Here is a 57671-nt window from a genome sequence, read left to right as displayed (position 1 = left end):
TATTTGTTTGATATTCAAATATCTTATGTCCTAATGGCCAGCCATGTATAAAAAGTACTGTTTTTTTAGCACTCGGATTTAAATCATAAACTGCTATATTTATATCATTTACATATACATAATACATATCAATAGCAACTCCCTTCAAGAAAATGTATGATAGTCATTTTATATATATGAATAAAATGATGAATAAATAAACTTTCGAGTTTATCTGCAATACTTTTCTATTGCTTTTTTAAACAAACCTACATGGACCTTTTCATCTAAAATTATTCTATTTAATATAGCTTTTATATAAGGGTCTTCAATAATACTTATATCCTTGTAATAATTCTCAATAGCCACATACTCTAAATGTAAATCCGATTTTAATCTACTACAAATAGAATCTCCATAAAATACAAAACCACCATTCCAATATGCACCACAAGAACTTGTCGAACCTCTATATATAGGATTTCCACCCAATAATCTTATAGTCTTTGCTAATATCTCCATATGTAACATTTCTGTTATAGATATATTTATCCACATTTCACTCAGTTCTCTATAATTTTCATCTAAATCAAAGTCATGGTATAAGTACTGGGTTACACTTGTAAATTCACTCGCTACACCAGAATAATCATCCATTAATAGCTCTGCATAATACTTATTCGCCCCTAAAACTTTTATTTCTGGATACGGCTCATCACTTGAGTAGCCCTTTCTCTTGTGCATATCGTAATGTGCATCACTCATAATACATCCTCCTTTAAAATTAGCATATGATATTAATTGTATTCATCAAAGCTTTGACATATAACTTTATTAGGATAGTTAGGGTTTAATAAATAACTTAAATTAATAAAAAATCCATGCTAATAAAAATTAACATGGATTTATATTTACCTTTATATTTGTGCAATTATTTTCTGTATCTATTCATCTTTTCCTGCTACTGATAACTCTTTAATAACAACTGAAGGTGAACCTATACTACTCATTGGAAATTCTAAATCGTCTCCTATAACTTCAATATCTTTTAATAAAGCAAAGTAATTACCTGCCACAGTAATTTGCTCTACTGGAAATACTTTTTTACCATCTTTAATATAAAAGCCTTTAGCTGCTAAAGAAAAGTCTCCTGTTACTGAATTTGCCCCTGAATGAAGACCTGCAAAACTAGTAACCATCAATCCTTCACCTATATCTTTCATAATTTCATCTAGAGATTTATATCCTTTCTCTATATAAAAATTAGTTGGATATATGCTTATAGGTGATGAATATGAAGATTTTATTCCATTTCCTGTGGTCTTTATATTTGCATTATTAGCTGTCTTTAAGTTATGAAGTAAAGTTATAAGCTTTCCATTTGAAACAACTTCTTTTTTAAATGTAGCTACTCCCTCATCATCAAAAGGAGTAGATGCCATGCCATTTTCTAAAAGTGGGTCATCAACTATTGTAACTATAGGAGATGCTATCATATCTCCTTCTCTATCTTTCAACAAAGATAATCCTTTTTGAGCTGAATCTGCATTAAATATTCCAGAAAATGTACTAAGTAAAGATACCATAGCTTCATTAAACAATATAGTTTTATATTTACCTGATGGAATACTCTTACCATCTACTTTAGATAAAGCATTATCAACACCAAGTTTTGCTATCTCACAAGGCTTTATTTCTTCAATAGAATTTGCTATATTATATCCCACTCCATCATACTTTTGTCCATTGTCTTCTATGATAGGAACTACAAACCCTATAAGCATATTAGTTTTATTACTTAAATCGAGACCTTTAGTATTATATATACCATTACTTGATACAGAATAAGATATAGTGCATCTAGATAAATTTACTACCTTATCTGAATAAGCTTTAGTCTCTCTTTCCATTTCTAGAGCTAAATCAATCAACTTATCTGCTTCTAAATTTTCTAGCTCTTTAGAATAAGTATTTACATCATTATAGTGCTTATCACCTTCATATATAAATTGTACATCTTCATTTTCAATGGTATTTACTCCGTCTTTTACATTTTTTATCAACATATCAACAGCTTTATCATCTAAAATTTCTGTATAAGAATAACCTACCTTTCCATTTACCTTACCTCTAAAAGATAAACCAAAAGACTTATCAAGATTGTATTTTTCAACTTCTCCTTCATATATATTTATACTTAAATTTTCTCCTATATAATAATATACTTCACACTCTTCAAAGCCTTCACTTAGAGCCTTTTTAAATAATATATCCTTAAAACTTTTAAGTTCCACAATTATCCCTCCTATCTTCCACCTACAGTAATTTCTTTTACCCTTATCATAGGTTGACCTACATTAGTTGGTATACTTCCTGACGATGAACCACACATCCCCTGAGCTTGTTTTAAGTTATCACCAACCATATCTATATTCATAAGTACATCGCTGCCTTTTCCAATTAAACTAGCACCTCTAACTGGCTCTTGTATTTCTCCATTTTTTATCAAGTAACCTTCTGAAACTGCAAAATTAAACTCTCCTGTTACAGGATTTACAGACCCACCACCCATTTTTTTAGCATAAAGTCCATCTGGCATTGACTTTATAATGTCTTCCGGTTTATCTTCTCCAACAGCAATATAAGTATTAGTCATTCTCGAAGTAGGAGCAAATTTATAACTCTGTCTACGAGAACTTCCTGTAGGATTCATTCCCATTCGTCTACCATTAAGTTTATCTATCATATAAGACTTCAAAATCCCATTTTCAATCAGTATATTTTTTTGAGCTGGATTTCCCTCATCATCTATATTCATAGAGCCCCAGTAATTTGGTATTGTACCATCATCTATAGCTGTAATCTTTGTAGATGCAATTTGCTGGCCTAATTTATCTGCAAATACGGAGTTTCCCTTTGCAACTGATGTAGCTTCTAAAGAATGTCCACAAGCTTCATGAAATATTACTCCACCAAAGCCATTATCTATTGCTACCATCATATTACCTGCTGGACAATTTTTAGCATGCAACATAGTATGTGCTACTCTAGCTGATTCTTTTGCATAGTATTCTGGGTCTATATCTTCAAATATTTCAAATCCTTTACAACCTCCAGGTCCTTCAAATCCAGTTTGATTTTCATTACCTTTAGATGCAATTGAACTTATTCCCAGTCTGGTTCTTATTCTTCTATCTTCAACATATATACCTTCAGTGTTTGCAATTAATATTTTTTGGTCTTTATCTGAATAGCTAACACTTACTTGAGATATATCACTACTAAATTCTTTTGCACTCTTATATGCAACCTTCATAACATTTACTTTATCTCTATTACCTATTGAATTTGGATAAATTTTTATATTATGTATGTTATTTATTTTAATACTGTCATTTAATATTACACTTTTTCCATCTTCCAATTTACCTAATGCAACAGCAGCTTTATACGCTACATCCAACAAACTATTTAATGAATTGTCACTTGTATAAGCATATATACTCTTTAACCCTTTAAATATTCTTATTCCTATACCATAGGTTCTTCCACCTATTGCATTTTCTACCTTATTATCTATTAAGCCAATAGAATTATTTATAGTGTCTTCTTCAAAAATCTCAGCAAAATCTCCTCCAGTAACTAGACACTTTTCTAATACCTTTGAAGCAATATCTTTTGAAAGCATAAATTTACCTCCTATTTTAAATTTTTATTTAACTTTTATTCAATCTTTTTTACTTGTTAATCATCATTATATACCAAATTGCTTATGAATATATTATACATATGTTTTACACTAAAATGTTATCACATTTTTATTTATACATACCCATTTATATAAGAAATTAAAATGTATAATATTATTTACTATAGAAAATAATACACTCATACATAATAAATTTTAGGAGTGAAATATATGAATCAAGAATATGTAAAAGGTAAACCTATTTTTACCAGTATAAATAAAATTCCAAGACAATTTCCATACCTTACTGAGGATATTGATACAGATGTTATAATCGTTGGAGGCGGCGTAACAGGATGTATTTGTGCATACTATTTAGCTAAAAATAATATAAAATCAGTTATCCTTGAAAAAGGAAGGATTGCGCATGGAAGTACTAGTGTAACCACATCACTTTTACAGTATGAATTGGATGACAATTTGATAGATTTGACAGAAGTAATGACTCTAACTGATGCCTTAAAAGCTTATAATCTTTGTGTATCAGCACTTGAAGAGTTAGATAAATTTATAGAATTGCATGGAAATAAGTGTGATTATGCAAAAAGAGATACTTTACTTTACACTGCCAATAAACTTGAAATAAAAGCTATAAAAGAAGAATATGATTTAAGAAAAGAAAATGGATTTGATGTTGAGTATATTGATGAATCTACAAATCCTTTTGGTTTTGATTTAAAGTCAGGATTGATAGCAAAAAATGGTGGACGAGAACTAGACCCATATAAATATAGTCAGCATCTCATTGATGTAAGTCTAAAAAAAGGTCTTGAAGTATATGAAAATACAGAAGTAAAAAAAATAGACTTTTCAAATGATAAAGTAACAGCTGAAGTGTCTTATGGTTACAAAGTTTATGGCAAAAAACTAATTGTGGCTACAGGATATAATACAAGTTTATTTACAAATAGAAATTTTGCAACTAAATCTAATACCTTTAATATAGCTACAAAACCACTTAAAGATATTGATTCTTGGAAAGACAATATTCTGATTAGAGACAATTGTGACCCATATAATTATCTAAGAACCACTAAAGATAATAGATTGATTATAGGTGGCGAAGATGTAGACTTTAGTGATATAGAAGATGAGGCTTTAGCAAATAAAAAATATGATATTTTAGAACAAAGGCTAAAGGGCATGTTTAAGGATATAAAAGATATACAAATTGAGTACAAGTATTGTGGTTGCTTTGCTTCTACTTTAGATAACTTAGGTTTTATTGGACCTGATAACAAAAACCATAACTTATGGTACTGTTTAGGCTATGGAGCTAATGGAATACTTTTTGCAATATTAGGAGGTATAATGCTTAGTAAGCTATACCTTGGAGAAGAAGATAAAAATATGAGATTATTTAAGGTAAATAGATTTGACAAATAGATGTTATTATATATTAAAAGACTGTACTAAAAAAACTTTAGAATTCTAAAATCTTATTTTTAGGCAGTCTTTTATAATAATTTATTTAAAAATACTTTATTTAGAATTAAATATAAAGTAAAATATTAAAATATCACTGATAAAATTTAGTTATGATAATAATCTTTAAGTTTATTTGATGAAATATGGAGGAATTATTATGAAAGAAATACTTGTTATTGCTCCTACTAAAGGAACCTATGAAAAATCGATTCACATAGTAAAAAAATATAAGTATACAAACATTGATGTTGTATTTGGTAATTTAAAAGAAGGAATACCACTCGCCGAAAAAAGTATTAACCATGGTACTAGAATTATCATAAGTAGAGGTGGAACTTACAATATGTTAAAAGAAACATATAACATACCTATAGTTGAGATTAAAGTAGATGCTTATGATATTATAGAAAGCTATAAGGAAGTTAAAAATTCAAATGAACCATTTGGGATAATTGGATTTAATAATGTTATATATGGCTTTGATATTATAGAAGAAATATTGAATAAGAAAATAACGATGATTGAAATTGAAAAGGAAGAAGAAATTTATGATGCTATAGAAAAATATAGAAAAAAAGGCATCAATACATATATAGGTGATACTACTGTTGCACATATTGTTGAAAGACTTAATTGTAAGGGAATATTAATTGAATCTAGAGAAGAAAACATACTTAGAGCCATTCAACAAGCTGAACAAATACTCGACGCAACTAAAGATGAGCAAAAAAGAAGATTACAGATAGAAGCTATGACAGATTTTGTACATGATGGAATAATAACAGTTGATAAAAATTTTAAAATCACATTATTTAATAAGAGTGCTGAAAAAATATTTGGTATAAAAAAAGAAAATGCACTTTATCATAATGTTATAGATGTTATTCCAAACACAGTTTTACCTCAAGTAGTTGAAACCATGGAACCACAAATTGGTGAAATACAGAATATAGGAAGTACAAAAATCATTACAAATAGAGTTCCAATTATCGTTGATGGTCAAATTCAAGGAGCAGTTTCTACATTTCAAGACAGTAAGGAAATAAGTTCATTTGAGCATACAATAAGAAGAAGTCTATTAAACAAAGGTCTATCTGCTAAATACACATTTGATGATATAATCTATGCAAGTGAAAAAACAAAAGACTGTATAGAAGTTGCAAAAAAATATGCTTGCTATGATACTCCAATGATTATTACAGGGGAATCTGGTGTTGGCAAAGAGTTATTTTGTCAAAGTATTCATAATTATAGCAAACGTAAAAATGCTCCTTTTGTTGCTGTAAACTGTGCTGCAATACCTCCATCTTTAATAGAAAGTGAGTTCTTTGGATATGAGGAGGGCTCATTCACAGGAGCAAGAAAAAAAGGAAAAACAGGTGTATTTGAATTGGCACATGAAGGAACAATCTTTCTCGATGAAATAAGTGAAATTCCAATTGAACTTCAAGGAAGATTATTAAGAGTCTTGCAAGAAAAGCAAGTTATGAGAATTGGTGGTGATAAAGTTATTCCCATAGATGTAAAAATAATTTGTGCTTCAAATAAAGACTTAAAAGATATGATGCGTGATGGTTTATTTAGACGAGACCTTTACTTTAGAATAAATATATTAACATTGTATCTTCCTTCACTCAAGGAGAGAAAAGAAGACATCATAAAATTATCAGAATTTTTCATAAAAAAATATTCAGCTAAATACAATAAGATACCTTTAATTATCACTCCAAATATCAGACAAGCTCTTCTTGAAAAAGAATATGAAGGAAATATAAGAGAATTAGAAGGAATAATCGAGAGAGCTGTTATTATAGAATCATTTGATTCAATTTTATCAGAAAAATACAATAGTGAATATGCAAATACTATAAATGATACAGATAAGGCTGATTTTAAATGTAATAACTTAGACTTAAAAACACTAGAAAAGAAATATATCTATAAAGTCTATAATGAAAATAATAGAAACACTACAAAAACTTGTGAAATACTAAAAATCACTCGCTCCACCCTATGGAGAAAGTTAAAAGAAATTGAAAGTGATGTTTAAAAATAATACATATATAATATATCGAAACGTTTTATGTTTAATTTTAATACATAAAACGTTTCTTTATTTCTATTTAAAATTCTACTACATAATAAATAGATTATTTTTTTTGCTACATTTTTCCATATAATTTTTTTAATCTAAGCAATCTACAGTATTTTATACGAATATTAAAAATACTTATAAAAATAAAAACTATATAACACCTCTATTGGCATAGTAATTGCTTTTAAATACTTATATAAAAATTAAAAGGAGTGATACTAGATGCATATCTTAAAATCGGTGAAAAAGATACCAGGAGGACTTATGGTCTGTCCCCTGCTATTGGGAGCACTATTTAATACAGTATGTCCACAGGCTCTTGAAATTGGAGGATTTACAACTTCCTTATTTAAAACTGGTGCAATGAGTATACTTGCTCTATTTTGTCTATGTAATGGCGCTCAAATCAACATAAGACAAGCAGGCAAACCTTTGACTAAGGGCATAGTACTCACGGCAACAAAATTTGTAATTGGTGCAGTACTAGGTATTATTGTTAGTAAATTCATTGGGCCTAAAGGCATAATTGGTATTACACCTCTTGCTATAGTTGCTACTATGACTAATTCAAATGGAGGTCTATTTGCTGCTCTTGCTGGTGAATATGGAGATTCTACAGATGTTGGTGCTATATCTATCTTATCTCTAAATGATGGTCCATTTTTTACGATGCTTGCCTTTGGAGTAACTGGACTTGCAAATGTGCCTATAGTAGCTTTATTTGCAGCACTCATACCAATATTACTTGGATTTATACTTGGTAATCTCGATGAAGATATACGAGAATTTCTTGCACCTGGTACAACATTGTTAATACCTTTCTTTGCTTTTCCTTTAGGAGCTGCATTAAACTTTAACCAAATTATAACTGCTGGATTCCCTGGAGTTATACTAGGTCTTGCTGTAACTCTAATAACAGGTATGGGTGGATATTTTGTAATGAAACTTATACGTGCAGAACATCCAGCAGTAGGTGCAGCTACTGGTACGACAGCAGGTAATGCGGCTGGTACTCCTGAAGCTTTAGCCGCTATTGACCCTACACTTGCTACAATCGCGGCTGTTTCAACAGTACAAGTTGCTGCAGCTATCATTGTTACAGCAATATGCTGTCCAATGCTCGTCTCCTATTTGGATAAAAGAGAAAAAAGAAAAAAAGCTATTTTTAAAACAAATAAAAACATAGAAGTAAACTAATATTTTTAGGAGGTAAAAATATGAATGCAATTATTCATGCAAATGAAAAAGACAATCTAGTTACATGTGTTAGACCTTTAGTTAAAGGTGAAAAAGTTTCAATTGATGGAAAATCTTATATAGTAAATGATAATATTCCTGTTTTTCATAAAATGGCTACAGAAGATGTGAAAAAGGGTGATGTTGTTTATAAATATGGAGAGATTATAGGAATTGCAACAGTTGACATAAAAACTGGTGACTATGTTCATGTACATAATATTGAAAGTACGCGTGGTCGCGGAGATAAAAAATAGGAGGTAATAAAAATGAAATTAATGGGTTATTTAAGAGAAAATGGACAATATGGTATTCGTAATCATATTTTAGTTATTCCAACATCTGTCTGTTCAAGTGAGACAGCTACAAGAGTTGCAGCACTTGTTCCTGGAGCAATAGCTATCCCACACCAACATGGATGTTGTCAAATTGGCTCTGATATAGAGCTTACAGAAAAAACATTGATAGGATTTGGTAAAAACCCTAATGTAGCTGCTGTTTTAGTAGTTGGACTTGGATGTGATGGTATTCAAGCAAAAGATTTAGCATCTGAAATATCTACAACAGGAAAAAAAGTTGACTATGTTGTTATACAAGAATGTGGTGGAACACTAAAAGCAATAGCTAAAGGTGCTGAAATAGCAAGTCAGATGGCTCGTGAAATATCAAAAGAAGTAAGAGTTGAATTTGATATGAGCGAAATTACATTGGCACTTGAATGTGGTGGTTCTGACCCAACAAGTGGAATTGCATCAAACCCTTCAATAGGAATTGCATCAAATCTTCTTATAGATGAGGGTGGCAGTAGTATATTAAGTGAGACTACAGAAGTAATTGGTGCAGAACATTTATTGGCTACTCGCTTTGAAGATGAAAACATGAAAGAAAAATTTCTTAAATTTGTAAATGATGTAGAAAAAAGAGCAATTACTATGGGAGAAGATTTACGTAGTGGTCAACCTACTCCAGGTAATAAAGCTGGTGGATTATCAACAATTGAAGAAAAATCACTTGGCTGTATGTATAAAGCAGGGAACAAACCATTCAAGGGTGCTCTTGAATATGCTGAGATTTTACCTTCAGATAAAAAAGGTTTATATTTTATGGATACTCCAGGTCAAGATATAGATTCTATCACTGGTATGGTGGCAGGTGGTGCACAGATTGTAATCTTCTCAACTGGTAGAGGTACTCCAACAGGAAGCCCAATTTCGCCAGTTATTAAAATTACTGGAAACAGTGATACATACAATAAAATGATAGATAATATCGATATAAATGCAGGTAGAATTATAACAGAGGGCGCTAAAATTAAAGATATAGGTAAGGAAATATTCGATGAAATAGTGGAAGTATGTAATGGTAAACACACTAAAGCTGAAAGCCTTGGCCATAGAGAATTTGGTATTTACAGAATTGCATCTACTTTCTAGTTTGTAATAAATATAAGGTATTGTTTTATGAATTCAATATTTATACATATACTATAAATTAAAAATCTTTTATAAATGTTTTTTCAACCTCAAAAAGGACTGTATCAAAATAGTTAAAATAATTTTGAAAACAGTTCTTTTTTTATTTATAAAATATTCTAATTCATAACAATATTATTTAATTAAATTCCAGTATAAATTATAAGAATAGCTTCTCTACTTTTTAAAATAATTTACATAAGAATAGACGTAAAGATAAAATTTAGTACCTTCACAGATAGAAATATTTGGTATAATATGTCTGAGAGGAGTCTTCTTTGTAAGCCAATAAAGGATGGAGGATGGAACATAAAAAATGTATACTAAAAGCGTACAAAATAAAAAAATAATAATTACCTTATTACTAACACTCCTTATAATTGTGTCCTTAGTTTGTGTTTCTTTTGTTATGACACTGCGTAAAGTAACTCATCGTGAAACAGAGCGGTATCTTACAGAAATCTCAGAGAGTGTCTCCACTACAATTAATGAAAAATGTAAAAGTATATTTAAAATATTATACTCTATAGGAGATACTTACTTTCAGTTTAGTGATAACAATAAAAATGTCACTGAATATTTATCTAAAAAATCAAAATTACTGAAGTTTGATTGGTTAGGTGTTGCTGATTCTAGTGGGAATTTTATAGGCACTGATGAAAGTACAGGTAATGTTAGAGGGCAGTATTTTTATAGAAAAGCTCTTCAAGGTGAAGAGACAATTACTCCAATCAAATCTCAATCTGGTATATATGGAATTTTATATTCTGTACCACTTTATAAAGATGATAAAATAACTGGAGCTATTACTGCTTGGAATACTCTTGATACTATGAGAACGTTACTAAGCGTGGAGAGTTTTGGTGGTGAAGGATTTTCTCAAATCATTGACAAAAATGGAAATTTCATTGTAAGTTCAGACAACAAAAACGCACCAAAAAATGTTGTGAACTTTTTTGACACAATTAAAAAACATGGAAGCTATACTGGTAAAGATACTCTTAGAGAAATGAAGACAAATTTAAAAGAGAACAAAAAAGGTTCTATGTACTTTACATTGGATGATGGTATTTATAAAGCTATGCACTATGTTCCTCTGGAAGAGGAAAATCTATATCTACTTTCAATTGTTCCAGTAAAGGTAGCAAATGCACAGTTTGATTTACTTCTAAAAAAAGCAGTCTTTATCAACATTTTAATTATTATATTATTTTTATTACTTATCCTATTAATTATATTTATAAATCGCAAAAATAGATAACAACTTATAAAAATCGCCTATGTAGACCCTGTAACTAAAGGCTATAGTAAGGCACGTTTTGATATGGAAGCTAAAGCAATCATAGAATCAACTTCAGCAGGAACCTATTCATTAGTATCTATAAATATTAATAAATTCAAACTTATTAATGATTCTTTTGGTAGTGATGCTGGAGATAAAACATTAAAATATATACATGATGTAATTGCTAATTATTTGGAACGAAAAGAATTACTTTGTAGAGTTTCTAATGACCAGTTTAATATTCTTATTAAAACTATTTCACAAAAAGAAATTCTTAAGTACATAGAAAATATTACAAATGATATTAACAGTTTCAACAAAGATAAAGAATGTAAATATTTTATAGCTCTTTCTATAGGTGTCTATAAAATTGATGACCCAAATATACCACTAGTATCAATTCAAGACCGTGCAAATGTAGCACGAAAAAACATTAAAGGAAATACTGTAACTCATCCACTTTACACATGTGTATTTTATAGTGATTTAGAACGTTTGAGAATGCTTAAAGAAAAAGAAATGGAAAATAGAATGGAAGAAGCATTAGATAATAATGAATTTGTAGTCTATCTCCAACCTAAAGTAAACCTTAAAAACAATAATATTGTAGGTGCAGAAGCATTAGTGCGATGGCAAGACCCAGATAGAGGTCTTATTCCACCAAATGATTTTATTCCTTTTTTTGAAAAAAATGGCTTCATCATCAAACTTGACCATTATGTGTTTGAAAAATCGTGTGCCATGATACGAAAATGGATAGATAATGGGGAAACTCCAATACCTATTTCAGTTAATTTTTCACGTGCTCATTTAAATAATAAAGATTTTTTAGAAAAATACAAAACAATTCGTGATAAATACGATGTCCCTGCTAAACTTTTGGAAATCGAATTAACTGAGACACTCATCTTTGATAACTTACAAATGTTACTCAATGTAATAGACCAAATCCATGAGGAAGGTTTTCAATGTTCACTAGATGATTTTGGAAGTGGATATTCTTCACTTAACATGCTAAAAGAAATAAAAGTTGATACTCTAAAACTTGACCGAGCATTTTTTAGTTCTCCCAACGCAGATAATGTATCTGAAAATTATGTAATAGAATCTGTAGTTGAGCTAGCAAAAAAATTAAATATGAATAGTGTATCAGAGGGTGTTGAAACAATCTTACAGATGGAATATCTAAAGAAAATTAATTGTGATATGATACAAGGATATGTTTTTTCTAAACCTATACCTCAAGAAATATTTGAAAAAATGACTTTTGGAAAAACACTAGATGAAGTCAATACAAACGATGCTGTAAAATAATATCCTGTCTCTATAAAATGATTTTAATCATTTTGAGACAGGACTTTTTATTTTTCAACATTTTATGCTTGATTCATCTTAAATTCTCGTCTTAAGAACAATAATACAATTATCATAGCAATAAAATCTGCAATTGGCTGTGCTAACCAAACTCCATCTAAATTAAATCGAATTGGAAGTACAATAATTAATGGTATAAATAAGATAAACTGTCTCAAAAGAGTCAAAAACATAGAATGTTTAACTTTACTCACACATTGAAAATACACAGGCCCAACAATAGAAATCCCCATTATAGGTAAGGTGATTAAATTTATATTTATACCTCTTACAGCTATTTCCATTAGATTTGAATCTTTATTGAATATGCCAACAAATACTTCAGGGTATACCTGCACTACTAAAAATCCAAAAGATAATATAACTATAGATACTATGATAGACAATATTAAGGTTTTCTTTGCACGTTCAAATTGCTTTGCTCCATAATTATATGATATTATAGTTTGCATACCTTGATTTAGACCAAATACTGGCATCATAAACATCAATAAAATAGATGTAAGAGCTGTCATAGCTCCAATAGCTAAATCTCCACCATAAGCCTTTAGAGAGTTATTAGTAAATACATGAGTTATACTTATAGCTACTTCCATTGCAAATGGTGTCATACCTATTGCAAATATTTTTTTTATTATATTTGTATCTAATTTTAAATTGTATTTTTTTAATTTTAAATTAGATTTTCCTCTTATAAAATAATGTGCTACCCAAGTAAACACCACTACTTGACAGAGTACAGTTGCTATAGCTGCTCCTTTTATACCTAAGTTAAACACAAATATGAATATTGGGTCTAATATCAAATTTAGTATACAACCTACTATCATTGTTCTAGCTGCTAACTTAGGATTTCCCTCTGCTCTAATTGCATTATTTAAAGAAAATGCAATTAGATTAAATGGAGTTCCAACCAATATAACACTCATATAGTCTTTTGCATAAGATATTGAATCTTTGCTTGCTCCCAAAAGAAAAAGTATGTCTTCTAAAAAAACTAATCCTAATACAGTTATAATTATAGAAATAATTATAGATAGTGTAAGGGCATTACCCAATATTTTTTCCGCTTCTTTTTTATTTCTTTCTCCTAGCTTTATAGACAAGCTTGTACTAGCACCTACTGATACTAACATTCCAAAAGCTATTATCAGTGTAAACACTGGCATAGTTACACCAAGTCCTGCAATAGCTATAGACCCAACTCCTTCCATAGAACCAATAAAGGCTCTATCTACTACATTGTAAAGCGATGTTACCATCATAGCTATTATTGCAGGTATGGAGTATCTAAATAATAAAATCCATATTTTTTCATGTCTTAATGCTTCTTGATTTTCCATGTTGTCACCATTTATACCATGTCATAAGTTATACAAATTGGTTTATTTGTCCTTGGGTCTGTAGCTATTTCTGCATCGATATTAAACAACTCCTTCAGATTGTCTTTTGTCATAACATCGTATGCATTACCTTGACAAACTATCTTACCTTTCTTAATACCTATCATGTGGTCAGCAAATCTTGCTGCGTTATTAAGTTCATGTATTACCATGACAATAGTTCTTCCTTGTTTTTTGTTTAATTCCTCTAATAATTTTAGTATTTCTAATTGATGAGCTAAATCTAAATATGTTGTAGGCTCATCTAACAAAAGTATATCAGTCTCTTGTGCCAAAGCCATAGCTATCCATGCTCTTTGTCTTTGTCCGCCTGACAAATCTTCCATATTTCTATCCTTAAATTCTGAAATTCCAGTAACTTCTAAGCTCCAATTTACAATATCTCTGTCTTCTCTACTAGAATTTCCAAATCCACTTTTATGAGGGAATCTTCCATATGAAATTAGCTCTGAAACAGTAAGCCCGCTAGGAGCTTGAGGGCTTTGTGGAAGTACAGCCATACTTTTCGCTATCTCCTTAGATTTTTTCTTATATATATCTTCTCCATTTATATATATACTTCCATTTTTAGGGCTAATAATTCTCCCTATTGTTTTAAGTATTGTAGACTTTCCACAACCATTAGCCCCTATTATAGTAGTTATTTTTCCTTTTGGTATATTTAAATTTAAATCTTTTATAATATCTGTATTTCCATATGATACATTTAGATTTTTAGTATTTATACAATTCATAGTAACACCCTTTCCTAATCATTTGACAACATTAAATAAATAAAGTATGGTACTCCTATTATGGATACAACTATACCTACTGGTATTTCTATAGGAGCAAGAAGATTTCTAGATATAGTATCTGCCACCAAAAGTAATAATGTACCTATCAGTGCTGATACTGGTATTAGTCTTTTATGTCTCGAACCTATTATCTTTCTTCCTATGTGTGGTGCTATTAAACCTAAAAACGAAATACTACCTGCTACTGATGTTGATACACCAGATAAAATTACTGCATATATTATGAACCTTCTTCTTTGCTTCTCCACATCTACACCAAGACTTGTAGACACTTCATCACCTAAGTTCAAGACATCAATATACTTAGCCTTATATATAGTTATTCCCATAAAAATCACTATAAATGGAAGTACAGCTATTACATATTTCCAACTAGTTCCCCAAATGCTACCTGATGTCCATACCATAACTCTATTAAATTCTTGTGTTGTAAATTTCAATTGAAATATCGTCAAAATTGAAGTAAAAGCTATATTTACACCTATACCAATCAGTAGTAACCTTGATGAATTTATTCCACCTTTCCATGCAAGAGAATATATCAAAAATGCTCCAAACAAAGCTCCTACAAGTGCAACAACTGGCATTGTAAATACAGTGAGATTACTCATACCTTCATAAACATTACCATTCATAAGATATATATAAACTACTACAAATAATGCTGCTCCTGAATTTATACCCAAAATTCCAGAGTCAGCCAAATCATTCTTTGTAACTCCTTGAAGTATTACACCTGCTGTTGATAATGCTGAACCAACCAATAAAGCTATTATTATCCTTGGCAATCTCAGTTTAAATATTGCAATTTCATGATTACGTTGACCTTGTCCTATAAAAGTCTTTATGACATCCATTGGTTCTATAGAAAATGAACCTAAATTTAAACTAACTAGAAAAGCAACAAAAATAAGTACCATTAAAATTGAAATAACAAGTAAAGTTTTAGAATTTGTTTTTATAATATTTTTCATAGCACCTATTTATTCCCCTTTCTAACAAGATATATAAATATTGGAACTCCTATAAGAGCTGTTATAGAGCCCACTGGAGTCTCATATGGAGGATTTATCATTCTACTTAATATATCCGTATATACAAGTAGCACAGCTCCTAGAACCAAAGAACTTGGTATTATATACTTATAATCTGAGCCTACTATTCCTTTAGCTATCTGAGGAACTATAAGACCTATAAAAATAATATTACCTGATACTGAAACAGATGCTCCAGTCATTAATATTACTAATACTATACATATAAATCTAACAATGTCAGTTTTTTGCCCTAACCCTATTGCCACTTCTTCTCCAAGACTTAGGATAGTTATTCTTGGGGCCATAATCATAGATAGGATAAATCCAATACCTCCAACTATAAATAATAGTTTTATCCCTTCCCACGTTACGCCTACAAGTCCTCCTGATATCCAAAAACTTAATTGCTGAGATAGATTAAAGTACATAGATATTGCAGAGGCCAAAGAAATTAACAATGTACCAAGAGCTACCCCTGCAAGAGCTAATTTTACATTATTAACTCTTCCTCTTGATTTTGAACTTACAAAATATATAAATAAACCACTTATACTTGCTCCAATAAATGCAAATATCATTACACTAAAGTTCCCATGTATAAGTTTAGGAAATTTTTGTTGAAGTACTAATGATATTGCAATAGCAAATGTAGCTCCCTGTGTAATTCCTATAACAGAAGGTTCAGCTATAGGATTTCTTGTTATTCCTTGCATTATAGCACCTGAAACTGCTAAAAATCCTCCAACAAGTGCTGCTGCTATTGCCCTTGGAAGTCTAACATCCTTCACTATTCTCATATTTATTCCATCTTCCATATTTATTAAACTACTTATAACAGTCGATAGATTCATATCTTTAGCCCCAATAGTTATGGATAATACAATTCCAAATACAAGTGCAACTATACTTATTAATATCAACGAATAAGTCAGATTTTTTTTACTAAGTGTAGTCAATTATCCTACCTCCTTTTCCCTTTTAATTCTAGTGCAGTAATATATTTATTAAGTATTTTATGATTTTAAACTTATTAAAAATAGGTGTGAAAAATGAACATCATTATCTCACACCTAATAAGTTAAGAATTACTTTGTTAATTCATTTTTAACTGATTCTAATAACAACTCTTTTCCAATTGGATTATATGATTGGCTGAAAAATGGAGCTGCATCAAGTATTGTTACGTTTCCATCTTTTACTGCTCTCATTTGAGCCCATATAGCACTATTTTCTAAATCTTTTTTATCTGATTCTGTAGCTATCACAATTATATGGTCTGCATCTATATCTGTAAGACCCTCCATACTTACCATTGGCAATGTTATTCCATCTTGCTTTGGCATATTTTTAGGTCTAGCTAATTTCATATCATCATTAATTAAAGTTCCAATTCCTCCATCACTAAACACCATAAATTGTCCCGAACTTGCTAATACTGGTAAATAAGTTTTTTCTCCATTTTTTTCTACAACTTCTTTACCTAGTTTTGTAGCTTTTTCATCATACTTTTGTAACCAATCCTTAGCTTCGTCTTCTTTATCAAATATTTTTGAAACATCAGTTAACTTACTTCTCCAGTCATTTGCATAATCTTTCATCATGACTACAGGAGCTATTTCTTTTAATTGGTCATAGATTTTTTCTTGTCTTTGACTCATTATTATTAAATCTGGATTTGCTTCTAATATAACTTCCATATCCATAGTATCCATCATAGAGTGACCTACTATCTTTACATCTTTAAGTTCTTCTCTTATGTAACTTGGCAATTTATCAGTTTCATATGAGTCTACATTTGCTGTTGCAATAGGTTTATGACCAGCTATTAACAATTCCTCACTACTTCCTGATATATCAACTATTTTTTTAGGATTTGATGGTATCTTCACCTCTCCCTTAACAGATTGTACAACTCTTGTATCTGATTTTTCTTTATTATCTGTGTTACTATCTGAACATGCTGTAACAAGTACTAACGTAGTTATAATAGATATAAATATTGCTAATGATTTTATTTTTTTCATGATTATTTCTCCTACTTGTTTATTATACTTACATGATATTGATTATCATAAGCACATATTTATTATAGCATTTTTCTAGTTTTAGTCAATATTATTTTGCAAAAGGATAAAAATTCCTAATTAATCTTAATTAAATATACTATAGATAAGGTTTTCTTTCATTGAACAATAAATTTTATATCTGTTCTTTATGTAAATATAATAAATAGAATGACTTTTCAGTTAAACAATGATAAAATGCAAGATACAGAATAGTAATTTAGTAAGGAGGATTTAAAGCGTGGTACATTTAGTATATTGTGATAATGCAGGTAAAAAAGGAGAAAAGGTATTAGATAAAATTTTAGCTGGAACGAAGACAATGGTAATTAGAGGTGCTGCTGGTAGAAAAATACCACATAGCAGAGTATTTCAAGAAGAGTTACTTTATTTTATGGAAAAAGGAACTTCAAGAATTTCTGCAAAAGCTACTGTTAAAAAAGTAGACAACTATATTAAATTAACAGAAGACGAAATTTGTAAAGTTCTAGATGAAAATCAACCAAAACTAAATTTATCTGATAAGCAAAAAGTTCGTTGGCATAAAAAATGCTTATGCTTAGTTGAATTTGAAAATGTTCAAGAAATAACACCTCTTGATTTCGACCATCAAGGAAATATGGATGATTGGCTTATTATTGAAAAAATTGAAGATGTAGTTGTAGGTACTAGTATACCTTACAATTACGAGAAATCTAAATTTTAGAACATTAATAAAAGAATAATAAATTGCTAAGTTATAACTTTTTAACATATTTTAATAAAAAAGAGTGTTTTTAATAATTATAGAAATTATTAAAAACACTCTTTCATAATAGTTAAATTAGACTACTTGCTTTCCAATCTTTCATACAAATCTACAAATTCTTCTGCTAGTTGTTGAAAGTTCATAGATGTCATTAAATGGTCTTGTGCATGAACTAATATAACACTCATTTCAGTTTTATTACCACTAGCTTCATTTTGTATTAACTCTGTTTGGAACTTATGTGCTTTATGAATTGACTCTTTTGACTTTTCAATACACTCTCTAGCTTCATCTATATTTCCGTTCTTTGCTTCTTTTATAGCTTCAAAAGCTAGACCTTTTGCATCGCCTGCAAATCCAATTATTCCAAAAGATATTTCTATCATCTTCTCATCCATCTGTATACCTCCTAAATATCTCTATAGCTTGATATGACTAATCCATTTTCTCTCAAAAACTCTTTGACTTTTTTAGATGTAAGTATTTTATGCTCTTTTGTTCTATCAATTGCATAAGATGTAGAATTTAAAATATAATCATCTAAAAAAGCTGGGTGAGACATAATATCTACTACATCATTTCGTCTATATTTTTTATAAAATACTCTTCACTTACATTTTCCTTATAAAAACTATCAATTAATGGGACTATTTTTGAATACTCCAAATCGTATTCAAACCCTCCTCTTATTGGAAGATTATACTTATTTACAATTTTCTCTATTACTGGTTTTAAATTTACTAAAGTATGAATATGATGATGACTATCTAAATGAGATATGTCTATTCCAAGTTCTTTTACTCTCTCTATTTGAGCACAAAGTTCTTCATAAATCTCATCATAATCCATTTTTTTAATAATTTCGTCTGTAATTCTTCTAATAAAAAAACATTCTTTATCAACAATAGTTTTTAAGTTAGACAATAATGGTCTACCACAACTTAAAGTCATATGAACTCCACAATTTAAATCTCTATTTTCTTTAAGTAGCTTTACTCCATGTTCTACACCAGGCATATTTGCCATCATAGATGTGGACTTAACTATTCCATTATTATGAGCTGATATTATACCATAATTCACAGCTTCGCAATATCCAAAGTCATCTGCATTTATTATAATTTTAGTCATACCATAACCTACTTTCTATAAACTATCTATTAAATCTAGGAAGATAATCTTTATGAGCTTCTAACATTTCATCTAATATAGTTTTTGCCAAATCATCCGATGGAATCAATGGATTTATACAAAGTGCCAATAAAGCAGATTCATAATCTCCATATACAGCTGCTTTGGCTGCTAAAACTTCAAATGACTTAATTTGACTTACTAACCCATGTACAGAATCTGGTAAATAGCCTATACTTAATGGTCTTGGTCCATTTTTTGTTATTACACTACTTACTTCTACCGCCTGCTCATCTTTAAAGTCTCTTATAGCCCCATTATTTAATGTATTAACTACTTGGATGTCTTTTTTATCATTGTAGATAGAACTTATTAGATTACAAGCAGCATCACTATAATAAGCTCCTCCTCTTTTTTCAAGTTGAGGTGGTTTTATATCTAGCTTTTCATCTTTATATAGTTCAAATAATTGTTCTTCTAATTCTTTAACCACTTGACCTCTAGCTTTTCCCTCTTTAAACTCTATTAACTCATCTTCAAGCATTTCTTTAGTTTTATAATAATATCTATGATATGGGCAAGGTATAGCACCTAAAGATTTTATAAAATCAGCATTAAAATCAATTGCCTTTATATTTTGCATACTTATATCTGCTTTAACAAATTTATCTATTGCTTCTTTTGTAACATCTTCTCCGTCTAAAGCTACATTAAGACCATAAACCATATGATTAAGACCTGCAAAATCCATACTTATTCTATCACTTTCTACATTGAATAGTTTAGCTACATCATTTTTTAAATGAATTGGTACATTGCATAGACCTATATATTTTTTAAAGTTAGTGTATTTGAATACAGCTTCTGTTATTATTCCTGTTGGATTTGTAAAGTTCACCATCCATGCATTTGGACATAATTCTTCCACATCTTTTATTATATCAAATATAACTGGTATTGTACGAAGAGCTTTAAACAACCCACCTGCACCATTAGTTTCCTGTCCCATAACTCCATGAGATAAAGGAATAGTTTCATCTTTAATTCTTGCATCTAAAAGACCTACTCTGAGTTGTGTTGTTACAAAATCTGCGTCTTTTAAAGCTTCTCTTCTATCTAAAGTAAGATTTATTTTCATATCTATTCCAGCTTTTTTTACCATTCTTTTAGCTAGATTTCCTACTATCTCTAGTTTTTCTTTTCCATCTTCTATATCTACAAGCCATAACTCCTTTACAGGTAGCTCCTTATATCTATTTATAAAACCTTCTACAAGTTCAGGAGTATAACTTGAACCTCCCCCAATTGTAACTATTTTTAGCCCATTTTTCATCTCATTATACCATCCTTACTTATAATTTAGTATATATTACAGAACTTTATCTATTTATTTCCGAATAAAATTACCTAGTTGTCAATTTTTGTTAATTTTTTAGCTTCCATTTTTTCAGATGCTATAACAAACGGAATATATATTAATATTGACAATATTAAATTAAATAGTGCTAAAGCTCCTCCAGTCCAATCACCTGTAGCCATTGCCCCACCTAATATAGGAGGTGTTACCCAAGGTATTTTAGGTAAAATTACTGGTGCTACTAATCCAAAATCTATTGCTAAATATGATACAGCACTACATACTACTGGTGCAAGTACAAATGGAATCATAAAAATAGGATTTAAAACTATTGGAAGCCCAAATATTAATGGTTCTCCTATGTTAAATATTGCTGGAGGTCCCCCTAACAATATCATCTCTTTACGTCTTCTCCCTGCTATTAATAAAGCTACAATTAATCCTAATACCATTCCTGAACCACCTAAATACACAAATGCATCAAAGAATGAACCTGCAAGTACATGATAGCCTTCAGTTGCACCTGCTTGAGCTAAGGCAGCGTTTTCTCCACCTAATTTCATAAGTATTGTTTCTGTAAAAGGAAGTGCTATATTTGCACCATGAAGACCAACAGTCCAAAGTATATGAATTATAAATGCAATAAGCATTGTAGAACCTAAACTATCAGCTACATTTGATAGTGGTGCTCCTAAGTAAGTATTCAAAATATCTGTTAAGAAATTTCCATCTGAAAGCATTTTTATAAATATTCCTATTACAGTAAATATCATTATAGTCAACATTCCTGGTATTAACTTTGCAAATGATCTTGAAACTGCTGGTGGAACTCCATCTGGCATTTTTATAGTTAATTTCTTTACTTTAGATAATCTTACAAATATCTCAGCAGACAACAACCCTATTAATATAGAAGAAAATAGTGCTGCTGTTCCCAAGTAAGTCTGTTGTATCATTCCCCATCCTTCAACTGCGCTAGTACCACCTTCTGGAACTATCTTACCAATTTGTGGAGCCATTATAAAAAAGATAGATAGTGCTATAAGCCCAGCTTGTAATCCATCACTTTCATAAGACTTTGCTAGGAAATAGGCAACACCTATTACTAAAAATACTGCCATCGTACCTATAGCTCCCCACCAAAGGTCTCCTCCAAACATAGTCCAATTTTCTCCAAATATACTTGCCATCAGATTTTTATATGCTTCTAATGGCAAGTTGTTTATCAATGTTCCCAATGCACCTACCATAGTTATAGGTATCATTGCTATAAAGGCATCTCTTACTGCTACTAAGTGCCTTTGAGCTCCTACCTTTGCAGCTACAGGCACTATATATTTATCCATAAATGACATGAATTTTTCCATTTTACATCCTCCAGTACAACTTTATTTTGAATTATTTAATTCCACTGCTCTATCTAGGACAGCTTTCCCATTACATCTTCCATAATCCATCATATTTATAACTTCTACTGGAATATTATATGGTTTTGCCATTTCAGTTGCTTTTCCTAATACATATCTAACTTGAGGTCCTAAAAGTAAGACATCACAATTTTCTATTTCATTTTTTAAGTTCACTTCTGATATAGCCCATATTTTTGCTTCTATACCGTTTTCCTTCGCGGCATTCTCCATTTTTGTAACCAATAAACTAGTTGACATCCCTGCTGAACAAGCTAACATTATTTTTATCATTTTCTTACCTCCAAATTAGAATTTATTAAGTATCTTTTTAAGTCACAATATCTTTAAACTATACATTTAAAGTGTCCTTATTTATTAATTTTTATTTTAATGTATATATTTTATTTTTAAATGTATATACATTTATTTCTTGATATTATTATATATCAAATGTATATACATTTCAAGAAAACTTTTTCATTTTTTCTTAATTTTTATTCGACAACAGCACTTAAAGTTAAAGTATATCCATGATGATATGTGTGTGAGTATTCAAAAACCTCACTATTTTGTAACTTACAAACTTGATTTATATATAAAAGTGCTTCTGGTTCTTCAATTTCTAAATTAGTCATACATTCCTCATTTGATATTACAGCTTGTACTTCTCTCTCTGACATAGCTATTTTATATCCACATACTTCTTCCACAAAATTATAAAGTGAATTTTCACAATGAATTTTATTTAAATTTGGAAATAACTTAACTGGCATATATGTAATCATATATGAAACCCTCGTTTCATCTGCCAATCTTACTCTTTTTATCTCCCATACATTTTCTCCTAAGCTAATATTCAATTTACTTGATAATTCTTCGTCTGCTTGAACTATTTCAAGAGATACCAATATATTAGATACTTTATAGCCTTTACTTTCCATCTCCTTAGTAAATCCACTTACAGAAGATATATTATCATATATTTTATTTGCGAGTACTATACTTCCTACACCTCTTTGCCTAGTTATATAACCTTCCTTAACTAGATTATTTAATGCTGACCTTACAGTCATTCTAGTCACATTAAATTCTTCACTTAATTGCTTTTCAGATGGGATTAAATCCCCTTCTTTCAAACTATCTGAATTTATTAATTCTCTTACATGATTTTCTATAACTTTATAAATTGGTTCTTTCATTTAATTCACTCCTAATCAATTCGAACTTTTATATGATAAGTTAATTTTATATACAAATAAACAAAATGTCTATACATTTAATATAAATTAAATTTTATTTAGATACCTTATATAATTTCCCAAGTTTAAGCAAATATATAAATAAACTTATCATTAATATTCCCTTTAATATACTTGATATTGTTATACTCCACCAAACACCATTTAATCCTAATATTTCTGGTCTAGATATAAAGTAAGCTAATGGTACTCTTGCACCAGTCAATACAGTAACTATTATAGAAGGTATATATGTTCTACCTAATCCTTTAAAAGCTCCTGTTGTTATTATTTCTAGACACATAAAAAATTGAGAGTATCCTAATATTTTAAGATACATAGCTCCTTTTTCTATTGCTTCACTTTCATCTATAAAAACAGAAAAAATACTTCCACCTGCAAATATCAATACTAAGGTTGTCATTATTCCAAGTATAGAAGATACAATTATAGCTATTTTACATCCTTTATTTATTCTAGAATACTTTTTGGCTCCATAATTTTGTCCAACAAAGCTTCCTAATGCAACAGCTAATCCTTCAGCAGTCATCCATGATATTGCTTCTATTTGTGACCCTACTTTTTGCACTGCAACTGCAACAGGCCCCCATGAAGCCACTATTACACCAAGCAACATTGAAAATATTGTAAACATTCCACTTTGTATAGCTACAGGAAAACCTAACTTATATAACACTTTATAGTATTTAAGTTCTATTTTTCTGAAGATTTTTATCTTAAAATACTCCTCTTTACTCTTAAGTATTATATATAGAAAACATGTAGTAACTACTATTTGTGCAAATACAGTAGCAATAGCAGCTCCTGCAACTCCAAGTTTTGGAGCAGGTCCCCATCCAAAAATTAGAACAGGGTCAAGTATAATATTAGTTATTAGCCCTATTGTATTGATGCAAAAAGGTGTTCTACTATTCCCAAGTCCATTGAAAATTGCAGTAAATACTGGATTGATAAAATAAAATACCATACCTAAAGCTACTATTATTAAATATTGTCTGGACATAGATATAACTTCTAAATCTCCCAATCTGAAAAAACCTATTAGTTGTTTATTGAGTACTATCAAAACCATAGTATATATTATTGCCAACATAAGGTTTACTTCTACTGCTGATTTTATATATGATTTAGTAGTGCTTATATTATTTTCTCCTATACTTTGTGCTACCTTTACTTCACCACCTACTTTTGAAATCATAATAAATGCCATTGCAAGCCATGGAAAAAATCCCGCTGTCCCAACTGCAGCTACTGCTTTACTTCCAGCTTTACCAACCCATATCATGTCTATCATGTTATATCCCATTTGTATAAATGAAGTCCCCATTATTGGGAGTGATAGTTTAAGTAACTTTTCAGTAATACTTCCTTCTGTTAAATCAAGTCTATTTTTCATTTTCCACCTCTTTTATATTATAATTATAAAATTAAAAAGCCCTTTAATTGTACACTTAAATCAACTACTATGTTTATTTAAGTAAATTTACCATCATAAATAAATTTATTATATTTAAACTCAATAAGTTGAAATAAAGTTACTAATTTAAAATGATTTTTAGCTTCTACTTTTCTAATCTACCATATATTATTTCTCTATAACAGTACATTTAACACCTTGAATATCTATATTATTCTTCCCAGTCATTAATACAAATTCTACTCTGTACAATATACCCCATTTACAAGAATTTACTTATAATATAGCATTTTTAGATTATTTAATATATATTACCTGTCTATGTAGTTTCAAATTGTGTTAACTATAATAAAATATGGTAATGTTTATCATTGATTTTCAGCAATAGATATAATTATATCACTATCTCACCACTATGGTTCTTATTTTAATACCATTAAGTAAATATATCAAAATCACCAACAAACTTGTTATATAGGCCAATATATTCCACTATATTTTCCAAAGATTGACAAGTTTTTTTGGGGTTGATATACTAATACTTAAAATATTTTAAATTCGTATGAGGTGAAGCAATGAACATAAATGAATATATCAAAGACTCTGTTTTAGTTTTTGATGGTGCAATGGGTACATACTATTCCAAACTAAAAAATAGTCCTTTCAATTGTGAAATAGCCAATATAAATGATGCATCTACAATATTGTCTATCCACGAGGAATATATAAAAGCTGGATGTATGGCTATTAAGACAAATACTTTTGCAGCAAATGAAACACTTCTAGAGTGTGATTTTAAAACTGTCAAAGATATTATAAAAAGTGGGTATGAAATTGCATTAGAGGCAACAAGAAATACAGATGTATTTATATTTGCTGATATTGGTCCAATACCTGCTCTAAATGATAGAAATTTGTTACCTGACTATAAGAAAATAGTAGACGTATTTTTAGAAATTGGAGCAACTAACTTTCTATTTGAAACATTTAGTAGTGATGAATATTTACCAGAAATCTCAAGTTATATAAAAGAAAAACAACCAAATGCATTTATCTTAACAGAATTTGCAGTTAATCCAGAGGGCTTTACTAGACTTGGAAAAAGTGGAACTAACATCTTTAAATCTATTTCCAAGGACAAAAATATTGATGCATTAGGATTTAATTGTATCTCTGGCCCACACCATTTATTACATTTTATAAAGACACTTGATATTAATGACAATATAGTTTCTATTATGCCTAATGCAGGCTATCCAACTATTATCAATAATCGTACATTTTTTGAAGATAACTCAGACTATTTTTCAGAACAGATGCTAGAAATATTAAATCAAGGGGTTCATATACTAGGTGGATGCTGTGGTACAACACCTGAATTTATCAAAAAAACTGTTGAAATAATAAATTCTTTATACAAAGGCAATGTTGCCATAAAAAATGATATTTCTCCAAAAGAAAAAATTAAATCTGTAGCAAAAAACGAGCTCTTAGAAAAGCTTGATGGAGGTAAAAAAATTATAGCAGTTGAATTAGACCCTCCTATTGATACAGATATTGAATTTTTTATGAATAGTGCTGAAAAACTAAAAAACTACGGAGTTGATGCAATAACAATTGCTGACTGCCCTATAGCAAGAGCAAGAGTTGATAGTAGTTTATTAGCTTGTAAAATAAAGAGAGAGTTAGACATCACTCCTATTCCACATATGACATGTAGAGATAGAAATATTAATGCTACAAAAGCTCTTCTTTTAGGATTAAATATTGAAAACATAAACAACGTGTTAGTAGTAACTGGAGACCCTATACCTTCTGCTGAAAGAGATGAAATAAAGGCCATGTTCAGTTTTAACTCTTCTATACTAGCAAATTACATAAAAACTTTAAATAAAGATACCTTTAATACTCCATTTAATATATTTGGAGCTTTAAATATAAATGCAACAAACTTTGATTCTCAACTTAAGCACGCTAAGATTAAAATAGAAAATGGGGTTACTATGTTTTTAACTCAACCAGTTTTAACAGAGCAAGCTTTATTAAACTTAAAAAAAGCTAAGGAAATACTTCCTGCAAAGATACTAGGTGGAATTATACCTGTAGTAAGTTACAAAAATGCTTGTTTTATGAATAATGAAATTTCAGGAATTACTGTTTCACAAGACATTATAGACATGTACAAAGATGCTTCAAAAGAACAATCTACTAAACTTGCTATCAATATATCAACTCAAATAGCAAAAGAAATTGAACCTTATGTAGATGGTTATTATATTATTACACCATTTAAAAGAATTGACATAGTATGTGATATATTAGCAGGTATTAATAAATAAAATAATTATAATATAAATACTATTAAGATATTATAATGTTTATTTATTAAAGTATAGTGTAATTTTAAAAAGCCTTGTATTTGAATCTTTTAAGCTAAATTATAGATTGTAATTTTTAGATGATTTTGATAATATAGATGTATATTATGGTAATATTTATAGATATACATTAATTATGGGGAGATTTTGTGAAATATTTTTTTACAAAAAATTTGGGATATGGAAATAAATAAAAAATTCAATAGAGTTGATATGCAAGTTTCAATACTTACTGCAATTATTGTAATAATTTCTTCTTCATGTGTTTATTTTTTTAATTATGCACTCACTTATAATGATATGATTTATACTTTAAGTGAGAGGTCAAGACATATATATAAGTATGTAGAAAAAAATCTTGATAAAGATACCTTTATTGAAATTAATTCTGAAAAAGACCACTCAAAAGAGTCTTATAAAAGTGCTAAAGTGCTATTGGAATCTGTAAAAAATACTACTGGAGTTATGTACTTATACACTGCAAAAAAAACAAAAGATGGCTCATTAGTATATGTTGTTGATGGTTTAGATTCATCTAGAAGCGATTTTAGAAATGCTGGTGATTTGATAGAAAAAGAGATTTGGGGTGACCTTAACAAAGCACTAGATAATAATATATTGCTACCTAAAAAAATAAAAAAAACATCTTGGGGACATATATTTATATCGTACTTTCCCATCCATAATGATGTTGGTAAAGTCGTTGGAGTAATGGGAATTGAATTTGAAGCAAAACATCAATACAATACCTTTAGATTTATAAGTATAGTTACTCCTTTTATAGCTTTATTAACCTGTTTAATATCAGCATTAGTAGCAGTAATCCTGTTTAAACGTATATCTAATCCTACATATACTGATTTTGCCAATACTGATTATCTAACAGGATTAAAAAATAGAAACGCTTTTGAAATAGATATGAATAACTTAAACAATTCAAATCTTAAACAACCAATTTCTATAATGTCAATAGATTTAGATGGCCTTAAAAAAATCAATGATAAATTTGGCCATCAAACAGGAGATTTATACATTAAAAATGCAAGTAAAATTATACAAGATGTAATAAATAAAAAACATATAGTTTATCGCGTTGGTGGAGATGAGTATATAATTATTTTAAAAGATTCCTATCATGAAGAAATAGATAGTATTGTCAATAAGATTAATTTAAAAATAATTGAAGAAAACGCTACTAATGAATTAAATTTATCCATGTCTATTGGATATGCAGTTTTCGATGAAAACTTAGACAACTCTTTATTTGATACATACCATCGTGCAGATTCTGAAATGTATTGTAACAAAAGAAAAATTAATAAAAACGATTAATATTTATTTTAAATTTATATAAAAAAGTCTATTCTATAAACAATAAATTATAAGAATAGACTTCTTTAATATGTGTATTTTTATACAATAACTTCTTTAGTTAAAATTTGCTCTTTTTTCCAAACGATTTTTTATAAATTCATGTATTACCTTAACTAGCACATTTGTAATTAATATCAATACAGCTAGTGCTGCTGCTTGTGCTGTACTTCCCTTATCATCTAACTGTACAATTGATATAGCTGCTACCTTTGAACTTGCTGTATATATAAATACTAGTGCTGATATTGTTACCATAGAATTTAAGAAAAAATACATAAAGTTTTCTAAAACTGCTGGCAAACAAAGTGGTATTGTTACATTCTTAAGAATTGATGCACTATTTATTCCCATTGATTTTGCCACCATGTCTAATTCTTTGTCCACTTTCTTAATAGCTGTAGTTGCAGTTATAAAAGCTACTGAGAAAAAATGTACCACATTGCATATAACCATAATAAATAATGTTCCATACAATCCATTAAACAAGTTCTTAATGTATATTGTATCCATTAGATTAAACTCTAATTTATTAAAGAATAGTACATAAGCTATACCTAACACTAACCCTGGTAATGCCATAGGCAATGTACTTAAAAAATACCCAAATGATTTTAAATATGGAGCTTTTTCTGTTTTTTCGTTTAGATATGCAAATAAGAAAACAAAACTTGTCCCAAGAATAGCTGTCAGTAATGACATTTCTATTGAATTTATAAATGGCTTAATTCCATCAATACTACTTTTCATAGAAAAGTGTTCAAGTGTGAGTCTTAAATCATATGGCCAAACAGATATTAGTGAAGATAAGATTACAGTCAACATTACAGCTATTATTCCAAATGCAATAATTCCTACAATGACTCCAAATATACTGTCTCTTAACTTATTAAATTTAACCTTATATGGGATTGATTTTGAATTTATATATGAATTTTGATTTTTTTCGATTTTTTTAGTTACTATAAAAGATATTATTGCAGGTATCAAAAGTAATATTGATACAGTTGCTCCCATAGGCATATTTTGCTGCCCTATAATTTGCTTGTATACATCTATTGATAGTACATTGAAATCTCCTCCAATAACTTTTGGAGCTCCAAAGTCTGTAAAGCACAATGTGAATGATACAAATGCTGAACTTATTAAAGAGTACTTAATGCTAGGTATCGTTATACTTAAAAACTCTCTTATCTTGCTTATTCCCATAGCATTGCTAGCTTCATATAATCTATAATCAGTTGAATTTAGTGATATATAAAGTATCTGAAATGATTGAGGAAATACATATATAATTTGTGCTAATACTATTCCAATTGAACCATATATCGGAATATTTATTCCAAATAAATTAGTCACTACCCCTTGATTTCCAAATAAATATACCAAACCTATAGCATGCATCATTGTAGGGGCAAACATAGGAAACATCGCTATAGATTTAAGAAGTCCTTTAAACTTAATCTTTGTTCTTGTTAGTGCATATGCATACACTAGTGCGAGAGTTAAAGATATTACAGTTGATATAACAGATACAAATATTGTATTTTTCAGAGAATTTAACAGTGCTTCAGAAGCTAAATACTCTTTAAAATTTTGTAATCCAACAAAAACTCCATCTTTATCTAAAAATGCTTGTACAAACAGATAGATTATGGGTGCCAATAAAAATATTACCAAAGACATAACTAATACTGTAAGCATACATTTTTTTATATCTAAATTTATTTTAGATTTAATATCTAAACTTTTAGAACTTATAGCATTATTATTCATATATTTATGCTCCTTTAACTTTTGGATACTTTAAATAGTATTTTTCATCTATACTTACACTTACAAAGTCACCCTCTACTAAATTTAAATTAACCCATTCTTTTATAGAAACATCACTTATTATAAAATTTTCATTTAATTTATCTTTTATTTCCACTCTCAATAGATTCCCTCTAAATTCTATATTAGATATTGTTCCATGACAATTTTCTTTTGTTGACTTTTCTATTTGAACATATTCTGGTCTTACAGTTAATATAGAATCTCCTCTATCAAAACAGTTTGTATCTCCTATAAATTGAGCTGTAAATAGGTTTTGAGGATTTTGATATATTTCTTCTGGAGTCCCTATTTGCATTATGTCACCACCATTTAAGATTGCAATTTTGTCTGCCATAGTTATAGCTTCTTCCTGGTCATGTGTTACCATTATTGTTGTTATATTTAATTCTTTCTGTAGTTTTTTAATATCCATTCTAAGTTTGTGTCTAACTTTTGCATCAAGTGCAGACATTGGCTCATCTAAAAGTAAAAACTTTGGCTCAAGTGCTAATGCTCTTGCTATTGCAATTCTCTGTTGTTGACCTCCTGACAATGCTTTAGGATACTTATGAGCTTCATTACTCAATCCAACTGTTTCAAGCACTTCTCTAACCTTCTTATCTATCTTTTCTTTTGGTACCTTTCTTTCTTTAAGCGGAAAAGCTATATTATTATATGCTGTCATATTTGGAAATAATGCATATGATTGAAATACTATCCCAAAACCTCTCTTTGATGGCTCTAACTCTGTTATATCTTTATCTTGAAGAATTATAGCTCCACTATTTACATCTTCAAGCCCTGCTATTATTCTAAGTAATGTAGTTTTTCCACATCCACTAGGTCCAAGTAAACATAGAAACTCACCTTCTTCAATATCTAAACTAATATTGTTTAACACTCTTTTTTGGTCATAACTCTTGAACACATTATTTATTTTTAAGTAACTCATATCTAATCTCCCCTTATACAATTATATTTGTTTTTTTAATTTTATATTTTAATTTTTCTTATAAATTTCTTTTCTCTATTTCTATTAAAAAATCCATTTAACTTTTACTTACTTTCAGATTTTGAACCATACTTTGATTCCCAAGTTTTTAACACTGCACTTCTATTTTTTGATGCAGAGTTTAAATCAACTTCTTTAATCAGCTGTTCTAATGGACGTTTAGAGTAACCTTTTGGTACAGGATTATCTGTCTTTATAGAAGTCACTGCTACTTCATGTGCATATCTGTCCATAGCTGAATCACTTATTGCCCAATCTAAAAACAATTTTGCTTCTTTTTTTATATTATCTTTCTTAACCAAAGCATTTGCTTCTAAATCCCAACCTGAACCTTCTTTTGGAAATACTACTTCTATAGGTTCTCCACTAGACAATTGCTGTGTAGCTCTATATCCAAGTGTAATGCCTATTGGGTATTCTCCTGAACCAGCTAGTTTTGCAGGTTTCGAACCTGAATGTGTATATGTAGCTATATTCTTATGTAGTTTATCCATGTAATTATAAGCTTCTTTTTCACCCATCATTTGAATAAGTCCTGATACTGTAAGATAACCTGTACCAGATGATGCTGGATTTGGCATTGTTATAAGACCTTTGTACTCTGGTTTTATTAAATCATTATATCCTTTTGGAACATCTAGGCCTAATTTTTCAAGTTCTTTGTAATTAACTACTATTGCTGTCTCTGGTACACTCATACCTACCCATGATACATCTTTTCCAGTATCCTTAAATCTCTTATCTACCTTGTCATAATTTTTAGGCTTATATGCTTCAAGTGCCCCATCTTCTTTTAGTTCTATCATATTCATTGCTGATAATCCCCATATAACATCTGCTTGTGGATTATCCTTTTCTGCTAATAATTTTGAAGCTATTACACCATGAGAATCCATAACTATTTCTACATCAATATTAGGATACTCTTCTCTAAATCCTTCCATATAGTAAGCTATTTGCTCTTCTTCTAATGCTGCATATATTGTAAGTTTATTATTTCCTTTTCCTTGAGTAGTTTGTGGTGTTGTTGATATGCAACTTGTCATAAATGCAATTACTACAATACACAGACAAGTAAATATAAATTCTTTCATATCTTCCCCCTTTTTGTGTTTTTGTCTTTTTTTAATTGTTTTTTATTGTTTTTGCTTATGTTTATATAATACACCTAATTTGTTAATACGAAGTTAAGTGTAAATTAACAGTTCGTTAATTTTTAGAAATTTTTGTTAAATTTATTATTTTTTTACAAAGTTCTAGGCATATAGACCATTATATCTTCATAAAAATTCTTATAAAAAACACCCTTTTACCCATATGAGTATGATTTTATTTGAGCTTTTTTATATACAAGGTAGAATATACATAACTTTTACATCTGGAGTATTGAAATGAATATTGAGAGATTAATAGGTAATTAATTGATACCGCCAATTCCGAATATGTGCTTACTTGCACTAAAAAGCCTAACTCCTATAAACTAGGATGTTAGGCTTATTTTTATAAGTATTTAATTATCCAACCAAATCATTTTTCTTTTTTTCTTCAAGTGCTTTTTTAAGCACCATATCCTTAACCTTCATAAGTCTAGTAGTACTTGCTCTCTCATTTTCTTCAAGCTTCATAGCAATATACTTAATAGTTTCAATGTAATTTGGTATCATTACATTTTCAAGAGCATTAACACGTCTACGTGTCTTTTCTATCTCTTGTGCAAGAAGCTGTGCACTTTTTTCACTTTCTGCAAGTCTTAAAAGTGGTTCCATTGCATCTGAAAATGCTTCCATAGCAGAATCTAATTCACCTGATGTAAAAGCAAGACCATAAGGATAAATATCACTTTGATTGTTTTCAGTTTTAAAGTCAAACACAGGAACATCAACACTCATTATGTTTCTTGTAGAAACACCTACAGAAACAGATTGTTTTGGCATCATAAGTGCTGAACCTAGATACTCCTGACTCATAACTGCCCTTGCAATTATAAAATTTTTATAAGCAGCATCGAGAGCATTTTCTGCTTCTTCACGTAATCGCTTATTTTCTCTTACAATTTCAAGAAATTGTTTCATAAGTTCATCAAGCTTATCTTTAAGAAGCTTATGACCTCTTGTCGCAGTTTTAAGGAGTTTCTTAAGTCTAGTCATTTCCATACGTGTTGGATTTATATTTAATCTAGCCACAGATATCACTCCTTAGGCATATATTTTTCAAAATATTCATCACGAATACGTTTAAGTTCACTTTTTGGTAACATACTAAGAAGCTTCCATCCAATTTCTAATGTTTGCTCAATAGTTCTGTCAGTTCTAAATCCTTGTGAAACGTATTCTTTCTCAAATTCATCTGCAAATTTTGCATACATTAAATCAATTTCAGAAAGTGCAGATTCACCCAATATTGCCATAAGTTCTTTTGCATCTTTACCTCTTGAATATGCTGCAAAAAGCTGGTTCATTGTATCTGCGTGGTCCTCACGAGTCTTACCTTTACCAATCCCCTTATCTTTAAGACGAGAAAGTGATGGTAAAACATCTATAGGAGGTTGTATATCTTTTTTATAAAGTTCACGGTTAAGTATAATTTGTCCTTCTGTAATGTATCCTGTAAGGTCAGGAATTGGATGTGTTTTATCATCCTCAGGCATTGTAAGTATTGGAATCATTGTTATAGACCCTTCATGTCCTTTCATTTTTCCTGCTCTTTCATACATTGTAGCAAGGTCAGTATAAAGATAACCTGGATATCCACGACGTCCTGGAACTTCTTTTTTGGCTGCGGAAACTTCACGTAATGCTTCTGCATAGTTTGTAATATCTGTTATTATAACAAGTACATGCATATCTTGCTCAAAAGCAAGGTATTCTGCTGCTGTAAGTGCCATTCTAGGTGTAGATACACGCTCTACTGCTGGGTCATTTGCAAGGTTTACAAATACCACAGAACGGTCAATTGCTCCTGTTGCTTTAAAATCACTTATGAAGAAATCTGCATCTTCAAAAGTTATACCAACAGCTGCAAATACAACGGCAAACTTAGAGTCAGTTCCACGAACTTTTGCCTGTCTTGCAATTTGAACTGCAAGATTAGCATGTGGCAAACCAGAACCTGAGAATATAGGAAGTTTTTGCCCTCTAACCAAGGTATTAAGCCCGTCTATAGCAGAAACACCAGTCTGTATAAACTCAGCTGGATAATCACGTGCTGCTGGATTTATAGGTGCACCATTTATATCAAGTCTTTTATCTGGTATAATTTCTGGTCCACCATCAATAGGTTTACCCATCCCACTAAAAACACGACCTAATATGTCTGGTGAAACTCCAAAATCAAGACTCTTTCCTAAAAAACGTACTTTACTTTCAGCAAGGTTTATACCTGTTGAACTTTCAAAAAGTTGAACAAGTGCAGTATCTTCATTTACTTCTAGAACTTTACAACGACGAATTTCTCCACTTGAAAGCTCAATTTCTCCAAGTTCATCAAATTTTACACCTTCTACGCCGTTTATTAACATAAGAGGACCAGCTACCTCTTGTATTGACTTATATTCCTTTATCATAGTTCTTCAGCCCCCCTCTTTTTAATAAGGTCAGCAAGCTCGTTGTCTATTTCATCTTCAATTGCATCGTAAGCAGCATCTAGTTTATCTTCTTCTACATACTTAGCACGACCAATCTTTTCAAGAACTGAAAGCTTGATAATATCATTTATAGTAACATTTTGCTTAATAGCATCTTGTGCTGACTTATAGAATTTTAGAATAAGCCCCATCATTCTATACTGTTTGTGAAGTGATGTATAAGTATCAACTTCATGGAAAGAGTTTTGATGAAGGAAGTCCTCTCTTATAGAACGAGTGACTTCTAGTATCAATCTATCTCCATCTGAAAGTGAGTCAACACCAACCAATTGAACTATCTCTTGAAGCTCAGATTCAACTTGCAAAAGTTTCATAGCTTGAGCTCTTTGAGCTGAGAAATTATCATTTACATTTTTATCTGCCCATACATCAACTTTCTCCTGATAAAGTGAATAACTTGTTAACCAGTTAATTGCTGGGAAGTGACGTTTATATGCTAATGAAGCATCAAGTCCCCAGAATACTTTTACTATACGAAGTGTTGCTTGGCTAACAGGTTCTGATGTATCACCACCAGGAGGAGAAACAGCACCAATTGCTGTAAGAGTTCCTTCTCTATCATCCATACCTAGACAGTTTACTTTTCCTGCTCTCTCATAGAATTGAGCAAGACGCGAACCTAAATACGCTGGGTAACCTTCTTCACCTGGCATCTCTTCCAAGCGACCACTCATCTCTCTAAGAGCCTCTGCCCATCTTGATGTAGAATCTGCCATAAGTGCAACACTGTATCCCATATCTCTAAAATATTCAGCTATTGTAATACCAGTGTATATAGAGGCCTCACGCGCAGCAACTGGCATATCTGATGTATTAGCTATAAGTACTGTTCTTTGCATAAGTGACTCACCTGTTCTCGGGTCTTTTAGTTCAGGGAATTCAAGAAGAACATCTGTCATTTCATTTCCACGTTCTCCACATCCTATATATACAACTATATCTGCATCTGCCCATTTAGCAAGCTGATGCTGTGTAACAGTTTTTCCACTTCCAAAAGGTCCTGGAATAGCTGCTACCCCACCTTTTGTAATTGGGAAAAATGTATCTATAACTCTTTGACCTGTAACAAGAAGTGAATCTGGTGTTTTCTTTTCCCTATATGGTCTTTCTTTTCTAACTGGCCATTTTTGCATCATAGTTACAGCTATATCATTACCTTTTTCGTCTGTGATAACACAAACTGTATCCTCAACAGTAAATTCTCCAGAATATATTTCTTTTATAGTACCTTTTACGCCATAAGGAACCATAATCTTACATTCCACTACAGCAGTTTCTTGAACTACCCCAATTATATCTCCTGCTACGACTTTATCACCAGCAGATTTTTTAGGTTTGAATTCCCATTTAATTGTTCTATCAAGTGAAGATACTTCAACACCTTTAGTTATATTAGTACCTGAAATTTCATACATTTTTTCAAGTGGACGTTGAATACCATCATAAATAGTTGAAATAAGACCTGGCCCAAGTTCAACACTCATAGGCATTCCAAGAGAAACCACTTCTTCTCCTGGTCCTAGACCAGAAGTTTCCTCATAAACCTGTATAGAAGCCTTATCTCCATGCATTTCAATAATCTCGCCTATAAGATGTTTATCAGAAACTCTTACGACGTCAAACATATTCGCATCTCTCATGCCCTCCGCTACAACAAGCGGTCCTGACACCTTTACAATTGTGCCTGTTTTCATATTCTCTCACCTGCAATCATATACTTTATCAAAATTTAAATATTCCCTCCTATATTTTATCAATACATTTTTTAGCATTAACAAAATTTGAGATTGTCTCTTATTCAATTTGCATCTATTCTTTAAATAATATATCTGCACCTATAGCACGTTTACTAGATTCTCTTACTTCATTCATACCTAATCCCATACTTCCTCCAATACCTGGAATAACTATAATAGCAGGAAGTTGATAGTCTTTGTATTTTGCTATTGATTCTTTTGCAAGCAATGACGCCTGTTCTGTAATATAAATTATCGCATATTCATCTTCAACCAACTTATGTATACTTTTTTTAATTTCGTCACTATCATAGGCTGGGAAGATATCTATTCCAAGAGCTAAAAATCCCATGATGCTATCTTTATCTCCAACTACTCCTACCTTATACATAAGCATCCCTTAGCCTTTCTTTTATAGTATCTGCGTCTATATTATTAAGCTTACTAGTCATAATAATCCTAATTGTTTTTATTTCTGATTCTTTAGCATATAAATATGCAATTAGCGGTTCTAGTGTAAGAGGTTTAAATTTTGCATCTCTAACATATTCCATAAGATAATCATCACAAAGTTTTTCAAAGACAGTAAATCCACTATCCATGCCATTTTTACAGACATCAGAGTAAGAAGTAGATTTAAAACATGATGCTGGAGTGTCTGAAGAAAAAGCTTCTAAGAATTTTTCTTTATCAAGTGAGCCACCTGAAACAAACACATTCATAAACATATCAAAATCTTTCTTCATGTTTTTAACTCTTATAAAACTCTTTAGATTTGTTAAATCACAAACTTTCATAACATAATCTATTACAAATTTATTTTGACTTTCTGTAGCTGTCTCTTTCATACTTGAAAAAGTTGCTTTATCTAAAACAATATCAACCATCTGACCATTTTGTGTTTTACTATAAATATCAAATGCATCTATTATTGCTCCTGCCATTATCTTAGGTAAATCACTAAAACTACGATTTGCTAAAGATTCTTTAAGCTTCGCAAGTGAAATTGTACCTCCATCAATTAAGTACTTTTCACCATCTACACCAGAAATTTCTTCTTTAATCAAAACTTTTAAGTTATGATAATCATTTTTATAAAGGAATACATCAACAAATTTTTCTTCAGGGGCTAGACCTTTAAGAATTTCATATGTTTTAGATAATTCTTGAGTCAAAACATTCTCAAAATTGTGAACATTATTATTTGACGAATCCGTATAACCCGCTTCTGCTATAATTCTTAAAGAGTCTTCAGGGCTTTTAGCTTCTGCCATTTGAATAAACATTTGTCTGTTAAGAAGCTGTTTTTCAAGCACTCTTATTCGTGCCACGGCATAGGGATAAGTTTTTTCTTCTGCCATCTTTTAACCCCCCTCCTTAATTAAACAAAATTTCTGCTGCAATTTGCTCAATATCTTCATGCTCTACTGCAATTATAGCTTCAAACGAATAATTATACTCAATGTCACCTTTTTTAACTATGAAACCTCCAGTAATATCTCTAGTTTCATCAGATACTTTAATGCCTTTTTTAGATAATACATCTTTTAATGTTTTTCTATCTTTTTTAGATAATACTATCTCAGATCCATCTGTACAATTCGCTTTTTCAATCATATTTAATATAATTTGTTCATATTCACTATCTTTAAGATTTAGAAGTTTATTTTTAGCTTCTAAAATTACTGCTTCTAAAATCTGTTGTTTCTTTGATAATATTTGTTTCTTAGCCTCCATATAAGCTCCTGATATTTCCTTAGAAGCTGCTTTCTCTGCTTCTGCCTCTGCAAGCTTTGTATAGGAAGCCATTTCCTTTTCAGCTTTTTCATTAGCTGAACTTATCTTTAAATCTGCTTCACTTTTAGCTTTATCCAATATTTCTTGTGCCTCTTGTTTGGCATCAGCTATAATTCTGTCAATCATTTTTTGTTCATTACCCATAGGAGTGCTTCCTCCTTTTCATTTTTTTTACTTATGAATTATATTCTATAATTAACCAACTGCAATTCCATTGTAAGCTAAGAAAGAAACAAGTAGTCCTAAAAGAGCATATGTTTCAACTATCGCTGCAAATGTTATAGCTTTACCAAGTTCTTCAGGTCTTTTAGCAACTATTCCAACCCCTGCTGCTGCTGCCTTACCTTGTGCAATACCTGATACTAAGCCAACTAGACCAATTGGAAGTCCTGCCATAAGAAGTTGTAAACCTTGAGCTGATGTTGGTATCGCATCTCCACCAATAATTCCTGCTTTTGATAAAATAAGGAAAGCTATGATAAATCCATATAGACCTTGTGTACCAGGAAGAAGTTGCAAAACTAGAAGTTGACCGAATTTACTAGGGTCTTCTGTTACAACACCTGCTGCGGCTTGACCTGCTATTGAAGTACCTTTAGCAGAACCCATACCTGCAAATAACGCTGCTATAGCAGCTCCTGATATTGCCAAAAATTGACCATTTCCTAACGCGTTTAAAAATTCCATATTTACATCTCCTTTTTATTAATGCTTGTATATTTTGTTTTATACTTAAACGGAACAAAAGGAACTCCTCCGCCTTCATAAAACTTATTGAAAAATTCTACATACTGTAACCTACTTGTATGAACATATGCACCTAGTGCATTTATAAGAAGGTTTATTGTGTGTCCTACAACACCAATTACAACTGCAAATATTGGACCAGCTATAGCCCCTAAAAGATTGATAACCTGCCCTATAACTCCTGTTGTTAGACAAAGAGCCATAATTCTTGTATAAGATAATATATCAGCAAAATAACTTGTTATACCATAAAGACTTGAAAATCCTTTAAAAAGCTTAACAGGAACACCTTTAAAGCTTCTTCCTTGAGTAAGGATAAGACCTATAGCACCTATAATTGCTAAATATTTTCCTACTTCAGAAAATACGCCAATATCTCCTGCAACAAAAGGTATTATAAGTAGACATACCCCTGTTATACATAAATACCAAAACCCTATATCAAAAATTGCATCTATTACCTTTCCATCTCTTATTAATGTATATGCTTTAATTCCCAAACCTACATATATATGGATAATACCGAACAGTAATGACATCCCCATAAGTACCATAACATCCTCTAAAGGATTAATTAAAGCTTTTATAGGAACTAAATCCCCCAAAATACCCCCGAATATAAGACCCCATATAGTAGTTGAAACTCCACAAATACCAATAAGTTTAATTAAATTTCCTTCACCCTTTTTCATTTTTGATTTGTATACAATAAATCCACAAGCTAGGGCAATTATTATCCCATATGCAGCATCACTTAGCATCATTCCAAAGAATACAACATAGAAAAAAGTCATAATCGTATTTGGGTCAATATCTTTTGTGCTTGGACAACTGTACATGTTTGTTACACTTTCAAAAGGTGTTACAAGTTTATTGTTTTCAAGTAGAATCGGGAAACCTTCTTCTTTGTTTCCTTCCTCTGTTTGAACACAACAATCAAACTTTTCTGTGATTTCACTAATTAGGTCGCTTGCACTTTTACTTGGTAACCAACCATTAAGACAGAATGTTGTTTTTGTTTTTACAAGTCTCTCTATAATCTTTTTCTGGTCTCTTTCTATAGTGTAAAAGTCATATAGATTTTCAAGCATGTGTATATTATTTCCATGATTTTTGATTTCTTCTGTCTTATTTTTAGAAACGTTTTCCTGTCTAATTATCATTTCATTGTATTTCTTGATAGCTTGTGATGGTGTACCTTCCTCACTTGGTAATGTAACTATTGTAAAATTAAATTCTTTAAGAACTTCTGTAGCATTATCAAAAGTTTCTTTTAAAGTAATTAAATAAACATAGTTCATTAACTTGTCAGAATCAATAATTCCAAGAACACTTTCTGGCACTTCATCCTCTAGTCTAACTCTTAAAGCATCAATATTTGCATTTGTGGGTATAGTTCCTAGAATAGTTTTTGTATACTTAGTTTCCATCTTTTCAAAAGGAACATCAAAGTTTACCCATGGCTCTAACATACTTTTATTATTATTTAATAAATTTATGTTACTCCTTATTGTACCTATCTCTTTATTTAGATTATTTAACTCCAAAACTTCAGCATAAATTTCATCTTCTTTTTCACTGTCAATTTTGTTAAATTCTCTTTTTGGTGCAAACATAGCTTTCTTTTGTTTCACTAGTGAAGAAACAATGTCAATCGCTTGATTCACATGTGCCATCTTCTGTTCTAGCATTATAACCTCTGACTCCTCACCATCTTTTGTAAGATGATTTTTTAACTCATCCATTTCAGTAAGAAAGGCACTATCATCAATCTGAACAAATCCACGGTTCATAAGTAGCTTTAAAATTTGGCTTTTTTGAGCTTCTAAGCCAACAATAGATATCTTGTTCATATTAACTATTGCCATATTATCTCACTACCTTTCCAATAACCGCTTCGATTGCCTTACTTCGTCTTTCTGTCGCAGTTTTTTCAATTTTCAGACATTCACTTTTAGCATCTGCCAAGATTTTATCAACCTCTGCTTTACTGTCGGTGACTGCCTTCTCAACAAGAGTTTCTTCCATAAGCTTTGCTTGCTTTTTTACATCAGTCAAGATGCTTTCACATTCGTTTACAGCATCAGCTCTGATAGACTCTGCATCAGTAACAGCTTTTACTTTAATACTGTCTGCTGTCTGCTCTGCCTCAACAATGCTTTTTATTATTTCAAAAGCCATCCAAATCACCTCTCTTACCTTTTTACTATGTATATAACTAATTAGAGTTTTTTATTCTAATTAGATTACTACCTCATTGTTAAAGTATAAACAGCATTTTTATATAATAATTAATTTTTTTCAACATTTATTTTTTAATAAAACATATTTTAGAGTAGTACTTGCTTAGACTTACATTCTTTTTTGACTTACTTTTAGACTATGACATGAGTATGATTTTTAAATATCATTATTTTCAATAATTATAATTTAAAGCAATATGGTTTGTCAATAGCGTTATTTTGTTTTGAAATTAACGGTTTATCGACATTTTCAATTTTTATTTCAATTTTTTTTTACATATAACTTTATTTATTCCATATAAATTATTTTTATCTTTTTTTTCAACACATAGAATGATAAAACTTATTGTTTTTTTTGAATTTTTAGAAATATCTTATATTTTTTCATCTAACTTTTATAAATCATCAGCTCATATCGATTTTTGTCAGCTTATTTTAGTTTAATTTTTTCTAAATTTATTAGATATAAGTTAATCCTTTTTTAAGATTGATAAAATTTACACTTATTTTTAAATACTTTAGTCCCTCAATCATTATCTTAACTTTAAATAAGTAATACCACTAATTAGTTTATATATTATATATTCGCCAACATGATGAAAAAATCCTCGAACCAATCACTCCAACCTTCAATAGGATATGCAGCTCCTCCATTTACGCTTTTTAAAAGATTGGATGTATATTCTTCTCCTATAGAAAAAAGTTCACCTATCGTTATATCATATCCTCTAGATGTAACTACTTTACAAAATGAATCCATAACATCACGTTGTTTTCTTGTTTCCATAATCTCTTTCTTAAACTCTGAATCGTTCTTTGCTTCATCTAAAATTTTAATTAATTTTTCATTCATTATATACATTCCTTTCTATATAAAAAAGAAGCCATCTAAAAAAACTAAGATGACTTCACTTAATCGTTATAAACAATATTTTTACTAGTATAAAATAATTGGTGTACCTGGTTCTATATTTTCATAGATTTTCTTTGCCTTAGAAAAAGGTGTGTTTACACATCCATGTGAACCTGAAGATCTATATATACCTCCACCAAAAGAACCTCTCCAAGTAGCATCATGAATTCCTATATTTCCATTAAATGGAAGCCAATAACTTACAGGTGAACTATAGCCTTGACCAGTTAAAGAAACATTTCTAGCTTTATAGTTAAGAGGATATATCCCTGATGGGGTAGCAAATCCTCTACCTAAATCGCCTGTTACAACATCTGTTGATACAAGCATTTCTCCATTCTTAAAGAACCACATGTGTTGGTCAGAAAGACTAATCTCAACATATGTATTACCAATATCATCTTTATTACGAGATACAGCTTTTTGTATGTAGATAGGTTCTCTTGTAACATTTTTTCCAGCTTTTACAACATCAACTAAAGCTTCTGCTTCTTTCTTTTTATCTATCAACCATCCATAAATTCCACCTGAAATAGTAATCTCTTTGCCAGTTGCAGTTTTAAATGGTCTTGAATCTCCAAAAGTACTATATTTTTTGCTTAATCCTCTTGTATACTCTACCATCACATCATTATCGAAAGTTATGTCATAATTTTTTTCTGAGTCTACCTTTAACCACTTATTAATCTCAGAACCATCTAAAGTTTCCTTACGGTCACTAAAATCATATGTAACAACTACACTGACATATTTATCTAATGTCTTAATAGCCTCTTTTAACTTTTCTGAATCCTTTGTATTGTTTGGAACTTCATATAATTTACTCTCCTCTAAAGAAACAGAAGTAACACCAGAATTAATTGATTTTTTTACTAATTTATAAAAATCATCTTTTTTTACTTTGTTTCCAAGTACTTCTGGTACTATAACATAAGCATTTTTACTGCTATCATACTTAGGGTATGCACTCTTAGGCTCTACAACATTTTTACTATCAAAACAAGATAAAGCATTAAACCCTTTTTCTAGTAAATCTTTATCATATGAAAGAGTTACCATATTATTATACTCTTTAGATTTAAATATTCCACCAATCCATCCAAACGCACTTTGGCTATCTTTTATTTTTTGAACCTTATCATCTGGTGTAAACTTTAAATCTATATCTTTTGCTTTTATTTGTTCTTTTTTATTGTTTCTTTCCTCTAGACTTAAAGTATAAGAATTAGTACTTGATGTTAATAAATCATTTACTTGTTCAACTGTCTTTCCTGAAGCTTTCACACCATTAATAGTTGTACCAAAGTAAAAATGATTTCTAAAAAAGATTGCCATCCCTATATAAGCTACAATCAAAACACCTACTACTATAGCTATCTTAACTTTTAGATTTTTTTGCCCACTTTCTTGTTTTGCCTCTTTTCCTTCAATCATAACTAAATCCTTTCTTCATTATAATTACCTATGTACTTTACTAGTTTTAAAAAACCTTGTTTCTTCTATATACCCAAACTATTATATTATTAATTTATATTTTTAAAGATAGAGTTATTTACATGATATCAATTTATATTTCAGATAAAATGATTATTGTCAATTCCCCCTTTCAAAATCCCTTAAATATAACCTCTGCTATAATAATATATTACCATACTTTTAAGCATCAGTGTGGCTATCTGTCTATTTTTGTTACATTAAACTACTATTTCCAAAAAAAGAAACTAATATCTTGTTAGTTTCCTTTTTTGATTCATTCTTATATATTAGTCTCCAACTTAACATAACGTTGTTATATACATTTTATATAATTATTATTTAATTATTTTAGTTTCTATATCCTTTCCATCTGCATACTCTTTAAGTAAATCCTTAGCGTATCCAAAGTACTCTTCAATATCTGATTCCGAACTAAATGAAAATATACAAATTAGTATTTCAATTGCATCTGTTGTTATCATAGCTCTCTCGGAATCACTAGTTGGGCTTCCAAATTTACCTAATGAATCAGATAATATAGGTAGATTTTCTATATTTATCAACTCTTTTCCAATACCTTTATACTGCTCGCCTTCATCACCTACAGTAAAACATATTGGTGGATGTAGTTTACTTACATTATATGTACCAACTGGATATAATGATTTTATAGATATTAGATTATTTATTTCAACTATATTATTTATTGTATATAGACCCTTACCTTGAACAATTCTTCTAACTAATGCTTCTGAAGACGTTCTATATCTACTTGGATTTTTACCAAGTTCTTTATATGCATCTCTTGCATCTTTAATCTTATCCAATTTCGTAATATCTTCAATTTCTAGCTTTTGATTCAAAATATCACAAAACTCATTTATCCCATTTATTAACTTTTCTGAGCTTTTATTTACTACTACTTTTGCTTGGATACATCCTAATTTTGCATCAGGCCATTTGTCCTTAAGTTTTTTATCAATGCTTATATCTATCATACTCAAACAACTCCTATCATTAAATTTTTATTTAAGTTTTTTATCATCTATACATTATAGTACTATTCTTTTGTTAATAACATATTTATATCCAAAATAATTTATTTTTAACAGATTTTTATAAAAGATAATTACTTTCCTCATATCTGAATCTTACAAAATAAAAACACTAATTATCTAGCAAGCATTTATTAAATCCAAGCATATATAATAGTGTTTTATATGAAAAAATAAATTTTATTTTTAAAGTAATTTCATAAAATTTTGAACTGGCATTGGTCTTGCAAAATAAAACCCCTGAACTAAATCACATCCAAATTGCTTCATTAACTCAGCCTGTTTCTTACTCTCAACGCCTTCTATAATTACAATTAAATCTAATGATTTTGCTAGAGATACTATAGACTTTGCTATATTACGACTTTTCTCATCATTTTCAATACCATTAAGAAAAGACTTATCTAATTTTAATACATCAATTGGCATGTCCCTTAGACAACTAATAGAAGAATAACCTGTTCCAAAATCATCCATAGAAATTGAAAATCCATGCTTCCTTAATTCATTTAAAACACTTTTTAGTATATTTAATTCATTAATAACTACAGTTTCTGTTATCTCTAATTCAATTAAATTTGAATGTATGTTATATGTTTGGATAGTACTATTGATAAATTTTACAATATCTGGTTGATATAACTCAACTCTAGATAGGTTTACTGAAACTGGTACTAATTTTTTCCCTTGTTTTTCCCATTTAGATAAATCGCTACAAACTCTTTCAAATACAAATCTACCTATTTTTAAAATCAATTGACTTTTTTCTGCTATTGGAATAAATATAGCTGGACTTATAAACCCATGTTCAGGATGATTCCATCTTATCAGTGCTTCACTTCCTATCATCTCACCATTTACAAGTGAAAACTTAGGTTGATAATAAACTTCAAATTGATTCTTTACTAATGCTGTCTTTATATCATCTAAAATTATAGATTCCTCACTAAGCTTATTTCTAACATCTTCATTATAAATAGCATAGTTTATATTTTTACCTTTGGCAATAGACCTTGCCATATTAGCTTTATTTACAGCCTTTTGAGCATCTACTTCTCCTTCTTCTACGAAGTAAATACCCACACAAAGAGAAATTTCAAATACTGTATTTAGATTATTTTCAATATTACTTCGTATACTATCAATTTTTTTTATAATTTTATTTCTTCCATTTTTGTATTCACAAAAAATAGCAAAATAGTCACTTGAAAGCCGTGCATATATTTCACCTTCTGTTAGTTCCTCTTTTAAAGCACTTGCTATAGTAATTAATAGATTATCACCAAATTCATATCCAAAAGTATCATTAATCATTTTAAAATTATCAATATCAAAATATACTATAATATAATTTAAAGATGGTTTATTTAAAAGATACTTACTACATTCTCTATAAAATTTATTTTGATTTCCTATATGTGTAACTCTATCTTCATATGCTAAACTTAATATTTCTTTTTCATTAGATTTTTTTATGTACATTATATAGAAAATAATTGCAATAAACACAAATATAATCAATAATACTGCATATACAGCTCTCTTAATAATTTGCTCAGAATTACGGAATATAACATTTTCTGGAATTGAAAAAATCAAGTTCCAATCCTTTATATAATTATCTTTTTTCTTTCCATTATCCATAGTAGCATATCCTAGGTATCGTCTTTCTCCTGACATATTTAAGATTGCAGCACCTGTTTTATTTTCTTCTAATTGTTTTTTTAATTGATTTACATCTTTAATATCATTATCCTGCTTTAACAATTCATAAATATTTCTTGATAATCTATCTTGTTGAGGATGAAGTATAACTGTCCCATTATTTTTTACAACATAAGATATACTATTATTTTCATAAAAAGATACATTTATAAGTTTCATTAGAGTATTGACATCATAAGTACAATACAAAACTCCAACTACTTTATCATTATTTAATATTGGTACTGAGATAGTAATCTTTTTTACAGACTTATTTACTTCATCAATATATGGGCTTGAAACATACTTTTTACCATTAATTGAATTTTTGAAGAATTCTCTATCCTTAACAGAAAACTTATTACCCTTAGTATTTTCTGCATTCCCATTTATATCAACAATTGCCATAGTATAAAATTTTTGGTTTTCCATTTCATCTAAAAGCTTTTTTATTTTTTCTTCATTAGACATGTTAGGATTTGAAGTATAATAACTTGAAAAAATATTTAAAATATCTAAATCTTTTTCAATTTGTCTTTGTGCTAACTGAGAACCTTGTATCGCAACTTCTTTTATATGTACTTCTGCCTCTGATATAAGAAGTTTTCTTGTATCTTCTATATATAGATATCCTAATATCAGAAATAATGATGCCATTAAAAGAATTATAATTAATGTAACACTTTTATTTCTTTTAGTCATCTTACCCCTCCCTTAATTAGTCAACACTTTATATCCCTATTTATATCTTTATTAATACAAATTTATTACTTATCTTACATACAAATATACCCAAATATTACATATAGATTCATTCTAATTATTATAATAACATTATTTAATTGAATTTTGAATTAAAGTTTCAAAACTATTTATGTTTTTTTAAATGAAAAATCCCATATACAATGATATTATATATCTAATGTATACAGGATTTTAGTTTATTTATTTTATAGTAAGTTTTATAGTAAATTTATTTTCCATAATATGAATTTAAATACATTTCTTTTATTTCATTCATAAGAGGATATCTTGGATTCGCACCTGTACATTGGTCATCAAAGGCTTGAATCACCATTTCATCTAGTGAATCTATAAATTTAGATTCCTCAACACCAAATTCTTTTATAGTTTTAGGAATACCAACTTTACTCTTTAAATCTTCAATAGCTATCAATAAACTTTGGAATTTTTCTTCATCAGAATTTCCTTTTAATCCCAAGAATGAAGCTATTTCAGCGTATCTCTTTAATGCCTCTGGATACTTATATTGAGAGAAAGCTCCCATTTTCTTTGGTGCATTAGAAGAATTAAATTTCATAACACCTGTTATTAAAAGAGCATTTGCAACACCATGTGGTACATGATGGAAAGCACCTAACTTGTGAGCCATAGAGTGACAAACACCTAAAAATGCATTTGCAAAAGCCATTCCTGCCATTGTAGAAGCATTTGCCATTTTTTCTCTTGCTTCTGAGTCTTTTGCTCCATTATCGTATGCACGTGGAAGATATTCAAATATGCTCTTAATAGCTTGTAAAGCTAGACCATTTGTATAGTCAGTTGCAAGCATAGATACATATGCTTCTAATGCATGAGTCAAAGCATCAATACCAGAAGCAGAAGTTAATCCTTTTGGCATATTCATCATCATATCCGCATCAACTATAGCCATATTTGGCATCAACTCATAATCAGCTAATGGATATTTAACACCTGTATCTTGGTCAGTTATAACTGCAAATGGAGTTACTTCTGAACCAGTCCCTGCTGATGTTGGTATAGCTACAAAACTAGCTTTTTCACCCATTTTAGGGAACGCATACACTCTTTTTCTTATATCCATAAATCTCATTGCTAGGTCTTGGAAATCTACTTCTGGATGCTCATATAATGTCCACATTATCTTACCTGCATCCATTGCACTTCCTCCACCTATAGATATTATTACATCTGGATTAAACTCTCTCATAGCTTTAGCACCTATCTTAGCACATTCTAAAGTTGGGTCTGGTTCAACTTCAAAGAAAGTAGTATGCTTGATGTTCATTTCATCTAATAAGTCAGTAACTGTCTTAGTATATCCATTATTGTAAAGGAATGTATCTGTTACAATAAAAGCTCTCTTTTTATTCATTACATCTTTAAGTTCTTTTAACGCCACTCCTAAACAACCTTTTTTAAAATAAACTTTTTCTGGTGCTCTAAACCAAAGCATATTTTCTCTCCTCTCAGCTACTGTCTTAATATTAAGTAAGTGCTTAACTCCTACATTTTCAGATACTGAATTTCCTCCCCAAGAACCACATCCTAAAGTAAGAGAAGGAGCTAGTTTAAAATTATATAAATCACCTATACCACCTTGAGAAGAAGGAGTATTAATTAAAATTCTACAAGTTTTCATAGCTTTAGTAAATTTATCAAGCTTTTCTCTCTGATTTACATCATCAATATATAATGAAGATGTATGACCAAACCCTCCATCTTCTACCAATTTTTCTGCTTTACTAACTGCATCATCAAAGTTGTTTGCTTTATACATTGCAAGTACTGGTGAAAGTTTTTCATGAGCAAAAGCTTCTTCTATTTCAACTGATTCAACCTCACCTATTAAAACTTTAGCATCAACTGGAACTTCAAAACCTGCTAATGTTGCTATTGTGCAAGCTGTTTGACCAACGATTTTAGAGTTTAATCCCCCATTTACTAAAATTACATTTCTTAATTTTTCTGTTTCTTCTTTATTTAATAAGTAAGCACCACGCTCTTTAAATTCTTTTTTAACTTCATTATATATATTTTCCAATACTATAACTGATTGTTCAGAAGCACATATCATACCATTATCGAATGTCTTAGATACAAGAATTGAATTTACAGCAGTTTTTATATCTGCGCTGTCATCAATTATTGCTGGTGTATTACCTGCACCGACTCCAATAGCTGGTTTTCCAGATGAATATGCTGATTTAACCATTCCAGGACCTCCTGTAGCAAGAGTTAAGTCAACTTCCTTCATAACAGTCGTAGTTAATTCCAAAGATGGCTCATCAATCCATCCGATTATACCTTCAGGAGCTCCAGCCAGAACAGCAGCTTCAAGAACTACCTTTGCTGCCTCTATAGTAGAATTTTTTGCTCTTGGATGTGGAGAAAATATTATTCCATTTCTAGTTTTTAGAGCTAAAAGTGATTTAAATATAGCAGTAGAAGTTGGATTAGTTGTAGGTATAACTGCTGCAACAACTCCTATTGGCTCAGCTATTTTAGTCATACCAAAGGCTTCATCTCTCTCTATAACACCACAAGTTTTAGTTTCTTTATATGCATTGTATATATATTCTGATGCATAGTGATTCTTTATAACTTTATCCTCAGCAATTCCCATACCAGTTTCTTTTTGTGCCATTATAGCTAGAGGAACTCTTTGCTTATTAGCTGCTAAAGATGCTGCTAAAAAAATCTTATCTACTTGCTCTTGAGTGTATGTAGCAAAGATTCTTTGAGCTTCTCTAATTTTTGCTAATTTTTTAACTAAATTTTCAACATTATTTACAACGCATGCATTATCTGCCATAGCTTCTTCTCCCCTTTTATTTTCTATTATAATCTGTTCTTTATTAGCCATTTCAATGCCCTCCTAGAATAGTATAATCTTCTTTTTCTGTTAATTTATTAACAGTATAGCATGTTATCTTCGCATTTTCAAGTTATTTTTTTAACATTTTATTTTTTGTTTAGTATTATATTATTTATATTAATAATAATATGCTTTACAAATATCTAGATTAACTATATATTACTTTATTTTTTATATAAATTGTGAATAAATTCATCTCAATACTTAAGGATAACGTTATTATTTTAACACTTGTATTTTCATTTTTTAATGAAAAAATTAAAAGATTTTTTTCAAGTATAGTATTGTATAAAAGTTATAAAGAAAAAAATACATTAAGAAGAAAATAAAGACTTAAAGAGTAAATTAAATACTCTGAGATATGCAAACAGTTATAATATGTATTATAATTAGAGATATACACACTGATAATTTTTATATACTGTGAAATAAAATATACTTAATATATTACAAGTTAAAGTCCAGCAAATAAGATTGCTGGACTTTGTTAATATTACTAAATATACATGTATATCAGATTACATCATTAATCTATTGATGTGGACTTTTTATAACAGGTTGTAACTGTTTATTATCAAGAGCAAGCTCTATTGTTGGAATTATTAACTCTGTATGTGCAATCATAGAATTAGGCTTTGCATTACAATTATCTTGACCAAAAGGTACAAAATATATGTTTTTAGAGTTAAGAAGAGTTCCAATGTTTTTGAAATTAAAACTTAGAGCATCATTAGTTGATATTGATACTACAAGTGGTTTATCATTGCGAAGATGACCTTTTGCTGCCATCAATACTGGAGAGTCTGTAATGCCATTTGCTAGCTTAGCAGCAGTATTTCCAGTACAAGGGGCTATTATTATAATATCAGCAATTCCTTTAGGTCCAAATGGTTCTGCTTCTTCAATTGTAACAATAGGTTTATTTCCTGTCAGTTCATATGCTTTTTTCATAAATTCCTCAGAATTTCCAAATCTACAATCTATATTTTGTGATACATCTGAAAATATAGTGTGTACATTTGCTCCTGCTTTTACCAAATTCTCTAACTCTATAAATATTTTATCATAAGTACAAAACGAACCAGTAAATCCTACTCCAATTGTAAGTCCTTCAAGTCTCATCTCTAATCCCTTCTTTCATTTATAATATTTTCTATAGCGTTAACAAGAATTTCACCAGATGTCTTTGGTGAGTATTTACCAGGAAGCCCAAGACAAAGATTTGCATTAATACCTAAATTTTGTGTAACAGAATAATCTAATCCACCAGGAGAAGAAGCTATATCTATAATAGTTACTTCTCTTGATACTTTTTCTAATTTTTCTTTTGTTAAAATACATTCTGGTATGGTATTAAAAATATAATCAAACTTTAAAAGATTTTCATCAAGTTGATTTAAAGAAATACTAGAATACCCAAATGCATTAGCCGTACTCCTTGCATCATTATTTCTTGCTCCAACACATACATTTGCATCTAAAGCATATAATTTTTTAGCAAGTATTTGTGCACACCTTCCAAAGCCTAGTACTAGACAGTTACTTTGGTGCATATTGATTAGACTTCTTTTAATCGCTTCTGCTATAGCTCCTTCAGCTGTAGCAACTGCATTTAAAATAGCAACATCATTCATCTTCATAAAATCATAAACCTGAATAGAGTGTTGCTCACAAAATTTGTAAACTTTAGTTGGTATGTTTCCTCCAAATAGTATTTGATTAGGAGATAAGTTAATTAACAAGTTATCAATAGTAGCATCGAGACAACCATCAGTATTTTCAATACTAAATTGATTTTTTGTAAATGGAATTGGACATAAAATAATGGAACTTTTGGATAGTGCTTCAGCTAGTGAAGTTGCTTTTCCAGCGATTCCATTTATAATTTCATTTGCTATTCCATATATAACTACAGAATATCCTTTATTAATTAGTTTTTTTACCATGTACACTTGTCGCAGGTCTCCGCCTATAACAGTTATATCGTATTGATTTGACATATTGTAAGCCTCCTTTACTATATACAATATGTTTTTATCAATATATTGGTTCACTAAAATTATTAAATATTATACTTCTAACATTTCTAATAGTGCCAATCTATCTATCTTTTCAGAAGATGTATATGGTAATGAATCTAAAAAAATAATTTTTCTTGGAATTTCATTTCTAATTAAATAATTTCTAATCTTAATCAATAAATCCTTTTTTGTAATCTTACCTATGGTTGTTACAAATAATGCAATTTGACTTCCCCTTATAGTATCTAAATAAGGTAATGCAACTGCATCTTCAACTTGAGGAATTCTTTTTACTATATTTTCAAGTTTGATAGAACTGACTTTAAATCCACCAATGTTTACAACATCATCACTTCTTCCTTCAAATATCAAATATCCATCATCATCAAAATATCCAATGTCATTGACAGAATAAGGCTCTGATGCATTATATACTGCATATTTGGTATTTACAAAAATTATTCCATCCTTAATATATACATCTATTTTTGGAAATGGTTTACCTACACTTAGTGGTTTCTCAATCAATTCATCATAACACAAATATGTAATGTAGTTTAATTCACTTGCTCCATAATATAAAATGATTTCAGAATCTGGCATATATTTTTTTATTTTTATTGCTGTATCCTCAAACAACAATTGAGAACCTGTAAAAACACTTCTAACTTTAACTATTATCTCACTTAAATATTTAACCAGTAACTGAAGCTTTGTAGGTATAAGATATATATTAGTTATATTATATTGTTTTATTACATTTATCCATGTTTTACAATTTAAACCTGAATTTATTACAACACTACCACCTTCATATAGTGCTGACATTATAGAATTTAGATTTCCTGTAAAACTAAGTGTTCCATTGATAAATAAAATAGAGTCCTCAGAAATATGGAAAATTTCATTTTGTATAGGAAAAAATCCAGCCCAGCTTTCATATGTTCTATATAATACTTTTGGTACATTTGTAGAGCCTGAAGATAAAGCTCCCATACAAATCTCTTTATCTAAATAGTTTAAAATATTATTATATTGATATACATTTATACTATAATGTTCTGTAGAAGAATTAGCTACCTTTAATATTCTATTGCAACTACCATTAGATAAATAATTTATATCTATATTCTCATCTGATATAACAATTGAAATATTATTCTTTATTAAAATATCACTTAATACTATTTTAGAAAGATTATAATGACAAATGATAGGAACATTATTTGAATAGTTAACACCTAAAAAACTTACTAATTGGAACTTTATATTTTTAGAATAAATTAAAACAGGAATATTTTCACCTATAGAAATCTGTCTCCCAATCTCCTCACTATCTCTTAATATATTGTCATAAGTATACTTTTCTCCATCTATAATCAAAAAATCTTTATCTTTATAGTTGTTTCTTTTTACTTTTAAAAGTTCATAGTAATTCATAATCTACACCCTTTCAATCAATAAAGCAGAACCCAATCCTCCAGCAGCTGCTATAGAGCAAATTCCATACTTCCCATTAGTCTTTTCAAGTGCTTTTAAAAGATGTAACGCAATAATTGCACCAGAAGCACCATATGGATGACCATATGCTAAAGCCCCTCCAAATATATTATATCTATCAATTAATTCTGGATATTTTCTTTGAAATAAAACATCTATAACTGCAAATGCTTCATTAAATTCAATAGCAGATATGTCCATATAGTTAAGCTTTTCTATATCCAAAAGCCTCTCCATAGCTTTTATAGCAGATGTTGGACTTAATTGTGGCTCTGTTCCTATTGTACAAGAATTGATAACTTTAGCCTTTGGATTCTTTTTTGTATTCTCTAAATATTTTTTAGAACACAGAATAAGAAATGAAGCCCCATCATTAATAAGACATGCATTTGCTGCATTTGTAATACTTCCCTTTCCTAAAATTGAAGGTATCCTATCTAATAATCTTTGGCTCATTTTATCACGTATACCTTCATCATATGTATTGCTATCTATAGGAAATATAATATCTTCAAGAAATTTTTCTTCTCTTGTGTTTTTTGCTCTTCTATGACTTTCTTTCACCCAATAATCTAATTCTGCTTTCTCAATTTTATATAACTTTGCCACTCTTTCTGCACCTTCAAGCATACTATTCTCACTATTATTATCTGGAGAAAATTGAGCAACTGCATAGCTTGGATTATTAATATTATATCTCCTATCGTTTTTATGATATGTACGCATTGGTTGTAGAGAACTACTCTCAAAACCTCCTGCAATAATTAAATCGCATTGCCCAGATTTAATCTTTGAAAATGCTATATCTAAGCTCATCATAGCAGAAGCACATTGCATATCTACAGTAAAAGCAGGAACTTCACTTTCTATTCCCGCTGTTAAAGTCATTAATCTTGTGATATTTCCTCCTGTACCAACTGCATTTCCACATATAATCTCATCAATCTTATCAATCTCATACTTTTCAATTAGGTGTTTTAAAACCTTTGCTCCTAGTAATTCTGGTTGAACACATTGAAAAATTCCATTTTTTAGACCAATATGACTTCTTAATCCTCCTAGTATAAAAACATCTTCCATACATTATATCCTCTCTTCATCATAGATTTCTTTTTAGTACGTTATTTAATTTAACACCTAAAAAAGATGCAATAATTGCTTTTATTGTATCTCCAATTAAAAATGGTACAACAGCTGCAAAAAGTGCTGCTTCTACCGTCATTTGATTAAAGTAACACATAAATACTGTTCCCATAAAATATATAATAGGCATACCAACAAAAATTGTTATTGGTATATATCTCTTAATATCATTATTTTTACCTTTTAATAAGCTAATAATTAGTGCTGCAAATAAAAATCCAAAATAAAAACCACCTGTTGGACTTAGTAATTTACCAATTCCAGATGCTCCTCCTCCAAATACAGGTATTCCAATTAAACCTATCATTATGTATACACCAACTGTACTAAATGCTTGTCTTGGTGTTAATATTAAAGCTATTAGATTTATCATTATTGTTTGTGCTGTTACTCCTGCTGGTGTAAATGGTAATGGTATATATATGTATGATGATATACATAATAATGCTACACATATTGACATTTTAGTTAAATCTTGAATATTTACTCTATTATTTTTCATTTTCATAATTCCCTTCATATGTCTTATTCAATTTAGTTTATATGTACATATACAAATCTTCTATTAAAGCTTTGTTTTAGTATAAAAGAAAGCTGTTTTTTTGTCAACCTAAAATATTGTATAGGTTTACATTCAACTTATAAGTAAACTTGCTTCTAATCCTTTATGTTTTAATGGTTATTTATAAAATTTTACTTATAAACAAATCTATTTGCCCTATACTTGTAAATTATAATATGATATATTTTATATGAGATTTTATTTCATATAATAAATTAACAAGGAAGTGACAATATGAAAACTAATGAAAATCAATTAAACAACATAGATAAAGAACTAGATGAACTTAGTAAAAAAGTTTATCTAGAATCCCCAGATTTTTGGATAAGTATTTCTGATAAGATAGTAGATAAAGTTTTTGATGAAATGTTATTATTTTTTGCAGTAAAATATGATTATTACAATATACTATCTTTTGCAATTGAAAACAATTATATAGATTTAAATATGCCATCAAAAAATAAAGACTATCCAGATATAATGAGTCATTTTTTATACACAGCAAAACAAAATAAAGATAAAAAGATTTACAATTACCTTTTAAACTTAAATAAAAAATATACCATAGGTGAAAACTCCTCTTTAGATGATTCAAATCGCAATACTGAAAAGGACACTTTTGAAAAAAAAGATGTATATATTCCAAAATATATGTGTCCAAATTGTAATACAAATATTTTTGATACAGGCTATAGAGTGTCAAATGATATAACATATAAATTTTCTTTTCAAGATGCTGAACCGATTGAAGTATCTAATGAGATTTCTTCTATTAAATGTTGTAATTGTGATAAATTAATAGAGAATGTAACTACTGACAAATTGTATAGTATTTGTAAAATTCAAAACTGTGATAATTGTGGCTCTAGCTTAACTAAAGTAGGAATTATTGCAAAGAAAAAAATGGAGTTTAATGAGAATACTGAAGAATTTGGGTATGTTTCAACGTCTTATTGTTGTAGCAATTGTGGTTCTGAAATAGATTCTTCTCAACGAGAATATTTTAAGCTTTAATATTTTATATTTTAAAAATAATTTCAAATAAGAATACTATGTTATTAAATATTATTATAGAAATTTTTGTGGACATATTTGGAGATATAATTTAAATGCTTTTTGCATAGACACTTTAATAGTAATTAAAATTGCTATGAAATTAGATATTATTAAACTAATTTCATAGCAATTTTTAGTAATATAATTTTTATTAATTTTGGACAAATTTTATTTTCTATCTCTTTAATGTACCGACCATAACTCTTAAATCAATTGTTATATTAGATATCCCTGACTCTATCAACCTTAAAATCTCTTCTTCATCTGATGTTGATGTTAAAGGAGTCATTTTAACTAAGTTCATTAAATTTAATATATTGATATCAGTTTTATAATTGATTCTATTTTCATAAATTACATCAAGGTGTTTTTTAAATCCAGCTACAATGTTTTTATTATTATAATCATTATTCTTTATATTTCCCTGTATACTTTTCCTTATTTCTTTTAAATAATTTGATTATTGGACAATCTTTACTATTATTCCATCATCATTTAAAGCCCTTGTAAATTCCTTATAATTTGCAGGAGAAATTATATTTAATATTTTTATCTTCATATAATTTATTTAAGAAATATCCTTCTCCACATCCAGCATCTAAAATGTGGTTATGCATT

At 29.5% G+C, this 57671-nt stretch carries 52 protein-coding genes (2 of these 52 cut by a window edge); 11 read left to right on the top strand and 41 right to left on the bottom strand.

The genetic code is table 11. From position 1 onward, the window contains the following. The 4 genes from IC213_RS07790 to IC213_RS07775 form a co-directional block, all read right to left on the bottom strand. On the bottom strand, window positions 1-127 hold the 5' end (the start) of the coding sequence (locus tag IC213_RS07790; protein ID WP_227434340.1) for an alpha/beta fold hydrolase. It extends 683 nt beyond the left edge of the window; 127 of the gene's 810 nt are visible here — the first part of the coding sequence; its start codon is at window positions 125-127; its stop codon lies beyond the left edge, outside the window. An 83-nt stretch (window positions 128-210) separates the two neighbouring features. Next, window positions 211-744, bottom strand: coding sequence for a ferritin-like domain-containing protein (locus IC213_RS07785; protein WP_227482050.1), 534 nt, complete (start codon window positions 742-744; stop codon window positions 211-213). A 179-nt stretch (window positions 745-923) separates the two neighbouring features. Further along, complete coding sequence (locus tag IC213_RS07780) at window positions 924-2273, bottom strand: metallopeptidase TldD-related protein (RefSeq protein WP_227862955.1); 1350 nt, start codon at window positions 2271-2273, stop codon at window positions 924-926. Between the two features lie 11 nt (window positions 2274-2284). After that, window positions 2285-3667 carry a TldD/PmbA family protein gene (locus tag IC213_RS07775; protein WP_227862954.1) on the bottom strand — a complete coding sequence of 461 codons (1383 nt, stop codon included), beginning with the start codon at window positions 3665-3667 and terminating at the stop codon, window positions 2285-2287. Window positions 3668-3898: 231 nt separating this feature from the next. On the opposite strand from IC213_RS07775, the gene IC213_RS07770 reads away from it, so the two are divergent. The 7 genes from IC213_RS07770 (at window position 3899) to IC213_RS21290 (ending at window position 12557) form a co-directional block, all read left to right on the top strand. Then, the gene (locus IC213_RS07770; protein WP_227862953.1) at window positions 3899-5113 is read left to right on the top strand and encodes an FAD-dependent oxidoreductase; all 1215 of its coding nucleotides are present in this window, start codon (window positions 3899-3901) and stop codon (window positions 5111-5113) included. A gap of 199 nt (window positions 5114-5312) precedes the next feature. After that, on the top strand, window positions 5313-7205 hold the full coding sequence (locus IC213_RS07765; RefSeq protein WP_227434335.1) for a sigma 54-interacting transcriptional regulator: 1893 nt from the start codon (window positions 5313-5315) through the stop codon (window positions 7203-7205). 267 nt (window positions 7206-7472) lie between these two features. Continuing rightward, on the top strand, window positions 7473-8447 hold the full coding sequence (locus IC213_RS07760; RefSeq protein WP_227434334.1) for a 2-keto-3-deoxygluconate permease: 975 nt from the start codon (window positions 7473-7475) through the stop codon (window positions 8445-8447). Window positions 8448-8467: 20 nt separating this feature from the next. Beyond that, entirely contained in the window at window positions 8468-8743 is a 276-nt protein-coding gene (locus IC213_RS07755; protein WP_009891186.1) for a UxaA family hydrolase, read from the top strand. 12 nt (window positions 8744-8755) lie between these two features. Further along, window positions 8756-9919 (top strand): UxaA family hydrolase, encoded by a 1164-nt coding sequence (locus tag IC213_RS07750; protein WP_227824348.1) that lies wholly within the window; start codon window positions 8756-8758, stop codon window positions 9917-9919. 448 nt (window positions 9920-10367) lie between these two features. After that, window positions 10368-11219: a cache domain-containing protein gene (locus tag IC213_RS07745; protein ID WP_227862952.1), complete on the top strand. Its 852-nt coding sequence runs from the start codon at window positions 10368-10370 to the stop codon at window positions 11217-11219. Window positions 11220-11225: 6 nt separating this feature from the next. Further along, a complete protein-coding gene (locus tag IC213_RS21290; RefSeq protein WP_227863006.1) occupies window positions 11226-12557 on the top strand; it encodes a bifunctional diguanylate cyclase/phosphodiesterase in 1332 nt (443 codons plus the stop codon). Window positions 12558-12619: 62 nt separating this feature from the next. Here the strand turns inward: IC213_RS21290 and IC213_RS07735 are convergent, their stop codons facing one another. From IC213_RS07735 to IC213_RS07715, 5 genes are all read right to left on the bottom strand, one after another. Further along, on the bottom strand, window positions 12620-13960 hold the full coding sequence (locus IC213_RS07735; RefSeq protein WP_227482043.1) for an MATE family efflux transporter: 1341 nt from the start codon (window positions 13958-13960) through the stop codon (window positions 12620-12622). A gap of 11 nt (window positions 13961-13971) precedes the next feature. Then, window positions 13972-14754, bottom strand: coding sequence for an ABC transporter ATP-binding protein (locus IC213_RS07730; RefSeq protein WP_227433986.1), 783 nt, complete (start codon window positions 14752-14754; stop codon window positions 13972-13974). Window positions 14755-14768: 14 nt separating this feature from the next. Further along, window positions 14769-15791, bottom strand: coding sequence for an iron ABC transporter permease (locus tag IC213_RS07725; protein ID WP_227862951.1), 1023 nt, complete (start codon window positions 15789-15791; stop codon window positions 14769-14771). A 5-nt stretch (window positions 15792-15796) separates the two neighbouring features. After that, complete coding sequence (locus IC213_RS07720; protein WP_227433984.1) at window positions 15797-16810, bottom strand: FecCD family ABC transporter permease; 1014 nt, start codon at window positions 16808-16810, stop codon at window positions 15797-15799. A gap of 129 nt (window positions 16811-16939) precedes the next feature. Next, the gene (locus IC213_RS07715; RefSeq protein ID WP_227862950.1) at window positions 16940-17878 is read right to left on the bottom strand and encodes an ABC transporter substrate-binding protein; all 939 of its coding nucleotides are present in this window, start codon (window positions 17876-17878) and stop codon (window positions 16940-16942) included. A gap of 280 nt (window positions 17879-18158) precedes the next feature. Between IC213_RS07715 and IC213_RS07710 the strand changes: the two genes are divergently transcribed. Then, window positions 18159-18623 carry a hypothetical protein gene (locus IC213_RS07710; protein WP_227846026.1) on the top strand — a complete coding sequence of 155 codons (465 nt, stop codon included), beginning with the start codon at window positions 18159-18161 and terminating at the stop codon, window positions 18621-18623. A gap of 122 nt (window positions 18624-18745) precedes the next feature. Here the strand turns inward: IC213_RS07710 and IC213_RS07705 are convergent, their stop codons facing one another. The 8 genes from IC213_RS07705 to IC213_RS07670 all read right to left on the bottom strand — a co-directional run bounded on the left by IC213_RS07705 (window position 18746) and on the right by IC213_RS07670 (window position 25217). Beyond that, window positions 18746-19063, bottom strand: coding sequence for a PTS lactose/cellobiose transporter subunit IIA (locus IC213_RS07705; RefSeq protein WP_227433981.1), 318 nt, complete (start codon window positions 19061-19063; stop codon window positions 18746-18748). A gap of 11 nt (window positions 19064-19074) precedes the next feature. Beyond that, window positions 19075-19227, bottom strand: coding sequence for a hypothetical protein (locus tag IC213_RS07700; RefSeq protein ID WP_227862949.1), 153 nt, complete (start codon window positions 19225-19227; stop codon window positions 19075-19077). A gap of 8 nt (window positions 19228-19235) precedes the next feature. Beyond that, a complete protein-coding gene (locus tag IC213_RS07695; RefSeq protein WP_227862948.1) occupies window positions 19236-19796 on the bottom strand; it encodes a carbohydrate deacetylase in 561 nt (186 codons plus the stop codon). 22 nt (window positions 19797-19818) lie between these two features. After that, window positions 19819-21129 (bottom strand): 6-phospho-beta-glucosidase, encoded by a 1311-nt coding sequence (locus IC213_RS07690; protein WP_227433979.1) that lies wholly within the window; start codon window positions 21127-21129, stop codon window positions 19819-19821. 74 nt (window positions 21130-21203) lie between these two features. Next, complete coding sequence (locus IC213_RS07685; protein ID WP_227433978.1) at window positions 21204-22520, bottom strand: PTS transporter subunit EIIC; 1317 nt, start codon at window positions 22518-22520, stop codon at window positions 21204-21206. Window positions 22521-22541: 21 nt separating this feature from the next. Beyond that, complete coding sequence (locus IC213_RS07680) at window positions 22542-22853, bottom strand: PTS sugar transporter subunit IIB (RefSeq protein ID WP_227433977.1); 312 nt, start codon at window positions 22851-22853, stop codon at window positions 22542-22544. A 203-nt stretch (window positions 22854-23056) separates the two neighbouring features. After that, window positions 23057-23761, bottom strand: coding sequence for a GntR family transcriptional regulator (locus tag IC213_RS07675; protein ID WP_227433976.1), 705 nt, complete (start codon window positions 23759-23761; stop codon window positions 23057-23059). Window positions 23762-23855: 94 nt separating this feature from the next. Beyond that, the gene (locus tag IC213_RS07670; protein WP_227862947.1) at window positions 23856-25217 is read right to left on the bottom strand and encodes an MATE family efflux transporter; all 1362 of its coding nucleotides are present in this window, start codon (window positions 25215-25217) and stop codon (window positions 23856-23858) included. A 596-nt stretch (window positions 25218-25813) separates the two neighbouring features. On the opposite strand from IC213_RS07670, the gene IC213_RS07665 reads away from it, so the two are divergent. Together IC213_RS07665 and IC213_RS07660 are read left to right on the top strand one after the other, a co-directional pair. Next, on the top strand, window positions 25814-27577 hold the full coding sequence (locus tag IC213_RS07665; RefSeq protein ID WP_227433974.1) for a bifunctional homocysteine S-methyltransferase/methylenetetrahydrofolate reductase: 1764 nt from the start codon (window positions 25814-25816) through the stop codon (window positions 27575-27577). Between the two features lie 219 nt (window positions 27578-27796). Beyond that, window positions 27797-28948 (top strand): GGDEF domain-containing protein, encoded by a 1152-nt coding sequence (locus IC213_RS07660; RefSeq protein WP_227482035.1) that lies wholly within the window; start codon window positions 27797-27799, stop codon window positions 28946-28948. A gap of 96 nt (window positions 28949-29044) precedes the next feature. Here the strand turns inward: IC213_RS07660 and IC213_RS07655 are convergent, their stop codons facing one another. The 22 genes from IC213_RS07655 to IC213_RS07550 all read right to left on the bottom strand — a co-directional run bounded on the left by IC213_RS07655 (window position 29045) and on the right by IC213_RS07550 (window position 55937). Continuing rightward, window positions 29045-30763 (bottom strand): putative 2-aminoethylphosphonate ABC transporter permease subunit, encoded by a 1719-nt coding sequence (locus IC213_RS07655; RefSeq protein WP_227862946.1) that lies wholly within the window; start codon window positions 30761-30763, stop codon window positions 29045-29047. A gap of 4 nt (window positions 30764-30767) precedes the next feature. Continuing rightward, a complete protein-coding gene (locus IC213_RS07650; RefSeq protein ID WP_227433971.1) occupies window positions 30768-31757 on the bottom strand; it encodes an ABC transporter ATP-binding protein in 990 nt (329 codons plus the stop codon). A 104-nt stretch (window positions 31758-31861) separates the two neighbouring features. Continuing rightward, window positions 31862-32911 carry a putative 2-aminoethylphosphonate ABC transporter substrate-binding protein gene (locus IC213_RS07645; RefSeq protein WP_227433970.1) on the bottom strand — a complete coding sequence of 350 codons (1050 nt, stop codon included), beginning with the start codon at window positions 32909-32911 and terminating at the stop codon, window positions 31862-31864. Between the two features lie 420 nt (window positions 32912-33331). Then, window positions 33332-34000, bottom strand: a complete 669-nt coding sequence (locus IC213_RS07640; protein WP_227482033.1) for a V-type ATP synthase subunit D — start codon at window positions 33998-34000, stop codon at window positions 33332-33334. Window positions 34001-34005: 5 nt separating this feature from the next. Then, on the bottom strand, window positions 34006-35379 hold the full coding sequence (locus IC213_RS07635) for a V-type ATP synthase subunit B (RefSeq protein ID WP_227433968.1): 1374 nt from the start codon (window positions 35377-35379) through the stop codon (window positions 34006-34008). Beyond that, window positions 35376-37154 (bottom strand): V-type ATP synthase subunit A, encoded by a 1779-nt coding sequence (locus IC213_RS07630; RefSeq protein ID WP_227433967.1) that lies wholly within the window; start codon window positions 37152-37154, stop codon window positions 35376-35378. Before IC213_RS07630 ends, IC213_RS07635 begins: the two co-directional genes overlap by 4 nt. A gap of 115 nt (window positions 37155-37269) precedes the next feature. Then, window positions 37270-37587, bottom strand: coding sequence for a V-type ATP synthase subunit F (locus IC213_RS07625; protein WP_009893746.1), 318 nt, complete (start codon window positions 37585-37587; stop codon window positions 37270-37272). Then, window positions 37580-38557 carry a V-type ATP synthase subunit C gene (locus tag IC213_RS07620; RefSeq protein ID WP_227433965.1) on the bottom strand — a complete coding sequence of 326 codons (978 nt, stop codon included), beginning with the start codon at window positions 38555-38557 and terminating at the stop codon, window positions 37580-37582. Before IC213_RS07620 ends, IC213_RS07625 begins: the two co-directional genes overlap by 8 nt. 16 nt (window positions 38558-38573) lie before the next feature. Continuing rightward, window positions 38574-39137: a V-type ATP synthase subunit E gene (locus tag IC213_RS07615; RefSeq protein ID WP_227433964.1), complete on the bottom strand. Its 564-nt coding sequence runs from the start codon at window positions 39135-39137 to the stop codon at window positions 38574-38576. 51 nt (window positions 39138-39188) lie between these two features. Continuing rightward, complete coding sequence (locus IC213_RS07610; RefSeq protein WP_021385913.1) at window positions 39189-39680, bottom strand: V-type ATP synthase subunit K; 492 nt, start codon at window positions 39678-39680, stop codon at window positions 39189-39191. Window positions 39681-39682: 2 nt separating this feature from the next. After that, window positions 39683-41608 (bottom strand): V-type ATP synthase subunit I, encoded by a 1926-nt coding sequence (locus tag IC213_RS07605; RefSeq protein WP_227482031.1) that lies wholly within the window; start codon window positions 41606-41608, stop codon window positions 39683-39685. 1 nt (window position 41609) lies between these two features. Beyond that, window positions 41610-41921, bottom strand: a complete 312-nt coding sequence (locus tag IC213_RS07600) for a hypothetical protein (protein WP_227433997.1) — start codon at window positions 41919-41921, stop codon at window positions 41610-41612. Between the two features lie 639 nt (window positions 41922-42560). Beyond that, complete coding sequence (locus tag IC213_RS07595; RefSeq protein WP_227860586.1) at window positions 42561-42836, bottom strand: Nif11-like leader peptide family natural product precursor; 276 nt, start codon at window positions 42834-42836, stop codon at window positions 42561-42563. A gap of 84 nt (window positions 42837-42920) precedes the next feature. Continuing rightward, complete coding sequence (locus tag IC213_RS07590; protein ID WP_227433961.1) at window positions 42921-44330, bottom strand: L,D-transpeptidase family protein; 1410 nt, start codon at window positions 44328-44330, stop codon at window positions 42921-42923. Between the two features lie 377 nt (window positions 44331-44707). Then, window positions 44708-45370, bottom strand: a complete 663-nt coding sequence (locus tag IC213_RS07585; RefSeq protein ID WP_227433960.1) for a B3/4 domain-containing protein — start codon at window positions 45368-45370, stop codon at window positions 44708-44710. A 243-nt stretch (window positions 45371-45613) separates the two neighbouring features. Then, a complete protein-coding gene (locus IC213_RS07580) occupies window positions 45614-47833 on the bottom strand; it encodes an EAL domain-containing protein (protein WP_227824356.1) in 2220 nt (739 codons plus the stop codon). 271 nt (window positions 47834-48104) lie between these two features. After that, complete coding sequence (adhE, locus tag IC213_RS07575; RefSeq protein WP_227824608.1) at window positions 48105-50708, bottom strand: bifunctional acetaldehyde-CoA/alcohol dehydrogenase; 2604 nt, start codon at window positions 50706-50708, stop codon at window positions 48105-48107. 594 nt (window positions 50709-51302) lie between these two features. After that, window positions 51303-51893 carry a dipicolinate synthase subunit B gene (locus tag IC213_RS07570; protein ID WP_227433958.1) on the bottom strand — a complete coding sequence of 197 codons (591 nt, stop codon included), beginning with the start codon at window positions 51891-51893 and terminating at the stop codon, window positions 51303-51305. Window positions 51894-51895: 2 nt separating this feature from the next. Then, window positions 51896-52771 (bottom strand): dipicolinate synthase subunit DpsA, encoded by an 876-nt coding sequence (gene dpsA / locus IC213_RS07565; protein ID WP_227482028.1) that lies wholly within the window; start codon window positions 52769-52771, stop codon window positions 51896-51898. A 69-nt stretch (window positions 52772-52840) separates the two neighbouring features. Beyond that, window positions 52841-54232, bottom strand: coding sequence for an AMP-binding protein (locus tag IC213_RS07560; RefSeq protein ID WP_227824357.1), 1392 nt, complete (start codon window positions 54230-54232; stop codon window positions 52841-52843). Between the two features lie 3 nt (window positions 54233-54235). Continuing rightward, complete coding sequence (locus tag IC213_RS07555; protein ID WP_227482026.1) at window positions 54236-55372, bottom strand: thiolase family protein; 1137 nt, start codon at window positions 55370-55372, stop codon at window positions 54236-54238. 19 nt (window positions 55373-55391) lie between these two features. Then, a complete protein-coding gene (locus IC213_RS07550; RefSeq protein WP_227433954.1) occupies window positions 55392-55937 on the bottom strand; it encodes a biotin transporter BioY in 546 nt (181 codons plus the stop codon). Window positions 55938-56231: 294 nt separating this feature from the next. On the opposite strand from IC213_RS07550, the gene IC213_RS07545 reads away from it, so the two are divergent. Continuing rightward, on the top strand, window positions 56232-57011 hold the full coding sequence (locus IC213_RS07545) for a hypothetical protein (RefSeq protein ID WP_227824358.1): 780 nt from the start codon (window positions 56232-56234) through the stop codon (window positions 57009-57011). Window positions 57012-57228: 217 nt separating this feature from the next. On the opposite strand, the gene IC213_RS20975 is transcribed toward IC213_RS07545, so the two are convergent. Both IC213_RS20975 and IC213_RS07540 read right to left on the bottom strand, forming a co-directional pair. After that, entirely contained in the window at window positions 57229-57357 is a 129-nt protein-coding gene (locus IC213_RS20975; protein WP_255613285.1) for a hypothetical protein, read from the bottom strand. A gap of 211 nt (window positions 57358-57568) precedes the next feature. Continuing rightward, window positions 57569-57671, bottom strand: the end of a protein-coding gene (locus IC213_RS07540; protein ID WP_227851189.1) for a hypothetical protein. The gene runs 107 nt beyond the window's last position; 103 of the gene's 210 nt are visible here — the last part of the coding sequence; the start codon falls outside the window, past its right edge — the gene reads right to left on this strand; its stop codon occupies window positions 57569-57571.

The sequence above is a fragment of the Clostridioides sp. ES-S-0049-02 genome (genome assembly GCF_020658465.1).
Classification (GTDB): domain Bacteria; phylum Bacillota; class Clostridia; order Peptostreptococcales; family Peptostreptococcaceae; genus Clostridioides.
The sequence above is the reverse complement of the archived record's forward strand: the minus strand, read 5'-3'. Positions and strand labels throughout refer to the sequence as shown.

Coding starts and splice junctions, on each gene's coding strand:
- IC213_RS07660 (WP_227482035.1), top strand. CDS start 27,797: ATGGAAATAAATAAAAAATTCAATAGAGTTGATATGCAAGTTTCAATA.
- IC213_RS07635 (WP_227433968.1), bottom strand. CDS start 35,379: ATGATAAAGGAATATAAGTCAATACAAGAGGTAGCTGGTCCTCTTATG.
- IC213_RS07695 (WP_227862948.1), bottom strand. CDS start 19,796: ATGACTAAAATTATAATAAATGCAGATGACTTTGGATATTGCGAAGCT.
- IC213_RS07615 (WP_227433964.1), bottom strand. CDS start 39,137: ATGGGTAATGAACAAAAAATGATTGACAGAATTATAGCTGATGCCAAA.
- IC213_RS07550 (WP_227433954.1), bottom strand. CDS start 55,937: ATGAAAAATAATAGAGTAAATATTCAAGATTTAACTAAAATGTCAATA.
- IC213_RS07655 (WP_227862946.1), bottom strand. CDS start 30,763: ATGAATAATAATGCTATAAGTTCTAAAAGTTTAGATATTAAATCTAAA.
- IC213_RS07625 (WP_009893746.1), bottom strand. CDS start 37,587: ATGTATAAGGTAGGAGTAGTTGGAGATAAAGATAGCATCATGGGATTT.
- IC213_RS07630 (WP_227433967.1), bottom strand. CDS start 37,154: ATGAAAACAGGCACAATTGTAAAGGTGTCAGGACCGCTTGTTGTAGCG.
- IC213_RS07735 (WP_227482043.1), bottom strand. CDS start 13,960: ATGGAAAATCAAGAAGCATTAAGACATGAAAAAATATGGATTTTATTA.
- IC213_RS07700 (WP_227862949.1), bottom strand. CDS start 19,227: ATGTCTCACCCAGCTTTTTTAGATGATTATATTTTAAATTCTACATCT.
- IC213_RS07680 (WP_227433977.1), bottom strand. CDS start 22,853: ATGATAAAAATAATGTTAGCTTGTTCAGCAGGGATGTCAACTAGTTTA.
- IC213_RS07705 (WP_227433981.1), bottom strand. CDS start 19,063: ATGGATGAGAAGATGATAGAAATATCTTTTGGAATAATTGGATTTGCA.
- IC213_RS07685 (WP_227433978.1), bottom strand. CDS start 22,520: ATGGAAAAATTCATGTCATTTATGGATAAATATATAGTGCCTGTAGCT.
- IC213_RS07715 (WP_227862950.1), bottom strand. CDS start 17,878: ATGAAAAAAATAAAATCATTAGCAATATTTATATCTATTATAACTACG.
- IC213_RS20975 (WP_255613285.1), bottom strand. CDS start 57,357: ATGAACTTAGTTAAAATGACTCCTTTAACATCAACATCAGATGAAGAA.
- IC213_RS07605 (WP_227482031.1), bottom strand. CDS start 41,608: ATGGCAATAGTTAATATGAACAAGATATCTATTGTTGGCTTAGAAGCT.
- IC213_RS07750 (WP_227824348.1), top strand. CDS start 8,756: ATGAAATTAATGGGTTATTTAAGAGAAAATGGACAATATGGTATTCGT.
- IC213_RS07670 (WP_227862947.1), bottom strand. CDS start 25,217: ATGAAAAATAGACTTGATTTAACAGAAGGAAGTATTACTGAAAAGTTA.
- IC213_RS07785 (WP_227482050.1), bottom strand. CDS start 744: ATGAGTGATGCACATTACGATATGCACAAGAGAAAGGGCTACTCAAGT.
- IC213_RS07545 (WP_227824358.1), top strand. CDS start 56,232: ATGAAAACTAATGAAAATCAATTAAACAACATAGATAAAGAACTAGAT.
- IC213_RS07725 (WP_227862951.1), bottom strand. CDS start 15,791: ATGAAAAATATTATAAAAACAAATTCTAAAACTTTACTTGTTATTTCA.
- IC213_RS07730 (WP_227433986.1), bottom strand. CDS start 14,754: ATGAATTGTATAAATACTAAAAATCTAAATGTATCATATGGAAATACA.
- dpsA (WP_227482028.1), bottom strand. CDS start 52,771: ATGTCAAATCAATACGATATAACTGTTATAGGCGGAGACCTGCGACAA.
- IC213_RS07610 (WP_021385913.1), bottom strand. CDS start 39,680: ATGGAATTTTTAAACGCGTTAGGAAATGGTCAATTTTTGGCAATATCA.
- IC213_RS07585 (WP_227433960.1), bottom strand. CDS start 45,370: ATGATAGATATAAGCATTGATAAAAAACTTAAGGACAAATGGCCTGAT.
- adhE (WP_227824608.1), bottom strand. CDS start 50,708: ATGGCAGATAATGCATGCGTTGTAAATAATGTTGAAAATTTAGTTAAA.
- IC213_RS07555 (WP_227482026.1), bottom strand. CDS start 55,372: ATGGAAGATGTTTTTATACTAGGAGGATTAAGAAGTCATATTGGTCTA.
- IC213_RS07595 (WP_227860586.1), bottom strand. CDS start 42,836: ATGAATGAAAAATTAATTAAAATTTTAGATGAAGCAAAGAACGATTCA.
- IC213_RS07755 (WP_009891186.1), top strand. CDS start 8,468: ATGAATGCAATTATTCATGCAAATGAAAAAGACAATCTAGTTACATGT.
- IC213_RS07775 (WP_227862954.1), bottom strand. CDS start 3,667: ATGCTTTCAAAAGATATTGCTTCAAAGGTATTAGAAAAGTGTCTAGTT.
- IC213_RS07745 (WP_227862952.1), top strand. CDS start 10,368: ATGACACTGCGTAAAGTAACTCATCGTGAAACAGAGCGGTATCTTACA.
- IC213_RS07570 (WP_227433958.1), bottom strand. CDS start 51,893: ATGAGACTTGAAGGACTTACAATTGGAGTAGGATTTACTGGTTCGTTT.
- IC213_RS07590 (WP_227433961.1), bottom strand. CDS start 44,330: ATGATTGAAGGAAAAGAGGCAAAACAAGAAAGTGGGCAAAAAAATCTA.
- IC213_RS07580 (WP_227824356.1), bottom strand. CDS start 47,833: ATGACTAAAAGAAATAAAAGTGTTACATTAATTATAATTCTTTTAATG.
- IC213_RS07620 (WP_227433965.1), bottom strand. CDS start 38,557: ATGGCAGAAGAAAAAACTTATCCCTATGCCGTGGCACGAATAAGAGTG.
- IC213_RS07760 (WP_227434334.1), top strand. CDS start 7,473: ATGCATATCTTAAAATCGGTGAAAAAGATACCAGGAGGACTTATGGTC.
- IC213_RS07650 (WP_227433971.1), bottom strand. CDS start 31,757: ATGAGTTACTTAAAAATAAATAATGTGTTCAAGAGTTATGACCAAAAA.
- IC213_RS07665 (WP_227433974.1), top strand. CDS start 25,814: ATGAACATAAATGAATATATCAAAGACTCTGTTTTAGTTTTTGATGGT.
- IC213_RS07770 (WP_227862953.1), top strand. CDS start 3,899: ATGAATCAAGAATATGTAAAAGGTAAACCTATTTTTACCAGTATAAAT.
- IC213_RS07600 (WP_227433997.1), bottom strand. CDS start 41,921: ATGGCTTTTGAAATAATAAAAAGCATTGTTGAGGCAGAGCAGACAGCA.
- IC213_RS07765 (WP_227434335.1), top strand. CDS start 5,313: ATGAAAGAAATACTTGTTATTGCTCCTACTAAAGGAACCTATGAAAAA.
- IC213_RS07645 (WP_227433970.1), bottom strand. CDS start 32,911: ATGAAAGAATTTATATTTACTTGTCTGTGTATTGTAGTAATTGCATTT.
- IC213_RS07690 (WP_227433979.1), bottom strand. CDS start 21,129: ATGAAAAATGGGCTAAAAATAGTTACAATTGGGGGAGGTTCAAGTTAT.
- IC213_RS07675 (WP_227433976.1), bottom strand. CDS start 23,761: ATGAAAGAACCAATTTATAAAGTTATAGAAAATCATGTAAGAGAATTA.
- IC213_RS07560 (WP_227824357.1), bottom strand. CDS start 54,232: ATGAATTACTATGAACTTTTAAAAGTAAAAAGAAACAACTATAAAGAT.